Origin of the sequence: Vibrio sp. 3-2(1), assembly GCF_963887575.1 — a bacterium.
Taxonomy (GTDB): Bacteria; Pseudomonadota; Gammaproteobacteria; order Enterobacterales; family Vibrionaceae; genus Vibrio; species Vibrio anguillarum.
Genome location: NZ_CAWPGB010000011.1, coordinates 980,416 through 1,038,086, shown reverse-complemented (window position 1 = coordinate 1,038,086; position 57,671 = coordinate 980,416). Strand labels below are relative to the sequence as shown.

The following is a 57,671-nucleotide window of genomic DNA, read 5'->3' as shown; positions in this document are numbered from 1 at the left end:
GAGCAACGTGCTTTATGTGGTCGGACAATCTGAGTTGGTGACGATTGCACCTCGTTGGATGGTTGAGAATGCGGCTAACCGAGATCAGTTACAAATCCTCGATTTCCCATTTGCAAATGGTCAAATCAGTGGTTATCTCAGTTGGCATGAGTCTAGTGAAAAAGACAAAGGCCATATTTGGCTGCGTGATCAGTTAATGATGATTTGCGGCGAAGTTGTTGCATTAAACTAACGTTTACCCGTTAGTTTGTACGGTGATCTAAACTTAGTGATACGCCTCTTTGAGCCTTGAATTGGTTATATCCATTCAGGGCTTTTTTGTCTGTAGAATTAATTGATAACTTTGACATCCGTCAGTTGCCTTTTTTGCTTCTAAATGTACACTTGTGCGCTCAAAAAGCTTACATGTGTAAGCTACAGGTAAAAAAGATGCCCAATTTAAATTTCCATATCGTAAAAAGAATTCGTGAACAGATTGTCAAAGGTGGCGAGTGCATTGCTCTAAAACACAAAATAGAGAAAGAGTGGCATGGGATCAGCTGGAAGCAATTTGGTCAACGTATTGATGCGATGTCACTTGCACTTTTAACGCAAGGTATAAAAATCCAAGATAAAGTCGGGGTTTTTTCGAATAACATGCCGCAGTGGACAATAGCTGACTTGGCTACTTTGCAGTTAAGAGCCGTTACGGTACCTATTTATCCAACTAATACGCCAGCGCAGGCCAGTTATATTATTCAAGATGCTGATGTCAAAGTGCTCTTTGTCGGTGAACAGGCACAATACGATGCGGCACTGGATTTTTTTGATGAGTGCGAACAGCTTGAATTAATTGTCGCCATGAGTGATGGCATTGATCTAAAAAGTTTTCAACATGGCATCCATTGGCAGACTTTTATTGAACAAAATACAGATGGCCAGCAAGCGGAATTAGAGTCTCGCCTTGAACAGGCGAATATGGATGATCTGCTGACGCTCATCTATACCTCTGGCACCACAGGTCAACCTAAAGGCGTGATGCTTGATTACCGTAATATTGGCGCTCAGCTTGAAGGGCATGATGAGCGGTTAAATATCTCTAAGGATGATGTGTCACTCTGTTTTTTACCATTGTCACACGTGTTTGAACGGGCGTGGACTTTTTACATTCTTTACAGCGGTGCAACTAACTGTTATTTGCAGGATACGATGCAAGTACGTGATGCATTGAGTGAGCTAAAGCCAACGGTAATGTGCGCGGTTCCTCGCTTCTACGAGAAAATTTTCTCCGCTATTCACGAAAAAGTCTCGAAAGCGCCGTTGCATCGAAAAGTGCTATTTACTTGGGCGGTCAATATGGGGGCTAAGATGGCTCTTTGTCACCAAGAAAAGCGCCAACCATCCTTCATGCTGAAAAAGAGTTACGCGTTAGCGGATAAAATCGTGTTGTCTAAATTGCGTGCATTGCTTGGTGGGCGGATTAATTTCATGCCTTGCGGTGGCGCGAAATTAGATGAAACCATCGGCCGATTTTTCCATGCCATTGGCATTAACGTGAAGTTGGGCTATGGCATGACGGAAACCACTGCAACGGTTTCTTGTTGGGATGATCGGTGTTTTAATCCTGATTCAATAGGCATGTCGATGCCAGGAGCTCAGGTCAAAATCGGTGACAACAATGAAATTCTTGTTCGCGGACCAATGGTTATGCGCGGCTACTATAAAATGGCAGAAGAAACGGCGTTAGCATTCGATGAACAAGGTTTTCTCAAAACAGGAGATGCTGGGCACATTGATGAGCAAGGTAATGTCTTCATCACTGATCGTATCAAAGAGCTGATGAAAACCTCCGGTGGTAAATACATTGCGCCACAAGTTATTGAGGGAGCGATTGGTAAAGATCACTTTATTGAACAGATTGCGGTGATTGCTGACACACGTAAATTTGTATCGGCTTTAATTGTACCTTGTTATGACAGCTTGGAGGTTTACGCCAAGGAGCTCAACATCAAATATCATGACAGATTAGATCTTATCAAGAACAACCAAGTGGTTGAGATGCTGGAAAAACGAGTCAATGATTTGCAAAAAGAGCTAGCCAAATTTGAGCAAGTGAAAAAGTTTAAATTATTACCTAAGGCTTTTTCAATGGACAAAGGTGAGCTGACGCCGACTCAGAAACTGCGTAGAAAAGTCATTAGTGATCGTTACCAAGATGAAATCGAGGAAATGTACAAAGAAAAGACTAAAGGTGAGTAAGATTATCTTAAGATAGTTTTTTCATTGTTTAAAAATCCTCCACTTGCTTTTCAGATAAAGCGTGGGGGATTTTTTATATTACGACGGAAGTTAAACCTCGCTTCCTCATAACGCTACATTGCTGCATGGTAATATTTTTTGCTTTATTTTTGCTAATTACTCATGGATTGAGCTGTTTTTAATGCCGGTTTTACGATAGTTACCTAATAAAATTCCATTTAACCAAACATTTGCCAAAGTGTGCGCTATTTGGCGTTCGACCCGATGATAAGAAAGAGTTACAGTTGTTGCGTTACCTTGTTTTTTGTTATGACAAAAGCAAGACATAGCCGAAAGTGGAAAGTTTTCGAATTAGGCTACAAATAAGCCCTAAACTATGTAAAACCAGGCCCATTGACTGACCATGTGTTGGGTACTGGTAAGGAGAAAAAATGGCAACGCAATCCAATCAACAGATGTTATCTGGCGCAGAGATGGTGGTTCAATCTCTGATCGAAGAAGGTGTAGAGCAAATATTTGGATACCCAGGTGGTTCCGTTCTTGATATTTACGATGCGCTGCACGCAAAAACCGACCAAATTAAACATGTCCTTGTTCGCCACGAGCAAGCGGCCACGCACATGGCAGATGGCTATGCTCGAGCAACCGGAAAAACGGGTGTGGTACTTGTTTGTTCTGGCCCAGGGGCGACGAATACCGTCACAGGGATTGCTACCGCTTACATGGACTCAATTCCAATGATTGTTATTTCAGGCAACGTGCCAAATAACCTCATTGGTAACGATGCGTTTCAAGAATGTGACATCGTTGGGGTTTCTCGTCCGATCGTCAAACACAGTTTTCTTGTAAAAAAAGCTGAAGATATTCCTGAAACCATTAAGAAAGCCTTTTATATTGCCTCAACAGGGCGCCCGGGGCCGGTCGTGATCGATCTGCCTAAAGATGTGATGAATCCTCAGATCAAACTCCCTTACACGTATCCTGAGTCGATCAAACTGCGCTCATACAACCCAACTACTTCTGGTCATAAAGGGCAAATTAAAAAGGCGCTAAAAGCGTTGTTAGAAGCCAAAAAACCCGTATTGTACATTGGTGGTGGCGCTGTTATTTCAGGCGCAGATCAGCACATTTTACAACTGGCTGAAACGCTCAATTTACCCGTAGTCAGCACGTTAATGGGGCTTGGTGCTTTCCCTGGGACGCATAAAAATGCGTTAGGCATGCTTGGAATGCATGGCATGTATGAAGCCAATATGGCGATGCACAATGCGGATTTGATTTTCGGTATTGGCGTGCGTTTTGATGACCGTACAACCAATAATCTAGAAAAATATTGCCCTAACGCTAAGATCATGCACATTGACATTGATCCTTCGTCGATCTCTAAAAATGTGCCAGTCGATCTGCCGATAGTGGGATCAGCTGAACAAGTACTGGAAACTATGCTGCAATTGCTCTCTGAGCAAGGTGGCTGTAATGATTCGCAGGCGCTTGAACTATGGTGGCAAGATATCCAAAGCTGGCGCGACCGCCAATGCCTAGCTTATGAGAAATCCAGCGAACGCATTAAGCCGCAGCAAGTGATTGAAACTTTACATAAACTGACTAATGGAGACGCATATGTGGCCTCCGATGTTGGTCAGCACCAAATGTTCGCCGCACTTTATTATCCATTCAATAAGCCTCGTCGTTGGATCAACTCTGGCGGTTTGGGCACCATGGGGTTTGGTTTACCCGCTGGAATGGGGGTTAAATTTGCCATGCCAGAAGAAGAGGTAGTGATTGTCACTGGGGATGGCAGTATTCAAATGAATATCCAAGAGCTTTCCACTGCGTTGCAATATGATATTCCAGTGAAAATTATTAACTTAAACAACCGTTTTCTTGGCATGGTAAAACAGTGGCAAGATATTATTTACCAAGGACGTCACTCTAATTCTTATATGAGTTCTGTTCCCGATTTTGCAGCAATTGCAGAAGCTTATGGCCACGTTGGCATCCGTATCTCACAGCCTGATGAACTTGAAGCCGGGCTTAAAAAAGCACTCGATATGAAAGATCGATTGGTTTTTGTTGATATTAATGTGGATGAAACGGAGCACGTCTACCCAATGCAAATTAAAGGCGAAGGGATGGACAAAATGTGGTTAAGCAAAACGGAGAGAACATAATATGAGACACATTATTTCAATATTAATGGAAAACCAATCGGGTGCTTTGTCTCGCGTTGTTGGTCTATTTTCTCAACGTGGTTATAACATTGAATCACTAACGGTTTCGCCAACCGATGATGCAACATTGTCACGCTTAAACATCACCACTAAGACCGATGAAATGCAACTTGAACAAATTCAAAAGCAACTGCATAAGTTGATTGATGTGCTTAAAGTGCAAGAAGTGTCAGAGTGTGAACACATTGAACGTGAGCTGATGATGGTGAAAGTCAAAGCCAGCGGCTTTGCGCGCGCCGAAGTGAAACGTACGGCTGATATTTTCCGTGGGCAGATCGTAGATGTCACTGCGGCGCAATATACTGTGCAACTTGCTGGAACCAGCGAAAAACTCGATGCCTTTATTCAAGCGTTGTCGGAAGTCACTGAAGTAATCGAAGTCGCGCGAAGTGGCGTGGTAGGTATTGCTCGCGGGGAGCGAGCGCTTAAAGCTTAATTTACCGAGCTCCCTATCGAAATAAGGAAGGCCACATTTTATGTGGCCTTTTTGTCGTTTGGTGCTTTTACTGGAGAAGTGCTTAGTGAAGAATACGCGCACGAATGGTGCCGCTGATGCTTTTCAGCTTAGTAAGAGCTTCCGCAGAGCGAGCGGTTTCTACGTCAATCACTACATAACCGATATCCGCTGACGTTTGTAAATATTGAGCGGCGATATTGATCCCTTCTTCAGCGAAGATGGTGTTGATTTGTGTCAGAATACCCGGACGGTTTTCGTGAATATGCAGTAAACGCGAACTATCACGGTGAATTGGCAGCGATACTTCAGGGAAGTTCACGCTTGATAAGGTTGAGCCGTTATCTGAATATTTTGCCAACTTACCGGCTACTTCAATACCGATATTTTCTTGTGCTTCTTGAGTTGAGCCACCAATGTGCGGTGTCAGAATGACATTATCAAAATGCATCAGTGGGGATTCAAAAGGTTCAGAGTTTGTGGCGGGTTCTTCTGGAAATACATCTATTGCCGCGCCAGCTAGATGGTTTGATGCCAATGCATCGCAGAGTGCGGGAATGTCGACTACCGTTCCGCGTGCTGCGTTGATAAAGATAGAGCCAGGCTTCATGCGTGCAAACTCTTCTTTACCCATCATATTTTTAGTATCTGGAGTTTCAGGCACATGCAGAGAAATGACATCACATTTATTCAGTAGCTCGCTCATGGTATGTATTTGCGTTGCATTACCGAGTGAGAGTTTGTTTTCTATGTCATAGAAATAGACTTGCATACCGAGGTTTTCGGCAATGATACCGAGCTGGGTGCCAATGTGGCCATAGCCAATAATACCTAAGCGTTTACCGCGAGCCTCATAAGAGTTATCAGCACTTTTTTTCCAAATACCACGATGCGCCAATGCATTTTTTTCAGGAATCCCACGCAGTAGTAGCAGTGTTTGGCCTAAAACGAGTTCAGCAACACTGCGAGTATTCGAAAATGGTGCATTAAAGACAGGAATCCCGCGTTTTGCGGCTGCATTCAGGTCAACTTGGTTGGTGCCAATGCAGAAGCAGCCGATAGCAACTAACTTCTCTGCCGCGTTGATTACCGCTTCAGTCAAATTGGTGCGCGAACGAATTCCGATGAAGTGAGCATCTTTCACCGCTTCGAGCAGTTGTTCATCACCCAGAGAACCTTTGTGATACTCAATATTGCTGTAACCGGCAGATTGCAGTACTTCAACCGTTGAAGGGTGTAGCCCTTCGAGGAGTAAGATTTTGATTTTGTCTTTTTCGAGTGAAACTTTGGCCATTATTCTCGTCCTTAAAAATGGGAAGGTGGGCAAACACGGCGCACATAAAGCAAAAGGGCTAATGTAAAGAGGAAGATTAACCATTTTGTTGGAAGACAAACGTTTTCCTTGTGCGTCTTCTGACCAATAAAGTAACAAACTTTTTTTGTTTTGGGTAAGAAAATTACGAAATAAGGCATGATTTTCTAGGGCATAGCGAAGAAAAACGGCACCCATGGGTGCCGTTTGTAATGAAATAACGGAAAGTAGCCTTATTTTGTGACTTACTCTTCGATTTTGGCACCATTTTCCGTGCCAGTGATGACGACATCAGCACCTCGGTGAGCGAATAAACCAACGGTTACTACGCCGACAATCCCATTAATTTTATCTTCTAATGCTTTGGCATCAGTAATTTTTAATCCGTGCACATCCAAGATAACGTTACCGTTATCCGTTATTACGCCATGGCGATAGGCTGGATCACCACCAAGTTTCACCAGTTGACGTGCCACATAAGAGCGCGCCATTGGGATCACTTCAACTGGAAGTGGGAATTGACCTAGAACATCGACCGCTTTTGTACCATCAACGATACAAATGAATTTATCCGCAATCGCGGCAACGATTTTTTCTCGAGTGAGCGCAGCGCCGCCGCCTTTGATCATATCGCGCGCAGGGTTGATTTCATCTGCGCCATCAACATAAATATCGAGTTGATCAACATCATTGCAGTCGAACACTTCAATACCTAGGCCTTTTAGCTTCTCTGTTGAGGCGATAGAACTTGAAACCGCACCCTTAATATCATCTTTAATCGAACCCAGCGCATCAATGAAGTGATTCACCGTTGAACCCGTACCCACACCAACGATGCTGCCTTTTTCTACATATTTGAGTGCGGCCCAGCCGGCGGCTTTTTTCATTTCATCTTGAGTCATGCCAATCTCCTGATATCGATTTATAGTGACGGTAATGTTGCGGGGCGATTATAGCCTCAATAATTTATGATTCCCATTGCCAGATTTGGCTTGGAGTCACTATTTGAGGTAAAGGTATATCCCATGCTTCGCTCGGCAGATGAGTCACTTGTTGGCAATCATGAGCTAAACCTATGGGTAGGGCGCCTTTACCCGTTTTAAACCAAGCTTCTAACGTACGATCATAATAGCCGCCGCCCATCCCGAGCCTTTGCCCTGTTTGATCAAAGGCCACCAATGGTGTGCAGATGATATCTAGCTCATTTACTGGTTTGATCAATGTTTGGTTGAGCTTGGGTTCGGCAATGCCGTATTTATTTCGCCTCATTATGGTTTGAGCATCATAGCGCAAGAACAATAAATTCCCACTCGAGAAGGGGTGTAAAACGGGAAGATAGGTCTGTTTGCCTTGTTGCCATAACCACGCTATGAGCGGTTGTGTTTCTAGCTCACCATCGGTTGCCAAGTAGAGGGCAATGTGCTGACTCGTTAAAACTTCAGGCAGTGTTGAAAAACGAGAGACAAGTTCAATTGAAGCGTGTTTTTGCTGCGTAGGTGATAGCTGTTTACGCCGTTGGCGGATGACTTGACGAAGTGTGTGTCGAGTGTTTTGCATAAGGATACCCCAGAGTGCCGTTGCGGATTTTGGCCCTTGAACCAGCTGGTTCAAGGCGGATCAGCAATGGTAACCGCAGGCTTCTCGGTACGAGCCGAGCTTGCTCAATAGCTACCAAGTACTAACCCTTTGGTGTTGCTTATCGGCTCAGGGACTTAAATCCGGCTGACAAACACTCTAGGGTAAATTTGGTTACGCTGGTAAAGACTACTGCTGTCCTAGCTTCACTTTACTGATGGCATCTTCAAGAGATGCAGCGAGCTGTTCCATGCGCTCGGTTAATTGATTTTGTTGGCCTAGGCTCTCATTGTTTTTGGTTTGCAATTCATAACAAATGTTGAGCGCAGCAATCGTGAGTAGCTTTACCTCATTGGTAACTTTAGTACGCTCTGCCATCTCTTTCAATCGGTTATCAAGATCTTGCGCCGCTTGGATTAAAGACTGCTCTTGTCCCGCAGGGCAATTCACACGAGTCAATTTTCCTAAAATTTCTACGTCTACCGCTTGATTACTCATGATGGATGAACTCTTATCGCGCTGTCTAAGATGGTGCCACTCACATGCCCATCGAGGTGGAAACTATAGGTAAAGCGGCCCTAAGATTCAAGCTTTTCAAAGCGAGCAGTAAAAAATGAGGGACTAAAAACACAGTTATTAGGCAAATTGAGTAAAAGCTACCCACAATTAACGCTTTGAGCATTTTCGCATTGGAAGCTAAGTGGTAGGATCGCGCTTATTTGATTTTATTACGAGCTTCCCATGAGCGAAAAAAAACTACCGGATTATCTTTCTCTTGCCACTGCCCTTCAATCTGCAGCACTTGCGGTTAACCCTGCTGAGTTGCATGGGTTGCTAACGGGCATGCTGGCCGGTGGTCTGGGCTTAAATGATAAGAGCTGGCAGCCACTTATTTTTGATTACACTAACGAAGGTATGGGTTGGCCAGATCGTCCGTTGACATTGGCTGAACAAGTACTCACCTTTACAATCGAAGAGCTCACTGGTAGCGGGATGGAGTTGTCACTACTGTTGCCAGATGAAGAGGCGAGTGCCAGTGTATTTGATTTGGCTGATGGCGTAGCCGACTGGGTAAATCACTTTATTTCTGGGCTTGGCTTGATTGGGGTTGTTTTGAAAAAAGCGTCCGCAGAGACTAAAGAGGCCTTGGCTGATCTAGAAGAAATTGCCAAGCTCGGTATCGATGAAGAGGATGACTTGGATGAGCAAGCTCAACTTTTGGAACACGTCATCGAGCATATAAAAGCTTGTGTGTTAACAATTCATGCTGAATTTGGTATCAAACCTCTACAAGAAACTCAGCCGACCGTGCATTAAAGAGAGATGACTGTGAAGCAATTTGATGTGATTATCGCTGGTGGGGCGATGGCCGGTGCAACACTGGCGTTGGCCTTAGATACGCTTTCTCAAGGAAAGCTTGCGATTGCTGTGGTCGAAGCGCATCCGCTGGATGATAAGCTCGCCCATCCCGGCTTTGATTCGCGTTCAATTGCTTTATCCTACGGTAGCGTACAAATTTTGCAAAATCTCTCCTTGTGGCAGTCGCTGCAAGAGGTCGCCACCCCAATTACACATATTCATGTGTCGGATCGGTCTCATATTGGGATGACCGATATCACTTGTCAGCAACTCGATTTAGAAGCATTAGGTTACGTGGTTGAATTAGCCGATGTTGGGCAGATTTACGCGCAAAAAATGCAGCAGAGCCCGCATATTGAGTTATTTTGCCCAAGCGCGGTTCAGCAAGTGGAACGCAGTATGGATAAGGTCACTGTCACCCTTAACGATCAACGAACGATCCAAGCTAAGTTATTGGTCGCAGCTGATGGGGCTATATCGACCTGCTGCGAGCAAATCGGCCTCATCCAACAAGAGCATGATTTTGAACAGGTCGCGGTTATTGCTAACGTTGTGAGCTCAAAAGCTCATCAAGGACGGGCGTTTGAACGATTTACCGCCGATGGTCCTGTCGCGTTATTACCAATGAGTGATAATCGACTCTCTTTAGTTTGGTGTTTACCTCCCGCGAAAGCCCAGCAAGTTTTTTCACTCAGTGATGAGTTTTTTTTAGCACAGCTTCAAGATGTGTTTGGTTGGCGTTTAGGGCGAATGAATAAAGTGGGCACTCGTGCCTGCTATCCATTACAACTGCGTTATCGAGAGCAGAACATTTCACATCGTTTTGCCATTGTGGGCAATGCCGCTCAGACATTGCATCCGATTGCAGGACAAGGTTTTAACTTAGGTATTCGAGATGTGGCAAGCTTGGCGGATGAGCTTATCAAGCAGCAAGCCGATGTTGGCTGCTATCACGGCTTACAGGCTTTTTCCCAACGCCGAGAAGCGGATCGTGATGCCACCATTAAGCTGACATCATCCCTGGTGCATCTCTTTTCCAATGATTGGCTAACCACTCGTATTGGTCGCAATGTAGGCCTCATGATGATGGATAATTTACCGTGGCTGAAAATGCCGCTACTGCGCCGAACGCTTGGCGTAGTGAATAGATAGAAGGGTCTGTATATGATGCAAGGTGTCGATATTGTCATTGTGGGTGGCGGAATGGTTGGACTTTCACTGGCCGCCGCATTAAAGCATAGCGAACTGCGCATCGCCGTGATTGAGGGCCGAGTACCCAGCCTTGAACTTGCAGAGCTGCCGGATGTGCGAGTCTCCGCCTTAAGCCGTTCCAGTGAAATCATGTTGCGAAACCTTGGTGCATGGCAAGGTATTACTTCTCGTCGCGCTGCGCCTTATTCGGCGATGGAAGTGTGGGAACGCGATAGTTTTGCGCGGATCGAATTTAGTGCCAATCAGATGACTCAGCCGGATCTGGGACACATTGTTGAGAACCGCGTCATTCAATTAGCCTTACTCGAACAAGTACAAAAGCAAGCGAATGTGACACTCTTTATGCCCGCTCAATGCCAATCGCTGGCTGTCGGTGAAAGTGAAGCGTGGCTAACGCTCGATAACGGTCAATCACTCACCGCAAAATTGATAGTAGGAGCCGATGGCGCAAACTCTTGGGTTCGTCAGCAGCAAGACATTCCATTAACCCATTGGGATTATGGACACAGTGCGCTGGTGGCAAATGTCCGCACGGTGGAACCACATCAATCGACGGCAAGGCAAGTGTTTACACCACAAGGTCCGCTGGCCTTTTTACCTATGTCTGATCCTCATATGAGCTCAATCGTTTGGTCTACAGAGCCCAACCGAGCGCAGCGCTTGCTCAGCCTGTCTGAGCTCGAATTCAATAAGATACTGACCGCTGAGTTTGATCATCGTTTAGGTTTGTGTGAGGTGGTCGGTGAACGTGCTGCTTTCCCACTTAAAATGCGTTATGCCCGAGATTTTGCTTTACAACGAATCGCACTCGTTGGTGATGCGGCGCACACCATCCATCCGCTAGCCGGGCAAGGTGTTAATTTAGGTTTACTTGATGCTGCAAGCTTAGCTCAAGAACTACTCGCGTTGTGGCATCAAGGTGAAGATATAGGCTTGCTCAAAAATTTGCGAGGTTATGAACGTTGGCGAAAAACAGAAGCCGCCAAAATGATTGCCGCGATGCAAGGTTTCAAAGATCTTTTTGAGGGTGATAACCCGGCGAAGAAACTGATCCGTGGCATTGGCATGCAGTTGGCTGGACAACTTCCTGGAGCCAAAGATGAGATTATGAAAAGAGCACTGGGTTTAAAAGGTGATTTACCTGATCTTGCCAAGAGTAAAATGGTGCTGCTTGAGCCCTAACAGTGATTAACCTAATGATGGCAAAAGGGCTGGCTTATGGCCAACCCTTTTAAAATTCTTTAATGAAACTCGTATTATGCGTAGGCGCAGCGTAGTCTCATGATTTCCTGATTCACTTCCTTCACCGTCTGAAAGTGGCGCTTGTCTGCGCGCTCTGGCAAGATCAGTTTGCCATTATCGAATTCAAATTTTCCAACCCCGTAAATATAGATTCTTCCTTTAAAAAGCCGACTTACGTGTTTAGCTATCATACCTGGCGTATAGCGCTTAAACAGTCTCATACTTCGATCCTTCTGTTATTCTAACACTGCAAATTATAAATAAATTGCGCCTCTAATAGTGTGATTGCCATAGAGGAATATGCAGTTATTGGTGACTCTTTTGGATATTTGTGCTGCCGTAGGCAAAATGTTGGATAAATACCCATGTTTGCGTGATTATCTCCTCAAAATAGTGCTAACAAAAAATGCTCAGTGCACCATTCACTTGGTGCATATTAAGCACGACAAATATTACACTTTAAAGAATAGCTGTTGTTTATGGAAAGTGTTAAATTTTGGTTAAGAATAGCCTAAAAAAAAGCCCGCTTAAATAATAGGCGGGCGAATAGTCACAGATGCATTACACAAAAAGTGGATGTCCTGAAACAATCAGTGGATTCACTTTTTTGCTGGGCAGGACAACTTTTCGTTTGCCCTGACCAGCATTGTTAAGAGTACGTCAAAATAAACCTGATGACTATTTATGTTTCAATAATGACTAAAAATTCACCTCTAATGTTGTGTGATTTAGAGAGCGATCACGTGCCAATGTAATGGATTACATTATTGCATTCTTTTTCCTGAAATTTATTCGAGATAGACGAGTGTTACAAAGCATACGCCTCGTAAAGAGGCGCATGGTCAATATAAGGAAGAAGCTTATTCGTCAGTAAGAGAGTAAGGGAGAGCTTGCATAAACCAACGAGTGTTTGGTTGGCTAGCAAGACGAAACTCAGTTTCTGGCTCGAGATTGTTTGGTAAGACTATTGAACCGATAGCGGTATTATCAGCAAACGTGTAGTGAACCATTAATTGCCCAGCACTACGCCAGTTTTCTCCAACTGAGCGTTCGATCATGATTGGTTGATCATTATTTAGCGGTTGCTCAATGTTGCCTTGAAGGATGTACATTGCACGCTTATTAATACCTCGATATTTAGCGCGAGCGACGGTTTCTTGACCTGTATAACACCCTTTATTAAAGCTGATACCATTAAAGGCCTGAAGATTAACGGCTTGCGGTATGTGCTCATTTTGATCCGCTTGACCAAGGACGGGGACTGCTTCTTCGATATCAAAGCGAGTCCACGTTTCCTCGGTGACTTTCAGAGCTTCACTTTGCGTCATGAGCTGTTGCGCGGTTTGCTCTGAAACAAGTAATAGCCAACGTTGGGATGAAATTTTGATGGCGCTACCGCCGTCAATCAAACGCACTTCACCTTCATCCGCCGTTAATGTATTGATATATTGCTCAGCTTGTTCGCCCATAACACCCAGAGCGATGTCTTGGCTCTGGCTGATATTGACCTTAGAAAAAATAGCGTATTTTTTCAGCTCTCTTAATTCAGCCTCTATTGCTGATAAAGGCTGGAACATCGCATAACCATCGTGATGGTGGAACAGGCGAAAGACGGACCACACTTTGCCTTTCGCATCACAATGGGCACCTAAGGTTGACTGTGTTGGTTCAAGAGTGACGACATTACAGGTCACTTGGCCTTGCAAATAGGCTTTTTTATCATTGCCTGAAATGATGATAGTGCCCCAGGATGCAAGATGAGTCAGCATCAGTGGTGGAAGTGAGTCATTGGCGGTTACTGCGAGAGGTGTCAATGTGTTTTGCCAGTCCATAGTCGTTACCTAAAGAGAATCTTGAGCCCCATGTTAATCCGGAAATTTTTTTTTGTCAGCTTGAACAGGGACTGTGACTCATCTACTAGTTGTATCTTCATCCAGTTGATACACTCAACGCAAATAAACATAAGGTGAGGAAAACCGATGTACACCACTGAAGAAAAAGCAAGAATCAAGTGGGCATGCCGTCGTGGAATGTTAGAGCTCGATGTGGTTGTGATGCCGTTCTTTGAAGAGTGCTTTGATTCTCTGAATGAAAATGAGCAACGAGATTTCGTTTCCCTACTTGAGTCTGACGACCCTGATCTATTTACTTGGATCATGGGGCATGGTCGTAGCGAAAATCTTGGGCATGCGGCCATGGTGGATAAAATTGTTGCCCACAACCTCAGCAAAGTGCGTTAATTTCGTATTATTTCCTTCCCATTTTGCCCGCATTACTAACTTCATTTTTTTGATGATAGCCGTGTGGGCATTATTGATATCGCCGATTCCACTTGTAACGCTCCCCTTATTTTACGCACCTCTTATCACGGCGCAAAAGAGTACCTCACTGTTAGTCCCTAGCTTAATCGGCCAATTCAAGCTCACGAGTCACGGTGAGTGGCAATGTGCCGACCAGAACCTGTCCATTGAAAAGGTTTCTACACAGTTTGCGTTTATGGTGTTGATCATTTATGCACAACAAGGTAAGCGCTATCTGTTGTGGCGCGACAGTTGTGTGGAAGCGGATTATCGCCGCTTATTGGTGCAGCTTCGGCAGGTTACCCATAACCAATCACCAACAATAAAGGAGCGATAAACGCTCCTTTATTCATTCGGTCAACTTGACGCTAACAGATGATCGTTGGCGAGCTTACTCGTCTGGCGTTAAGATCGTTGGACCACTATTTTCGGCTAACTCTGGATAATCGAGCGTGTAGTGCAAACCGCGGCTCTCTTTGCGTTGCATAGCACAACGCACCATCAACTCTGCCACTTGCAGTAAGTTACGCAGCTCAAGCAGGTTATTTGAAACGCGGAAATAACTATAGTATTCGTGGGTTTCTTGTTGCAGTAATTGAATGCGGCGTAGTGCTCGCTCTAAGCGCTTATCTGTGCGGACAATCCCCATGTAATCCCACATAAATAGGCGCAGTTCATGCCAGTTATGTTGGATTACGACCTCTTCATCAGAGTTATTGACCTTACTTTCATCCCAACCGGGTAAGCTTGGTGGGAGCTGAGCCGTTGGTAATCCTTTTAAAATATCCTTTGCCGCTGACCAGGCATAAACGACGCATTCTAATAGAGAGTTCGACGCCATTCGGTTAGCACCGTGCAAACCGGTGTAGCTAACTTCTCCGATCGCATACAGGTTATGCAGATCCGTTTTACCTTGTTTATTGACAATAACGCCACCACAAGTGTAGTGCGCCGCAGGAACAATCGGAATCGGCTCTTTGGTCATATCAATGCCCAAATCCATCAAGCGTGTATAAATGGTTGGGAAATGTTTTTCAATAAAATCGGCCGGTTTGTGGCTGATGTCCAGATACATACAATCAGCACCTAAACGCTTCATCTCATAGTCGATGGCGCGAGCCACGATATCACGAGGAGCCAGTTCGGCACGTTCATCAAAATCGAGCATGAATCGTGAACCGTCTGGGCGTCTTAAAAAAGCGCCTTCTCCACGTAGTGCTTCTGTCAGTAGGAAATTACGTGCTTCAGGGTGGAAAAGACAAGTTGGATGGAATTGATTGAACTCAAGGTTCGCCACTCGGCATCCTGCACGCCACGCCATTGCGATACCATCACCTGAGGAAACATCAGGGTTAGAGGTATATTGATACACTTTTGAGGCGCCGCCCGTGGCTAAAACGACAAACTTAGCGCGGATCGTTTCAACGTGTTCCTCATTGCGGTTCCAAATATAAGCGCCAACCACTCTTTTTTTATCACCACCGATTTTATCTTCGGTGATTAAATCCAGTGCATTGTGACGTTCAAGGATAGTAATGTTGGGGTGATTATGAACATTGTCTTGCAAGGAGGTTTGCATTGCCATGCCAGTGGCATCAGCCGCGTGCAAGATGCGGCGATGACTATGGCCGCCTTCACGAGTTAAGTGATAGCGAGGTGCTTCATCACTGTCATTCTCTTCTCTGTCAAAAGGAACGCCGCCATCGATAAGCCACTGAACACACTCTTTAGCATGCTCGGCTATGAAACGGACAGTATCCTCTTCACAGATCCCTGCGCCCGCAATTTGAGTGTCTTCGACGTGTGACTCAATACTGTCTGATTCGTCAAAAACAGCGGCAATCCCCCCTTGGGCGTAATAAGTGGCACCTTCACTGCGTGGTCCCTTACTCAGTACAATGACTTTACTGTGTTTTGCTACGCGTAGTGCGAGCGATAAACCCGCTGCGCCACTGCCTACGACTAATACATCGCATAGATGTTCACGGTTTGCGTTCATAAAACTTTTAAATTCCCGAACTAGAGTAGAGTTGTCCAACTCTCATTTTAAATATGCATTGCATGTATCTATACTCTTGAAGTGATTCAGCCGCAAGGTTTATCCACTAACGGTATCGCTATGGCTTCAAGCCAATAGCAGTAGAGAAAGATTTGATGCAATACTTTGTAAATGCCATTGTCTTTCGTCTTATCGACCCTCACTATATTGGGGATCCCCTATAGTGAAATTAGATCACATTTATTGAATAATGCTTGGCAAATATTTTTAGACAGAATGGAACTTTCTATTCTCCCTTGAGTCACAATAGTGCTCATGTAAGCGGTGGTGTCAATACTACATTTTGCATAATGAATGCCCATATCTGAGAAGGTAAGGGGAATAACAATAGGAGTACAGGCTCGAATGAACGAGCAGCTGACCGATCAAGTATTGATTGAGCGAGTTCAGAGTGGAGATAAGCAAGCATTTAACCTTTTGGTTTTAAGGTACCAAAATAAAGTCTGCAACCTTATTTCTCGGTATGTGAGCAATTCCGGAGATGTAGCCGATGTCGCACAAGAAGCGTTCATCAAAGCGTATCGGGCTATCCCAAGTTTTCGCGGAGAGAGTGCCTTTTACACTTGGCTATACCGTATTGCTGTTAATACCGCTAAGAATCACATTGTAGCCCAAAGTCGTAGACCGCCCGCTAGCGATGTTGATGCTGAAGATGCTGAATATTACGAAAGTGGCAACGCATTAAAAGAAATATCGAACCCTGAGAACATTACGTTGTCGAAAGAATTGCAGCGGGTCGTTTTTGGTGCGATAGAAGCGTTGCCTGAAGATTTGAAAACTGCGATGACCTTGCGTGAACTGGATGGTTTAAGTTACGAGGAAATAGCAGAAGTCATGGATTGTCCTGTAGGAACGGTGCGTTCTCGCATCTTCCGTGCTCGTGAAGCGGTAGAAAAGAAGATTAAACCTCTTTTATAGCGCTCAAACTGGTAACGAAAATGGTGAATAAATAATGGCTGACAAAGAAAGACTTTCAGCACTCATGGATGGGGAAATGGTCGATAAAGCGCTCATTCAAGAATTAGAGCTCGACCAAGAAAGTTTGCAAACGTGGAAAAATTACCATTTGGTTGGTGATGTGATGCGTGGAGATGCCCCAGTCCGAGCTGAGTGGGATATTGCACAGAGCGTTGCATTAGCATTGGATGACGAACCCGCACACAGTCGTTTACAATCTGCTTCGGTTATTGATTTTCGTGATGCAAGCCGTGAATCTCAGCCGACGCCAGCTCAAGCTCGTCGGCAGTTACCGGCTTGGCTTTCCCAATTTGGCCAGGTTGCGGTTGCTGCGTGTGTGTCGTTTGTGGTGATTTTAGGTGTTCAACAATACGGTGGCCGTGATTCAGGAGTGAATCAAAACGACCAATTACCCGTACTGCAAACCATTCCGTTGGCTGGCAGCGCAGAGCCAGTGAGCTTAACGCGTGATTCAGTAGAGCGCCAAACCAGCGAAAGCCGCGTGCAAGAACAACGTCGCCGCGTAAACGCATTATTGCAAGACTACGAGCTGCAACTTCGCCTGAACAGTGAAAGTGCAAGCCCACATAACGATGTACTTGAATCGGTAGTTGAATGAATAAATTCCTGATCAGTGCACTGGCGCTGTTCAGTTTGAACTCTACATTAGCCTTTGCAGAAGACCAACCTGCAGAGGCTTTGTTGCTTCAAATGAACGAGGCCAGTCAGCATTTAAATTATGAGCTGTCTTACATTCTGATTAAGAAAAACAGCATCGATCCACTGCTGTATCGTCATGCAAGTCAAGGCGATCAGCAATTTGCGCATCTCGTTTATCTCAGCGGCCCGATCCGTGAAGTGATTCGCCGTGGCAATGAAGTGAGTTACATTGAACCTGGGGTAGAACCGTTCACCATTGAGTCAAGCACTATGGTTGCGCCGACGATTCCGATGCTAACCAGCAATGTCACTGAATTAGGCCGTTACTACGATTTCGTCAAAGTTGGCCGTGCACGTGAAGCGGGTACGGCTTGCCAAGTGGTGCGAGTGGTGCCGAAAGATGGCTTACGCTATTCCTATATTTTGTGGGTAGATGAAACCAGTAACTTGCCATTGCGAGCTGATTTAGTCGATCGCGACGGCGAGGTGCTTGAGCAATATCGCACTATCTCTTACGCCATTAGCGACAAATTAGCGCAGGCGATGCAAGGGCTAAATGACGTTGAGTTACCCGAAGTATTAACGTTACCGAAAGGCAACCTTACGGAAAGTTTTTGGCAAGTGAGTTGGAAACCTGAAGGCTTTGAACCCAAAGAGCTTAACCGTTATCGTATGGCGATTACTGAGCGTTTGGTAGAGAGCCAGATGTTCAGTGATGGGCTATTTAGTTTTTCTGTCTATATTTCCGATAGTGACAACCATTCGCTGAAAGGCCAACTGGTTCGTCAAGGCCGCCGTACCCTGCATAGTGTGGTGAAAGGAAACAATGAAATCTCAGTGGTCGGTGATATTCCACCGGCAACGGCGCAGCGCATTGCTCAATCGGTGACGTTTGTCCAGCCTGCGGCGCCCTCAACAGAGGCAACCAAACCATGATGACGGCGTTAGCAACAGTCACCGCTGTTCAACCTGATGCTAAAGGGTTTCACGTTGAACTCAGTTGTCAGCAGCAGACCAGTTGCAGCAGTTGTTCGTCCTCCAAAAGCTGTGGCACAGGGATCGTATCGAAAGCGATTGGTAACAAAGCGCTGTTATGGCAACTCGATACGAAAAAACCAGTAAAGCAAGGCCAGACGGTTGAAATCGGTTTCCCCGAAAAAAGCTTGCTTCAATCGGCAGCCTTAGTGTATTTGGTGCCGCTTTTTATGATGATGTTTGGCGCTTGGCTGGGTGAGAGCCTCTTGGCCCCTTGGCTCGGTTTAGGTGAGGGCATCGTGATCATCACGGCCGCTGTTTTTATCGCGCTGGGGATCGGAATTGCCAAACGTTGCTCTGTGGTTCTTGAAAAACGATCGCAGCAAGAGGTGGTTTTGGTCCGAGTCCTTGGTGAACCTATCGCCTAATTTATGATGCGAACCCTACCGAAATTGGGTAGAATCGGCCAACTTTATGGAAACGCCGCTTGATGTGGCTTTCTTATGTCCCTTTTTTCAAGAGTTTAGTCATCCCAAATCTATGAAGCACATTCGTAACTTTTCGATTATCGCCCACATCGACCATGGTAAGTCGACCCTATCTGACCGTTTGATCCAAGTTTGTGGTGGATTAAGTGATCGTGAAATGGAATCTCAAGTTCTAGACTCTATGGACCTTGAGCGTGAGCGTGGCATCACCATCAAAGCACAGAGTGTGACGCTCGATTACAAAGCAAACGATGGCGAGACATACCAGCTCAACTTTATCGATACTCCTGGACACGTTGACTTTTCTTATGAAGTTTCCCGTTCTTTAGCCGCCTGTGAAGGTGCTCTATTGGTGGTGGATGCTGGTCAAGGCGTTGAAGCGCAAACATTGGCTAACTGTTATACCGCCATTGAAATGGACCTTGAAGTTGTCCCAATCCTAAATAAGATTGATTTGCCAGCCGCAGAGCCTGAACGCGTAGCGGAAGAAATTGAAGATATCGTCGGTATCGATGCTATTGACGCAGTGCGCTGCTCTGCGAAAACAGGCCTTGGCGTGGATGAAGTGCTAGAAAAAATCGTTTCTGGTATTCCGGCTCCTGAGGGCGATCCTGCTGCGCCGCTGCAAGCGTTAATCATCGATTCTTGGTTTGATAACTACTTAGGTGTTGTCTCTTTAGTGCGAGTGAAAAATGGTGCGCTGAAGAAAAATGACAAGATTAAAGTGATGAGCACAGGCCAAACTTGGGGTATTGACCGTTTAGGTATTTTTACGCCAAAACAAGTCGACAAAACCATGTTGAACACTGGTGAAGTGGGCTGGGTGGTTTGTGGTATTAAAGACATTCTCGGCGCTCCTGTAGGTGATACTCTGACCAGCGCGAAAGATCCGTGTGAAAAAGCATTGCCAGGCTTTAAAAAAGTGAAACCGCAGGTGTATGCGGGGCTTTTCCCTGTCTCTTCTGATGATTACGAAAACTTTCGTGATGCGTTAGGTAAACTGAGCCTAAACGATGCCTCGTTATTCTATGAGCCAGAAAGTTCGGCCGCCCTTGGTTTTGGTTTCCGTTGTGGTTTCTTGGGTATGCTCCACATGGAGATTATTCAAGAGCGTTTAGAGCGCGAATACGATCTTGACCTTATCACCACTGCGCCAACGGTAGTCTATGAAGTGAAGAAGACCGATGGCACGATGCTTTATGTTGATAGCCCGGCTAAATTGCCTGCGGTGAACGACATTGAAGAGATTCGTGAACCGATTGCGCGTTGTAACATTTTGACCCCTTCTGAATATTTGGGTAACGTCATTATGTTGTGCGTTGAAAAACGTGGCGTGCAGGTTGATATGGTCTATCACGGTAACCAAGTAGCCTTGACTTATGATGTGCCGATGGCCGAAGTGGTGCTTGATTTCTTTGACCGCTTGAAGTCAACTTCTCGTGGTTATGCATCACTTGATTATGGTTTCCAACGCTTTGAAGCTTCAAGCATGGTCCGTGTGGATATCTTGCTAAATGGTGACAAAGTGGATGCGCTAGCCATCATCACTCACAAAGACAATTCGCAAACGCGCGGTCGTCAAGTGGTTGAGAAAATGAAAGAGTTTATCCCTCGCCAAATGTTTGATATCGCGATTCAAGCGGCGATCGGTAACCACATTATTGCTCGTTCAACCGTGAAGCAGCTGCGTAAAAACGTACTGGCGAAATGTTACGGTGGTGATATTAGCCGTAAGAAAAAACTGCTTAAGAAGCAGAAAGAAGGTAAGAAGCGCATGAAGCAAATTGGTAATGTTGAGTTGCCACAAGAAGCCTTCCTTGCCATTTTGCACGTAGGTAAAGATTAAGCATTGCTTTGGCTTTCTTATGCATGCAGCAGTCACCATTAAGTGAAAGAGTTTCGGCTCTTTCACTTTCGTATTTTTAGATAAGGGAACTCCATGGCGAATACATTTTCACTCATCTTGGTGATCGTCACATTAGTGACTGGCATAGTTTGGGTGCTGGAGAAGTTGGTGTGGGCGAAAAAACGTCAACAGAAGATGGCCGCTATTGAAGCGCAAACCAACGGCTTGGATGACAAACTCAGCGCCAAAATTTCCGCGCAACCTTGGTGGATTGAAAACAGTGTTTCCATCTTCCCTGTGATTGCTTTTGTGCTGGTGCTACGCTCTTTTGTGTACGAACCTTTTCAGATTCCATCTGGCTCAATGATGCCAACGTTGCTGGTGGGCGACTTCATCTTAGTTGAGAAATACGCTTACGGTTTGAAAGACCCAGTATGGCGTACTCAACTGGTCGAAACTGGTAAACCAGAGCGTGGTGATGTCGTGGTCTTTAAATACCCGCCGCAACCAAGCATTGACTACATCAAGCGCGTGGTCGGCATGCCGGGCGACACAGTTCGTTATAGCAGCAACAAAGAGATTTGTATTCAAGCTCAAGGTTCAACAGAATGTAAACAGGTCAAACTGTCCAATGTTGAAGAGAGTGAGTTCAACCAAAATGGCATCCCTTTAATTCAAGTGAATGAAAAGTTAGGTCAGGTTGAACACCAGATTTTGATCAATCCATTGCGTCGTGATCGTGTTGATGCTTATCAGCCACGCCATGGCGTTAATGAATGGGTTGTTCCTCAAGGTCAGTATTTTGTGATGGGTGATAACCGTGACAACAGTGCTGATAGCCGTTACTGGGGCTTTGTTCCAGAAGCAAACTTAGTCGGTAAAGCGGTCGGTATTTGGATAAGTTTTGAATTTGAACGTGGTGCCGATAGCGTTTTACCTTCGTGGATCCCAACTGGTGTGCGTTTTAACCGCATTGGTGGCATTAACTAGGCTAGCTTTGGCTAGCCATCACTACATCGAGAGAGCATGAATTCTCCAATTAGTAAATTAGAAACTAAACTCGGTTATTCATTTAATGATCCCGAGTTTATTTCCTTAGCGCTGACACATCGCAGTGCAAATGGTAAGCACAATGAACGTCTTGAGTTTCTGGGCGATTCAATTTTAAGTTTTGTCATCGCTGATGAGCTGTACCACCGTTTCCCTAAAATTAACGAAGGGGATATGAGTCGTATGCGCGCTACGCTTGTGCGTGGTCACACATTGGCTGAACTGGGCAGAGAATTTTGCCTAGGAGATTACTTAAAATTAGGTCCAGGTGAGTTGAAAAGTGGTGGTTTCCGCCGTGATTCAATCCTTGCTGATGCCGTAGAAGCCATCATTGGTGCGATTTATTTAGACAGCGATACCGAAGTAGTACGACGTATTATTTTGAGCTGGTATCAAGAGCGCCTTGACGCCATTGAGCCGGGCGTATCGCAAAAAGACCCAAAAACTCGCCTACAAGAGTTTCTGCAAGGTAGAAGAAAGCAACTGCCTATCTACACAGTGACTAATATTAAAGGTGAAGCACACAACCAAGAATTTACGGTATCGTGTGATGTAGCAGGAATGGGAACGCCTGTAATTGGTAAAGGCACCAGTCGTCGTAAAGCTGAACAATCGGCGGCTGAAATTGCACTAGAGCAACTGACAAATGGCTGATAACGAATTTGATTTGGATGCGTACTTCGCATCAAACACCAACAGCAATGAAGCAACTCCGGAAAGTGGTGAGCAGCACTGTGGTTTTATCGCCATTGTGGGTCGCCCCAATGTCGGGAAATCAACCCTGCTGAATAACTTACTGGGACAAAAGATATCCATCACATCGCGCAAGCCTCAAACCACTCGTCACCGCATTATGGGTGTCGATACAGAGGGGCCGTACCAAGCGATTTACGTTGATACTCCGGGGTTACACATCGAAGAAAAGCGTGCGATTAACCGCTTGATGAACCGTGCGGCAAGTAGTTCACTCAGTGATGTTAACTTAGTGCTGTTCTTAGTCGATGGCACTCAGTGGACCGCCGATGATGAAATGGTGCTCAACAAGTTACGCAATGCTAATTTCCCTGTAGTGTTGTGTGTCAATAAAGTCGATAACGTGAAAGATCGTAACGATGTAATGATGCACATGCTAGAGCTATCGAAGAAAATGGAATTTGTTGATGTCGTGCCGATTGCGGCAAAACATGGCAAAAATGTCGATGTATTGCGCAAACATGTGCGTGAGCATTTACCTCAAGCCACGCATCACTTCCCTGAAGAGTATGTGACCGATCGCTCACAGCGTTTCATGGCTTCCGAGATTGTGCGTGAAAAACTGATGCGCTTTACTGGTGAAGAGCTGCCGTATTCAGTAACCGTTGAAATTGAACGTTTTGACTATAACCCTGAAACCGATGGTTTTCATATTAACGCGTTGATCCTCGTTGAACGCAGCGGCCAGAAAAAAATGGTGATCGGCAAAGGTGGTGAAAAAATCAAAACCATCGGCCGTGAAGCGCGCTTAGATATGGAAGAGTTGTTTGGTCGCAAGGTTTACCTAGAAACTTGGGTGAAAGTGAAATCCGGGTGGGCAGATGATGAACGTGCCCTTCGTAGCCTCGGTTATATTGACGATCTATAACCTCTATTCGAGGTGGGCGAGAACATCGCTCACCTTTGAGTGCTGATATGTCAGACGGTTTACAGCGCTGTTTTGTCCTTCATCGACGTCCTTATAGCGAGTCGAGCCTAATCCTTGATGTGTTTAGCGAGGAGTATGGCCGCGTTACCTTAATGTCCAAAGGCGCACGCAGTAAACGATCGAACTTAAAAGGTGCACTGCAACCTTTTACCCCCTTATTGCTCAAATGGTCAGGCAACGGTTCAATGAAAACCTTACGCCAAGCTGAACCGATTAGCCTTGGCTTACCACTCAGTGGTATTCATCTCTATTCTGCCATGTACGTCAATGAGCTGATTGGCCGTGTGCTTGCGCAAGAAGTGCCTTGCCCGGGTCTGTTCCATGATTATCTGCATGCACTCACCGAGTTGGCTCAGTGTGAAAATCCAGAACCAGCACTGCGCCGTTTTGAACTCGCGTTGCTAGCTTCAATGGGTTATGGCGTTGATTTCTTGCATTGCGCCGGAACGGGAGAAGCTATCGATCCTCGCATGACTTATCGCTATCGCGAGCAAAAAGGTTTTATCGCTTCTGTTAGGCGCGATAACCTCACGTTTATGGGCGATGAGTTGATTGCCATTAGTGAGCGGCGCTTTGTCAGTAAAGAGCAGCTTCAAGCGGCAAAACGCTTTACACGCATAGCGTTAAAGCCGTATCTTGGCGGCAAACCTTTAAAAAGCAGGGAGCTTTTCCTGCCCATGTCTAGTTTTTCCAGAGTACGGAGTATAGGAAAATGAGCGCAATTTACTTAGGCGTTAATATCGATCACATCGCCACGTTACGAAATGCCCGCGGTACTAAATACCCAGATCCCGTGCATGCTGCTGAAATGGCAGAGCGTGCCGGAGCCGATGGCATTACCATTCACCTACGTGAAGACCGACGCCATATCAAGGATCGCGATGTGCGTATTTTACGCGAGACGTTGCAAACTCGAATGAACCTTGAGATGGCCGTTACCGACGAAATGATTGATATTGCTCTGCAAACTCAGCCTGAATTTGTGTGTTTAGTGCCTGAAAAGCGTGAAGAACTAACGACGGAAGGTGGGCTGGACGTATTAGGACAGCTTGACAAAGTGAAAGCGGCAACCGAAAAACTGACCGCTGCAGGCATCAAAGTCTCTCTGTTTATTGATGCTGATCGTGAGCAGATTAACGCAGCTAAAACTTGCGGTGCACCGTTTATTGAATTGCATACTGGTCATTACGCCGATGCAACAACCGAAGCGGATCAGCAAGATGAGTTAAAGAAAATTGCGGCGGCTGCGAGTTATGCAAGTGATTTGGGCATTACGGTGAACGCTGGTCACGGTTTGACTTACCACAACGTAGCTGCCATTGCTGCACTGCCTGAAATTTACGAACTCAACATTGGGCACTCGATTATCGGGCGTGCTGTATTTGATGGTTTGGAGAAGTCGGTCGCCGATATGAAAGCCATCATGCAAGCGGCTCGCAAATAAGGTCTACCGATGGCGATTATCGGCTTAGGGACTGATATTGCGGAAATTGAACGCATAGAAAAAGCATTGTCACGCAGTGGCGATGCTTTTGCCAAGCGGGTGCTAACCCAAGATGAATTGGCGGTGTTCTATTCGCTCAAGAAAAAAGGGCGCTATTTAGCGAAACGTTTTGCCGCTAAAGAAGCGGCATCTAAAGCGCTTGGTACGGGTATTGCGCATGGTGTTAGCTTTCAGGATTTTACCGTCACCAACGACGCCAACGGAAAACCCGTGCTAACACTATCAGGTAAGGCTAAGCAGTTGGCTGCCACAGCCAGTGTGAATCACATTCACCTAACCATTTCTGATGAGCGTCATTATGCGGTGGCGACGGTGATTTTAGAGTCTTAATCTGTCAATCTTCTCTGCTTGCTGACAAGCAAATACTGCTGAGCGGCAAGCCCCTTTTTTCATTCGGTTAAATTGTCTCTTCGGTTAAATTGCTCATTCGCTTAAATACGGTTTAGCAGTAGCGATTACTTTGTCCATCTCATCTTGTAATTCAAATAATTCCGGTTCGACATCGCTGATGGATTTGCCCGATCGCAATGCCTGTTCGAGCGCCGCGCACACTTTTTTCAAGCGGGGTACGCCACTGTATGAGCAACTGCCGTGCAGTTTATGAATATGGTGCAGTAGATCTTGAGTAGAGTATTCATCATCTTCCAACGCCATACTGACGACTTGGCTCACCTGTGGAATCGAATCAACTAGCATCTGTAGCAGCTCTTTGGCCAAATCTTCCTTGTTGGCTGATTGTTTGAGTGCATTTTGCCAGTCAATGATAATGGTGTGATTAGGCTGCTCAGCTTCCTGTGACGGCGACGGTATAACTTGTTCTGTGAGTTGTAATTTCTCCAACTGTTTACGGTTGGCGTAGGGGTTCCAATGTGCTAACACTTGCTGCAAGATGTGCTCTTCAATCGGCTTAGTGAGGTAATCATCCATTCCTTCTTTCAGCAGACGATCGCGCTCTCCGATCATTGCATGAGCCGTTACCGCAATCACGGGCGTTTGGTGATTGAGTACCGTTTTCTTAATTTCCTGGCAAGCGGTGACCCCATCCATCTGTGGCATTTGGATGTCCATCAAAATCATATCAAATTTCTGGCGGCTTGCTTGTTCGACCGCTTCTTGGCCATTCGTACAAGCGATGACGGTTTCAACACGTTCTTGCAGCAGGGCCATGATCAGTTTGAGGTTGGCAGGGTTATCATCCACCGCCATTACTTTCAGGGGCAGTGTATCGAGTGTGATCGGTAGATCTTGAATGGCAGGCTGTACCGGTTGGTGCGCGATTAACAGTTGCAGCAATTTTTTACGCGACAGTGGCTTGGTAATGCACTGCACTGGATGATGCTGCATTAAATAATCGGATAGGGCGAGCTCGGTACTTGGTGTACCGATAATCACGTTGTCGGCAAGCTGAATAGCCTTTGTGACCCACTGCTCAACCAAATCTAAATCAGTCTCTCTACTTGGGGCTAAATTGAGTAATACATAATCGAAGCGATCCGTCTCTTCTGGCATCACCGCTCGATATGTGACGCTCAACCCTGCCTGCACCAACATTTGCTGGATGATGGAGGCGGCTTGCATATTGGGTTCAACGAGCAACAGCTGTTTATTGCTCAAAATATGTGGATCAAGCCAGTCGCTCATCGGCATTTCAGTGGTATTGAGACGCAGCGTAAACCAGAAGGTGGAACCTTGGTGAAGACGGCTGGTGAGGCTAATTTCACCGCCCATGTGGCTGACCAATTTCTGAGTAATAACCAAACCAAGTCCAGTGCCGCCGTAGCGACGAGAAATACTGGCATCGGCTTGGCTAAAGGCTTGGAACAGCTGTGCTTGTTGGCGCTCTGAAATACCAATGCCGGTGTCGCGCACCATAAATTGCAGCTCAACCACATTGTCGCGTTGTGAGCGCAATTCAACACTGATGTCGATGTTGCCACGTTCGGTGAACTTAATCGAGTTACCGACAAGGTTGGTCAACACTTGTTGGATACGAAGTGGGTCACCTACCAAGCCTGCTGGGATTTTTTGATCCACTTTAAGAGTAATTTCCAATCCTTTTTCATGAGCACTGGTCGCTTGGAGGTTAACCACCTCTTCCAAACTTTCTTGAAACTCGAACGGAATATTTTCCAGCGCTAACTTACCGGCTTCTAGCTTGGAGAAATCCAAAATGTCATTAATGATGTTCAATAAGTTATTGGCCGATTTTTCAATGGTTTGTAAGTAATCTGCTTGGCTATTTGTCAACTGGGTTTTGAGCATTTGGCGGGTGAAGCCAATGACACCGTTAAGCGGCGTGCGCAACTCATGGGACATGTTGGCAAGAAATTCTGATTTTATGCGCGCGGCTTCTTGGGCGCGTTTTTTGGCAATGTCCAATTCAACGTTTTGGATTTCCAACTGCTCTAAGGTTTCTCGCAAATCCGAGGTGGCTTGGTCGATACTGTGCTGCATTTCGACGTGATATTCCGATAGCGATACCGCCATCGCGTTGATCCCTTTTTTGAGCGAATCTAACTCACCGTGCATTTTGCCTTCGATCCGCACATCAAGGTGGCCGCGACGAATTCTATCCACCATGTTTTTCATGTGTGAGATAGGGCGAGTCACATCGTGCAGGAGCCGGAATGCGAACATTCCCGATAAACCTAGCCCAAGCGCAAGCACTAAAAAGGCGGAAAAGACCTCTTGATACTGTTGTAAACGCAATGAAGAGAGATCCAACTCTATCGCGATATAGCCGAGCGCAGGCGTTGATGTATTGGCATTTATGCCTTCGGTTAGACGGTTTTCGGCCAAAATTGGCGTGCGCAGTATTAAAGTGTTCTCGGTGAGATTTGAGCTGCTTAAAATAGGAATGGGTTTCTCTTTTGGATAAGTTAAGCTTTCAAAGTTAGGGTGGAAGTTCGAGGTGACAAACAGTTCGTGGTTGGCGTCAAACACCGCAATACTGCGGACAAATTTAGAGTTCTTCCTATGCGCGTAGCTGATAATGCGGCGTACCGACTCACGGCTTTGGTTTTTTAAGGCGTCTTCACTAGCAATGGCCAAGGGCTCGATGATGCTCGCCCCCGCATTGATCACCTGTTTTTCCAGATCATGGTAGCGATTGAATGAGAAAAAAGCACTGAGCAACAAGCCGATAATTAAGGTTGGAGCTAAGGTTAAAGTAATAACGCGCGCGCGTAAGCCATATCTGGTCATTATTGTCTAAACATCGTGGTGTGGATATGGGAAAATAGCCCGCAATTTGATGAGCAAGCCTGTACGAAAATCGTTTAATTGACGGCTAGCTTAATCAAGTCGAGTAAGTTCGACAATCATCCCCGCACTAAATAGTGACGCTAGGGCAAAAAACATCGATTTAATTTTACTTAGGCACAGAGCATGGCACGTTTTTTCCAACCGAAAAAGAAAGCGCAATTAGAAACAAAACATCAAACGGTATTGATTGAACGTCTTGATCATCAAGGTTCTGGTATCGCTTATCAACACAATAAACTGCTTTTTGTTGATGGCGCGCTGCCCGGTGAGCAAGTGCTGATGCAGCTAACTGAAAGCAAAAGTAAATACTCTCGCGGTCAGTTGATTAAAGTCTTAACGGCCAGTGAACAACGCGTGACGCCATTTTGTCGCCATTACGGTCAATGTGGTGGTTGCGATCTGCAGCATTTAGAGCACAGTGCGCAGGTGGCGCACAAAGAGCAAACACTCTCGCAATTGATGAGTAAATTCGCCGGACAAACGTTGGCATTGAGCCCCGCAATAAGTTGCGCCGATAAAGGCTATCGCCGCCGCGCCCGCATCAGCGTGTTGTGGGACAAAAAGCAGCAACAGCTGCAATTTGGCTTTCGCAAAAAGCAGAGCAAGCAAATCGTTAACGTGACGGACTGCCCAGTGCTAGAACCACAACTCAACACGCTACTTACACCTATCCAAGCGCTGTTAACGCAATTTAAATCTCAGCAAGCGATTGGCCATGTTGAATTGGTGCTGGGTGATCAAGGCGCGATGATGGTGTTGCGCCATCTTCAGCCGCTGCCAAGTGAAGATCACGCGGCGCTGCTGGCGTTTGCTCAGCAGCATCATCTCACTTTGTATGTGATGCCAGAAAGCGATCAGCTCGAACGTCTTCACGGAGAGATGGCAAGCTACTGTGAAACCGGATCAGTTATCGAATTTTTGCCCTCCAACTTTATTCAAGTCAATCGTCAAGTAAACCAAAAAATGGTGGCTCAAGCATTGGAATGGTTAGCCTTGACTGAGGATGACCGAGTGTTGGACCTATTTTGTGGCGTAGGGAACTTTAGTTTGCCGATGGCCCAATACGCTCAATCGGTAGTGGGCATTGAAGGTGTGGATGAGATGGTTGAGCAAGCGACACAAAACGCGCAGCGCAATCAAATCGACAATATCACGTTCTACCAAGCAAATTTGGAACAAGATATGTCAACGCAAGCGTGGGCAAAGCAAAAATTTGCTAAAGTACTACTCGACCCAGCGCGAGCAGGAGCGGCAGGCATTGTCGACCAATTGGCTAAGCTCGGCGCTCAGCGCGTGGTGTACGTTTCTTGTAACCCGGCGACACTGGCAAGAGACAGTCAAAGTTTACTCAGCCAAGGTTATAAGTTGGTAAAACTTGGCATGTTGGATATGTTTCCACACACCAGTCATTTAGAATCGATGGCGCTATTTGTAAAAAGTCGGTAGACAGAGAACTAACTCAGTCGAAGTTAGTCGAATACCACAAACTATAAAACTAGGACGAATCAGATGGTTGCGGTACGAAGCGCACACTTGAATCCAGACGAACAGTTTGAGCTAGATAAATGGATTGCGAGTTTACATCAAGATAAAAGCACAGCTTCTAAACTGACGGACGTATATCGTCAGTGTGAAACGTTATTAGAAGGTCATGCCAAAGGACCGCTACTGCTGTGGCGCGGCCGTGAAATGATCGAAATCCTGATTACCTTATCGATGGATCGCGCCACTTTAGTCGCGGCTCAGCTCTTTCCTATCGTCAGTAGTGGGCTTTTTGACCGTGAAGTATTAGAAGAGACCTATGGTAAAGGCATAGTGAAGCTGATTGATGGTGTCGAAGAGATGGCGGCACTTGGTCAGTTAAACGTCACCTTGCAAGGCAGTGAAGCTTCAGAGCAGGTGGATAACGTTCGCCGCATGCTGCTTGCGATGGTAGATGATTTTCGTTGCGTGGTGATCAAATTAGCGGAGCGCATTTGTAATTTACGTGAAGTAAAAGATGAACCTGACGAAATTCGCCGTGTAGCGGCTAAAGAGTGCGCCAATATCTATGCCCCTTTAGCAAACCGCTTGGGCATTGGTCAGCTCAAATGGGAAATTGAAGATTACGCATTTCGCTACCAGCAGTCCGATACCTACAAACAAATTGCTAAGCAGCTTTCCGAGCGCCGCATCGTGCGCGAACAATATATTCACGATTTTGTCGAAGATCTGCGCGCCGAGATGAAGCTTTCTCATATCAATGCCGAAGTGAGTGGCCGTCCGAAACACATCTATAGCATCTGGCGCAAAATGCAGAAGAAAGGGTTGGCTTTCGATGAACTGTTTGATGTGCGTGCAGTTCGCATTATTGCTGATCAATTGCAAGACTGTTACGCCGCCTTGGGCGTCGTTCATACCAAATACAAACACCTGCCTAGCGAATTTGATGATTACGTTGCTAATCCGAAACCGAATGGCTATCAATCCATTCATACGGTGATTTTAGGACCAGAAGGCAAAACCATCGAAATTCAAATTCGTACTAAGCAGATGCATGAAGAATCTGAACTTGGGGTTGCTGCGCACTGGAAATATAAAGAGGGCGCAACGGTTGCCCGCAGCGGTTACGATGAGAAAATTACTTGGTTGCGCAAGCTTCTTGATTGGCAAGAAGAGATGTCTGATTCGGGTGAGATGATCGACGAGCTGCGTAGCCAGGTGTTTGATGATCGCGTTTACGCCTTTACACCTCGTGGTGATGTGGTTGATTTACCTATGGGAGCCACGCCGCTCGATTTTGCCTACCATATTCACTCTGAAGTGGGGCATCGCTGCATCGGTGCCAAAGTTGCGGGTCGTATTGTTCCATTTACTCATAAATTATCTATGGGTGATCAAGTCGAAATTATCACCCAGAAAGAGCCGAATCCGTCGCGTGATTGGCTAAATCCAGCAACGGGGTTTGTTCATTCAGGCCGTGCGCGCGCCAAGATTAACGCTTGGTTCCGTAAACAAGGCCGCGAGAAAAACCTTGAAGCCGGACGAGAGATCCTCGAATCAGAATTAGCCAAAATCGGTGCCACATTAAAAGATGCCGATAAATATGCGCTCAAACGTTTTAACGTCAATACGCCTGACGAGCTGTACGTCGGCATTGGCAGTGGTGATTTGCGAATCAACCAAATTGTTAATCACATCAACGCCTTGGTGAATAAGCCGACCGCTGAGCAAGAAGATCAGCAAGCACTGCAAAAACTGCAAGAGGCGCAAACTCGTCCGGCTCAGCCACATCGCGCGCACAAAGATGCCGTTGTAGTGGAAGGGGTGGATAACCTCATGACGCATCTAGCACGCTGTTGCCAGCCTATTCCGGGCGATGAAATCAAAGGTTACATCACTCAAGGACGTGGAATTTCGGTCCATCGCAGTGACTGTGAACAGCTAGAAGAGCTGAGCCATCACGCGCCTGAACGTATCATTGATACCGTTTGGGGGCGCGGGTTTGTTGGAACCTATACTTTGACGCTGCGCGTTGAAGCGATGGAGCGAGGTGGGTTACTCAAAGACATCACCACCTTGCTTGCAAATGAGAAAGTGAAAGTCATCAGCATGAAAAGTCGTAGTGACTACAAAAGACAGTTAATCATCATGGATTTTGATCTTGAGGTGAGTAACATCGAAGCGCTGTCACGAGTATCAATGCGAGTCGAGCAGATCAAAGATGTGATGTTGGTGAAACGCCTAGGCTAAATTTCATATCACTGTAACACTCTTATTTGGCGTGAATCGCAATTGAATCGCGACGCAAGCGCCCTAGGTTTTCAAAGGCGAGTGGCAATGACTGCTCGCTTTTTTATTTTAAATATTTATGTAAGGAGCGGATAAATGAGCCACCCAATTGAACAACTGGAACAGATCATGGCACAGTTGCGTGACCCAAAAACAGGTTGTCCTTGGGATATCAAGCAAACTTTTGACACGGTTGTTCCTTACACAATCGAAGAGACCTATGAAGTGGTAGAAGCGATCCACAACCAAGATTGGCCTAATCTCAAAGAAGAATTAGGTGACTTGCTATTTCAAGTTATTTTTTATAGTCAAATGGCGAAAGAGCAAGGGTTGTTTGATTTCTCGCAAGTTGTTGAAACGGTGAATGAAAAACTTACGCGCCGCCATCCTCATGTTTTTTCGGGTGCCAAGTTTGAGGATGAAGCGCAAATCAACGCCAATTGGGAAGCTGAAAAAGCCAAAGAAAAGGTACAATCAGGAAAAAAAGATCAAAGTATTCTAGACTCAATACCACACGCTTTCCCGTCTCTTTTACGTGCTACAAAGATTCAAAAAAAGTGTGCCCAATATGGCTTTGATTGGGATTCTATCGGCCCAGTGGTTGATAAAGTCCAAGAAGAGATCGAAGAAGTCATGGAAGAGGCGTTGCAAATCAACCCTGATCCGGTTCGAGTAGAGGATGAAATGGGCGATCTATTATTTGCCACCGTTAACTTTGCTCGACACTTAAAAATTGATCCAGAAGTGGCGTTAAATAAAGCAAATCGAAAGTTTTCACGTCGATTTAAAGGTATTGAAATGCTGGTGGCACGTCAGCACAAAACCTTGACCGATTTTTCTCTCGAAGAATTGGATGCGATGTGGAATGAAGTGAAGCGCTTGGAGTCGAAGTAATACCCTGTGTTGGCAATCCACAATAAAACCCACCCATTGAGACAAATTTGACTCATTTGAGTGGTGTGATAAGCCATATCAAGCGGTGCTCTTTGATTTGAAGCAAAAAATAAAAAATGACAGTGTGATAGATTTCACGTTGTAGCGAATAAGGGCTTCTGGTATATTTTTATCCCGTCCAGAAGAAATCCATTTCCCTCATTCAACCAATTTCAGGTTAAACATGACGACAAATTACATTTTTGTTACTGGCGGGGTTGTATCCTCTCTAGGTAAAGGTATTGCGGCAGCATCTCTTGCGGCGATTTTAGAAGCTCGTGGTCTTAAAGTGACTATGATGAAGCTTGACCCTTACATCAACGTTGACCCAGGCACAATGAGCCCAACTCAACATGGTGAAGTGTTTGTCACGGAAGATGGCGCTGAAACTGACCTTGACCTTGGTCACTACGAACGTTTTATTCGTACCAAAATGACCAAGCGCAATAACTTTACTGCTGGTCGTGTTTATGCCGATGTATTGCGTAAAGAGCGCCGCGGTGACTACCTAGGTGCAACGATTCAGGTTATTCCACACATCACTAATGCGATTAAAGATCGCGTTATCGCAGGCTCTGAAGGTCACGATGTCGCTATCGTTGAAGTAGGCGGAACCGTTGGTGATATCGAGTCATTGCCATTTATGGAAGCGATTCGTCAGCTTGCGATTGAAGTGGGCCGTGAACACGCGATGTTTATGCACCTGACTTTAGTTCCTTACCTTGCCGCTGCTGGTGAAGTGAAAACCAAACCGACTCAACATTCAGTTAAAGAGCTGCTTTCTATCGGCATTCAGCCTGATATTTTGGTTTGTCGTAGCGATCGCGTTATCCCAGCGAACGAACGTAAGAAAATTGCTTTGTTCTGTAACGTGCCTGAAAAAGCCGTTATCTCGATGAAAGATGTTGATTCTATCTACAAGATCCCTCAACTAATAAAAGCTCAAGGTTTGGATGATATCGTTTGTAACCGTTTTGGTATTAAAGCACCGGAAGCGGATCTTTCTGAATGGGAACAAGTGATTTACGAAGAGGCTAACCCAACCGCTGAAGTGGTGATCGGGATGGTCGGTAAATACATTGAATTGCCTGATGCTTACAAATCGGTTAACGAAGCACTGAAACACGCAGGTTTGAAAAACCGTTTGAGCGTGAAAATCAAATACATCGATTCTCAAGACGTTGAAACCAAAGGTGCGGAAGTGCTGACTGGTTTGGACGCAATCCTAGTACCTGGCGGTTTTGGTGACCGCGGTATCGAAGGTAAAATTCTTGCTGCGCAATATGCCCGCGAAAATAAAGTACCTTACCTAGGGATTTGTTTAGGTATGCAAGTGGCGCTGATCGAATACGCACGTAACGTTGCGGGTATGAAAGGTGCGCATTCAACAGAATTTAACAAAGAGACTCAATACCCTGTGGTAGGCTTGATCACCGAATGGGTAGATGACGAAGGTAACGTAGAAGAGCGTACTGAAAAGTCTGATCTTGGTGGTACTATGCGCCTTGGTTCGCAGCTATGCCACTTAGAGAAAGGCACCAAAGCGTATGAGCTTTACGGTAGTGCAACCATTCATGAACGTCATCGTCACCGTTATGAAGTTAATAATAAACTTCGTCCGCAGATCGAAAAAGCTGGCTTGAAAGTATCAGGTCTGTCTGCTGATAAGAAGCTAGTTGAAGTGATTGAGAACCCTGCTCACCCATGGTTTGTAGCAGCTCAGTTCCACCCAGAATTCACGTCAACCCCTCGTGATGGTCACCCACTATTTGCAGGCTTTATTAAAGCGGCAGGTGAGTTCCAACGCGGTGAATCAGAGAAGTAACAAGGATACGGGCAGTTGCAATTGTTGTGCTGCTGCCCTTTATAGTTTTGACATTTAAATTCAACGAGAGGAAACATTAATGTCTAAGATCGTTAAAGTTCTAGGTCGCGAAATCATCGACTCACGTGGTAACCCAACAGTAGAAGCTGAAGTTCACCTAGAAGGCGGTTTCGTAGGTATGGCAGCTGCGCCATCTGGTGCATCTACTGGTTCTCGCGAAGCTCTTGAGCTACGTGACGGTGACAAATCACGTTTCCTAGGTAAAGGTGTTCTTAAAGCGATTGCAGCTGTAAACGGCCCAATTGCTGATGCTCTAGTTGGTAAAGATGCTAAAGATCAAGCAGCTATCGACCAAGTGATGATCGACCTTGATGGTACTGAAAACAAATCTAACTTCGGTGCGAACGCAATCCTAGCGGTTTCTCTAGCGAACGCAAAAGCGGCTGCGGCTGCGAAAGGCATGCCTCTGTACGAGCACATTGCTGAGCTAAATGGTACTGCTGGCCAATTCTCTATGCCTCTACCAATGATGAACATCATCAACGGTGGCGAGCACGCAGATAACAACGTAGACATCCAAGAGTTTATGATCCAACCTGTTGGCGCAAAAACTCTTAAAGAAGCAGTACGTATGGGTGCAGAAGTATTCCATAACCTAGCTAAAGTTCTGAAGTCTAAAGGCTACAACACTGCTGTTGGTGACGAAGGTGGTTTCGCTCCTAACCTAAAATCTAACGCTGAAGCGCTAGAAGTTATCGCAGAAGCGGTTGCAGCGGCTGGCTACGTGCTAGGTAAAGACATCACTCTAGCGATGGACTGTGCAGCATCTGAATTCTTCGACAAAGACGCTGGCATCTACAACATGAAAGGTGAAGGCAAAACGTTCACTTCAGAAGAGTTCAACCACTACCTAGCGGGCCTTGTTGAGCAATTCCCAATCGTTTCTATCGAAGACGGTTTGGACGAGTCTGATTGGACTGGTTTCAAACACCAAACTGAACTTCTAGGCGACAAAATTCAGCTAGTGGGTGACGATCTATTCGTTACTAACACTAAGATCCTTAAAGAAGGTATTGAGAAAGGTATCGTTAACTCAATCCTTATCAAGTTCAACCAAATCGGTTCTCTAACTGAGACTCTAGCTGCAATTAAGATGGCTAAAGACGCAGGTTACACAGCGGTAATCTCTCACCGTTCTGGCGAAACTGAAGATGCAACTATCGCTGATCTAGCAGTAGGTACAGCTGCAGGTCAAATCAAAACGGGTTCTATGAGCCGTTCTGACCGTGTTGCTAAGTACAACCAACTAATCCGTATTGAAGAAGCGCTAGCTGGTCGTGCTCCTTTCAACGGTCTTAAAGAAGTGAAAGGCCAAGCTTAATCCCACGGGGTACAGCTTAGCATCATTACTTTAAAGAACGCCCTGCAATGCAGGGCGTTTTGTTTTTTCTGCTATCGCAACTCGCATTTTGAATTGCTAGTTGAGAAGAGAAAGATTTACACCGCGCTAATCGCTGCGATCCGTCGTTTATCCAGCTCTTCTTTGATCGCTTTCCCTTGAAAACCATCATGGATCACCTGTTGTACATCGACACTCAGTGCCGCTTGATAGGCTTTGAGAAAAATATCGCGTTGCGGATAAGGAGTCTCTTCGCAATCTAATCGACCCGCATGATCGGCCTGACAACAAAGTAAAACGTCCAGCAAGCGCTCAGGCTTGCGCCATGCATCGAGTTTATCGAGTATTTTGAGTTTGGTGCTGGGTTTTAATTCTGCCGCTCGATGAATATTGGAGTGCTGCCCGCAGACGAGCAGTGCCAACTCTTTACACTCATTTGGAATACGCACCCTCTCGCACAAGGCTTTAATGATGTTAATTCCTGTGTGACAGTGCATTTTATGGCTGGGCCATTCGCTTTTAGGTGTGACTCCTTTGCCTAAGTCATGCACTTGTGCTGCAAAACGAACCGCTATCGATGAAGAGAGCTTCGCCGCTTGCGCTGCAACCATCAAGGTGTGTACTCCGGTATCAATTTCAGGATGCCATTTTTCCGGTTGAGGAACACCAAACAGGCGATCCAGTTCGGGTAATACCACTTTAAGTGCACCGCATTCATATAAAACAGAAAGAAATATCTCTGGATGCAGAGTAGCCAGTGATTTCTGCCACTCTTGCCATACGCGCTCGGCGGTTAAGTATTGCAACTCACCTGATTGCGTTATTTGTTTCATCAGTGCCATGGTTTCATCGGCAATGGTAAAATCTAAATGTGCGAATTTGGCCGCAAAACGAGCCACGCGAAGGACGCGTAGTGGATCTTCGATAAAGGCATCAGAAACATGGCGCAGTAGGCGATTGTGCAGATCGCGCTGGCCGCCATAGGGGTCAATAAGCTTACCAGCGTTATCTTGTGCAATGGCGTTAATGGTCAGATCGCGGCGGGCGAGATCCTCTTCCAAAGTCACATCGGGTGCGTAGTAGCAGGCAAAGCCTGTGTAGCCAGCGCCAGTTTTGCGCTCAGTGCGAGCAAGGGCATACTCTTGTTTCGTTTTCGGGTGAAGAAATACGGGAAAATCTTTTCCTACAGGAGTAAAACCAGTGGCCAGCATTTGCTCTGGGCTGCTGCCTACTACAACCCAATCTTTGTCATAGATATCAATATGGAGCAACTGATCGCGTACCGCGCCCCCAACTAAGTATACTTGCACCGGATTACCTTAAATATGCTGAAACGCCATTGGCGATTGATGTTAGTAATGGTACTTTTCATCACAGTGAAATGATAGAGACGAGAGAATGTATAAGGAATTTTTTGGATTTACCGAGCCGCCATTTTCAATTGTACCGAGCTCTCGTTACCTATTTTTGAGCCATCGTCATCGTGAAGCGATGCAACATTTACAAGCAGGGCTGGGTGATGGTGGTGGTTTTGCGCTATTAACTGGCGAAGTGGGGACTGGCAAAACAACCATCGCAAGAGCGATGCTTGCGGCACTCGATGATAGTACTCAGGCGGGGTTTATTTTAAATCCAACTTTTTCGAACATCGAGTTGCTTGAAGCGATTTGTGATGAGTTTGCGCTGTCTTACCCACCTTCAGGGAGTTTAAAAGCGCTTAGCCAAGTAATTTATCATCATTTACTGCATAACCACGCGCAAGGGAAACAGACGCTATTAGTGATAGATGAAGCGCAGCATCTGGCCGCCGATGTACTGGAACAGTTGCGACTACTGACTAACCTTGAAACGGAGAGCCGTAAGTTGCTTAAGGTTTTACTGATTGGTCAGCCTGAGTTACAACAAAAATTGCAATTACCTCAGTTACGCCAACTTGCGCAACGTATTACCGGTCGTTATCACTTGCTGCCTCTCAATGTTCAAGAGACAGAGCAGTACATCCACTTTCGTTTAGCGTTAGCCGGCGGTCACAAGGATTGGTTTGATCAGAAAAGTATCAAATGGATAGCGGAACAGACCCACGGTATTCCGCGTTTAATTAACTTAGTATGCGATGCGAGTTTCAAGTTAGCCTATCAGCAGGGCGTGAAAGCGCTCTCATTTGAATTAGTGCGTACCGCGGGTCAAGAGGTCATGAATTTTCAGTCTTCAGTCTATCAGTCGCCTCATGCTCGCCTCGTACCGTCTTCAATATCGTATCGCTCTCCTCTCATTGCGGGCTTAGTGTTAGCTGTGTTCATTGCGTGGTTTAGCCCGCCATGGATTGATCGCATGATGCGCTTTGCGTTGCCTTCCCCTGAATTACCTAAACCGATCACTCAAGTGGTGATCAGTGCTCAATTGGAACAAGATCTAGAACGCTCGAAGGCATTGGAAGCGGCTATTAGCGATCTTTATAAAGTGTGGGGTTACAGCGCATCTTTGGCCGATAGTTTTTGTGATGCTCAAGCACAAGGACGCTTTCAATGTCAGCGTATGCAGGGTGATTTCAACCAATTAAAGCAGTTAAATTTGCCAGTGGTGCTTACTTTAGCTGCGGAGCAAACACAAGCTTATGCGGTGCTGTACCAGATCAATGCTGAACAGGTGCAATTGTTAATGGCAGGAAAGCATGTGCAAATTAACCAAAGTCAGCTCAATGACGTATGGACAGGAGAATATCACTACATTTGGCAGCACGATTTACTTCGAACGTTGAAACAGGGCATGCAAGGAGATGATGTTGAACTGCTTGACCAAAAATTGTCTCAGTTACTTGGAGAGCAAGCCACAGGACATCAACAATTTGATGGTGAGGTAAAGCGCAAAGTAGCGTTTTTCCAGCGCTGGCAGAAAATGGACAGCGATGGTATTGCTGGGGCTCGCACGATCAGTCGGCTTGAGCTATTGACTCAACACAACGCACCTCGCCTTCTCATTACTAAGGAGCAAGGATAATGTCGCAAGTGCTTAAAGCATTAGAGCAATCAGAGTTGAGCCACCAGAGCAAAAGCTTACCTCACTCTTCTCATGTGGCAGTGTTTAATCAATCCTTGCCATCTTCATGGTGCTCGAAATCATCGCTTACCGCGTTGTTTGCTCCATCGCTGCTTTGTTGCGGTTATCTTGTTTATCATTCATATCAAGCGCGAATCGATGAGCTAGAACAATTGAAGCGCAATGCGCCACAAGTTGTGCAACAAGAGGGGGCTTACCAAGTTCTGGAATACCCTGACTTTGGTGAGTTACAAACCAATACACCACGAGTGAAAACTCTTGCAGAGACAAGCTCTACGCCGCCATTTACTCCTTTACATGGTACCCAGTTGACGACTCGTGAGCCGCGAGATAAAAACGCAGATCAGGAGTTTGGTCTTAATGATCTCGACTTAAGTCAATTATCCCCGGAATTGGTACAACGAGTTGAGTTGGCGATTCAAGGCAAAGATCAAGTCGTACTTATAGGAGACACATCAAAAGATCATCTTCTGCTCACAGAACATCTTGATACCTTTTCAGGTCGTATCCCAGCGCTGAATTTCCAGACTCACGTTTATTCAAGTCGTACAGATAAACGATGGGTAAAAATTAATGGCGTAGAGCGAAAGGTAGGTGATGATGTGATGAATGGCGTGCAATTAGTCGAGATCAATCCGCAATCGACCTTGATACGTTTCGATGGTGAATTGATTGAAATCCCAGCTCTTTATGATTGGAAAGGATAAAAAAACGGTCACCTTTCTCTGGTGACCGTTTTTCAAGTGATAGATCCAGTCAGTTAGGGAGATTATGCCCAACCAGAAGGGTGTTTCTTACGGCGTGGGATAATGTGTGGCAAAATTAGTCCAAGTAGCAGACCAATACCCGCTACGCCGCCCCCGTAAGTAAAGTATTTAAGCAGTAGATCCTCTTTCTGAGTATCCAGCTTAGCGCGTAGTTCGCGAATTTCAGTTTGTGAATCAGTGAGCTGCTTGCTGATATCACTGTAGTTTTGTTCTAACTCTGAAATTTGTTGATTGCGAGCCTCTAATGAATTGGCCAATCCGGCTTTTTCACTGTCTGCATTTTGCTTTGCATTGGCCAATTTACTTTTCACTTCGGCCAGCTCACTCTCCAATTTCGGCAAACGCATCGCCATGCTTTCTTGGCGAGTGACAAAACGGCTTTCAACCCAACCGGTGCGGCCTTTCTCATCGGCAATCTGGCTATAACCAGTATCGTTATTAACATCAAGCAGCTTTACTTTGTCTCCTGCATCGATGCTACCGAGAATGCGAAATTGGTTACTTGGACCTGAATGAATATAAGTAAAGAGTTTGTCCGCAATATAGCGGTCTTGCGCAAACGTTGGCGCAGCCAACATGGTCAGTAAAACCATGCAGATCAGTTTTTTCACGATAAGTCCTTTAGCTATCAAATGAGGTATTAAAATGCTTTCGACAAATATTAAGAAGTTTCGTTGATTGGTGCAACAAAGAAGGGAGGCTAAGCCTCCCTTTCTGTGCGTTTGAGTCAATTAATGACATTGCACTTACAATCTATTGACTTATTGTATTAGCCAAATATTGCTTGCAGGGCATAGAAGAAAATGACCGCAAGTAAAGCGCCTGCTGGCAAGGTGACAATCCATGAAGCAACGATATTACGCACCACACCTAGATTCAATGCCGCAATTCCACGAGCAAAACCAACCCCTAATACCGCACCAACAAGTGTTTGTGTGGTTGAGATTGGAAGGCCAGTACCTGATGCCAATACGACCGTTGACGCTGTTGCCAATTGAGCGGCAAAGCCACGGCTTGGCGTCAGTTCAGTGATACCCGTACCGACCGTCGCCATCACTTTGTGACCAAGGGTAGCTAGGCCAACCACAATACCAAAACCACCCAGTGGCAAAATCCACCAAGCAATTGAGCTTTTAGCACTAACAGCACCCAAGCTTTCAACAGTTGAAACCACCGCAGACAGAGGACCAATCGCGTTAGCTACATCATTTGAACCATGCGCAAAAGCCATTGCACACGCAGTGATCACCATCAATACGCTAAAGATGCTCTCAACACCGGAAAACCCATGGTCTTCTTCGCGGTTGGCAAATTTTCTCTTGATATAGTAGTAACCACCGACCATAACAAGGCCTGATAACGCCGCAGAACATAACCATGCTTCACCGGTACTCAAGTGTAAGCCTATATGTTTAAGGCCTTTTTTGATGGTAACCAGTGCGATCACCATAGTGGTGATGAACATATAAATAGGAACAAAGCGTTTGGCATTCATCAGTGGATTTTCAGTATCGAAAATCAATCGTTGAGCACTGACGAAGATTAAGTAGGCGAACAAACCAGAAATGACTGGGGTGACAATCCAACTGCCTACGATGCCTTTTACTGAGGCCCAATCAACCGCTTCTGGGCCAACGGATATGCAGGCAAATCCGATAATGGCGCCGATGATAGAGTGAGTCGTTGATACAGGCCAACCCATGTATGAAGCCAGCAATAACCATGTTCCGGCGGCGAGAAGTGCAGACATCATGCCATAAACAAGAACGTCGGGTTGGTGAGCGAAAAGTGCGGGTTCGATGACGCTGTTACGAATGGTTTCGGTTACTTCACCACCCGCTAAATATGCACCAGCGAATTCAAAAATCATCGCAATGATAATAGCTTGTTTTACGGTTAGCGCTTTTGAGCCTACTGAAGTTCCCATTGCATTAGCAACATCATTTGCACCAATACCAATCGCCATCATGAAGCCAAAAGCGGCTGCAACAAGAATCAGGACAGTGCCGTAGTTCGCAAGGATATCCATCGTAATACCTAGTCTTTTGATAACAAGCGGAGCATAACTGGACTCATTTTCTCGAAGCGAGTCAAAACCATCAGCGGAGAAAATAATCAACGCCTAAGCTGATGGATCAAGTTTTGCTCTTCGTTATTTGGTTAACTTACTGATTTAAGAGCGAGAAAGCATTAGTTCAAGACGAGCGCCAACGCGCTGAGCTTGATCGGCAATGCCGCCCACCCATTCTAGAATTTTGTACAAGAACATTACATCGATCGGATTCATTTTCGACTCAATAGCCATTAATTGTTGGCGGAGTCGAACCTGCATCGCATCGGTGTCATCTTCAATCACATCCAGTTGATTGATCATTTCCGCCACCAGTGTGACTTCACGACCTTTAAATCCTGTTTCCAATAACTCATCGAGCTCATTGATCACTTTTTGCGCTTGATTTGCTGCATCAAGGCAGCGTTTTACGTAGGCAATGAAGTTTTCTTGAAGAGGCTCTGGGATGATCAATTGACGACCGTAGACACGGCCTGCAATATCTTTTGCAAGGTTGGCCAGTTTATCTTGCTGAGTTAACAGCTCTAGCATGTCAGTACGATCGACAGGCATAAATAAACCGCGTGGTAGTTTAAGACGAATTTCACGCTTGAGTACGTCCGCTTCTTTCTCTAAATGAGAAATTTGAGCTCGAATTTCACCTGCTTTCTCCCAGTCACCCTTTGAACAAACTTCAAAGAAATTGACTAAGTGAGAGCAACATTCATTCACACACACAACGTGGCGCTGCAAAGGCTTTATAGGGGACTTTGCAAATAACCCCATAATTGTATTTACTGGCATGGTCGTTCAACCTAAAAAATATAACCTTAAAATAACATATACCATTCATGGCGAAATGTTGAGCGATGGCTATAAAGGCGCGCATGTTAACCCATTAAATCTCTCATTAAAACTGTTTTAGATCATCATTCCGGTGATATTTGTTACTTGCCCCACTGTGCATTAGGCCATATTCTTTCGCTATCTGCTTTGAAAGGGTTAGTTATGGAAACCGAGATAGAACTGAAGTTTTTTGTTTCACCAGAATTTTCGGAAATTTTGCGTTACAAGATCTCTGAAATCAAAGTACTTCAGCACAGTTGTCGAGCGTTAGGGAACACTTACTTCGATACACCTGACAACTGGTTGCGTCAACACGACACAGGGCTTCGTATTCGTCGCTTTGATGATGTGTATGTTCAAACTGTTAAAACGGCGGGTCGAGTCGTTGCAGGGTTGCACCAAAGACCAGAATACAATGCTGAGCACAACAGCAATGAACCGAACTTGACGCTTCATCCGGAAGATATCTGGCCACAAGGTAAAGATATTACGACCTTACAATCTGAACTGATGCCTCTATTTTCGACCAACTTCACACGCGAGCAGTGGCTGATTGGCATGGCCGATGGCAGCCAAGTTGAAGTGGCTTTCGATCAAGGTTTTGTTGTTGCAGGTGAAAAACAAGAACCTATCTGCGAAGTGGAGCTGGAGTTGAAATCGGGGCAAACGGATGCCTTGTTTACGTTAGCTCGCCAGTTTTGTGAGCACGGTGGTATGCGTCTGGGTAACTTGAGTAAAGCGGCGCGAGGCTATCGTCTTGCGTCTGGTTATCAAGGTGATGAAGTTCACGCCTTAACCTTGGTCAATACAGTCAGTACTGACAGCGTGGAAGAGTGTTTTATTCACTCGCTAGAGCATGCATTATCCCATTGGCATCACCATGAACAGATCTACACCGAGCGCGATTCAATTCCGGCGTTACATGAGATAAGCCACGCCACCAGTTTTTTACGCCAGATCTTGAGCATTTATGGCGGCATTGTGCCACGTCGCGCCAGCGCTATTTTACGTCAGGAATTGAAATGGTTGGAGCAAGAGTTATCGTGGTTAAAAACTCATGACTACCTAACAAACCTGCTTGAAGATAAAGGCCACGCACTGCGTAAACTGGACGCTCGTAAATTTATCATCGCCGAGTTAAAAGAGCAGCAAGAGGCACTACCCACTCGGGAAGAAAACTTAAAGCTGCTCAGTTCGGCGCGTTATACTGGGTTACTGCTTGATCTCAGTCGTTGGATTTTGAGCCGTGGATGGCAACCCTTCTTGGACGATAAAGCCAGAGAAAAAATGGCGCGTAACGTCGGTTCGTTTTCGGTGAAGCAGTTGGATCGCACATGGGCCGAGTTAATGGAAGCTTTTCCTCCTAAAGTTGAGCTAAGCCCTCAAGAGTATATTGATCAGCAGTATCGTTTAATGCGTAATCTCTACACTGGCATCGGTTTTGCGAGCCTTTATGATATTGAAGAACGCAAAAACTTCCGTCTCCCTTGGGCTGATTTACTGCAAGGAATAGATGATTTATTAATGCTCAAGCCGCTAGAGAATTTGATCGATAAGTTGCAAGAAGACGAACAAGAACAACTCAAGCGATGGCTGATTCGTCAACAAAACTCCATTGTTCATGCGATGGAGCAGACGCGACAAATTGGCATTGAAGCCGAGCCTTATTGGCGTAAAAGTCGCTAATCAACATGGCTCACAGCCAAAATGAAAAAGAGATACTGCGGTGTCTCTTTTTTTATGTCTCTGCTCATTTAGTTTCATTAATTGCAATTGATTTGTGGATGAGATCAAATCTCCAACAGGTTGCACAACGAAACGACTACAGTTCAAAAAATCAGGGTCGATAGAAACCTAACAGGTATCATGATTGACAGGGATGAACAACAAGCCTGAGATCACAAATAATGCCATGAGTGAGTGGATCAGCAACAATAAACACATTGGATTTGTCTCATCTTTGATATCATCTTTTTTCATACGAAGCTCAAAATAAATAGCTTTTTTAGTTTTTGAGTTTGCTTACTTACCGAAATTTCAACATATAAGACATAGTGGAGAACTGACAATGGCAACAATGGCATTTAAGCCATGGGAACGTTTGATTACCGATATTCGTCTCGTTCCTAAAATGGTTATGCTGATGGTGTTTAGTACAGTATTGATCATCGCAAAGCAGCTTTGGGATGCTCGTACTTTTTACGAATCACTGCTTGCAGCAACTCAGAATACCGAAATCGCTCAGCAACACTATGATGCTTATTTGACTCAAGTAGTATGGCAAACGGCATTCATGATCATCGTTTTTGTTGTGCTTTTACTCGCCGCAGCCAAAGTCATGCTACGCCAAACACAATATTTAAGTGATTCAATTAAGTTGATGGCAAGTCGTGATCTTTCCACACCGATTAATATGGAATGTAAAGATGAGTACGGCGACGTTGCGCGAGAGCTTGAGAAAACCCGCCGTCAGTTGCAAGACGTCATTAAGATGCAAGTGGATGCCTCACAAGAGCTTTCGTCACTTACTGAAGTCATGACCATCAGCATGTCAGAAACCAAAGATTCGGCTCAAGAAGAGTTTAACGAAATTGACCAATTGGCCACCGCCATGAGTGAAATGACATCCACGGTGCAAACGGTCGCAGAGCATGCACAAAATGCATCAGCACTAACCGAGCAAGCGTCAGGTCAAGCAGAAACTGGTCAGCGTTTTGTCAAAGGCACCATCACTAAGATGAGTGAGCTATCGAAGGATATCGCGGCATCAGCGCAAGCCGTCAACCAAGTTGAAGAACGAGTGGTTGCGATTGGCAGTGTTGTTGGAACCATCCAAAGTATTTCCGAGCAAACCAACCTACTCGCGCTCAATGCTGCCATTGAAGCGGCTCGGGCTGGTGAAGCTGGGCGTGGTTTTGCGGTGGTGGCCGATGAAGTGCGTAACTTAGCGCAGCGCACCCAAAAAGCGACGATTGAGATCCAAGAGATGATTTCTCAATTACAAAATAGTGCCAATTCAGCCGTTGATTTAATGGAAAAAAGTGTAGTTGAAGCGGCTGAAGGAGTTGAGCTGGTTACGAATGCGGGCACTGAATTAGATGGTATTGTGAATCAAGTGCAACGGATCAATGACATGAATATCCAAATCGCAACGGCCGCTGGGCAGCAAACTAGCGTGGCTCAGGAAATGGACCAAAATCTAACCAATGTGAGGGAGCTCGTTGAAGCCTCAGTAACAGTAGTTGGTGAGTTGCTTGAAACATCAGAGATCATGCAAAGCAACGCTGAAGAGTTAGATCGGAAAATCACGATGTTCAAAGTCTAACTCTGTAGAAATTCGATCCTTCAATCAACGCCCACAATTCTTGTTGTTGGGCGTTTTTTATTGATATAAGTTTGCTATAAATAGCCTTCTAGCGACTGCATTGGTCTCAATTCACAAGGATGTCTCATGTTACTGCCTTCATCACTTCACGCTTTTGCGCACACCACCTATCAACATTTGCTAGAGCAACAACCGAGCATTGCACAGTGGTCCGAGCCATTGAAAAAACAGCTGTTGTATGTGGTCGGGATGAGCCAGTTTATCAATGAAGCATTATTGCGAGATGAACGGTTGTGTATGCAATTACCGGAAATGTTGGCGGGAGAGTCAAGGCTAGAGCATTACCGAGACGATCTCGCTATACAGCTAGAAGAGTGCAAAGATGAAATGTCAGGGCATCGTATTTTGCGTCAGTTTCGTAACCGTGAAATGGTGTGCATCGCTTGGCGAGATTTCACCGCCAGTTGGACATTAGAAGAGAGCCTTGCACATCTTTCAGCACTGGCGGAAGCACTCATTTTTGAGACTTACCAGTGGCAGTACGCTGTTTGCTGCTTCGAGTGGGGAACGCCAACTAACGACCAAGGTGAAGCACAACCTATGCTGATCATCGGCATGGGCAAGTTAGGTGGCGGTGAGTTGAACTTCTCATCGGATATCGACCTCATTTTTACTTATCCTGAAAACGGTGAAACACAAGGCGCTCGCCGCAGCATCGCGAATGCGCAATTTTTTACCCGCTTAGGCCAGCGAATCATTAAAGCGTTGGATCAACATACCTTTGACGGTTTTTGCTACCGAGTTGATATGCGTTTGCGTCCTTTTGGTGAAAGTGGCCCACTGGTGATGAGCTATGCGGCGCTCGAAGATTATTACCAAGAGCAAGGGCGTGATTGGGAGCGTTATGCGATGATCAAAGCTCGAGTAATGGGGCGGGAAATGTATCCGCAGTACCAAGAGCTGCGTCAAATGCTGCGGCCATTTGTGTTCCGCCGCTACATCGATTTTAGCGCCATTCAATCTCTGCGCCGTATGAAATCGATGATCAGCAGCGAAGTGAGACGTCGAGGGCTGCATAACAACATCAAATTAGGCGCGGGCGGGATCCGCGAAATTGAATTCATCGCACAAGTATTTCAGTTAATTCGTGGTGGACGAGAACCCAGTTTACGTCAGCGTGGACTATTAGAAACACTGGTTGCAATAGAAGAACTTGCCCTGCTCAAACCGCAAGAAGTGGCCGATTTACGACAAGCTTATCTGTTTTTACGTCGCCTTGAGAACCTATTGCAAGCGATGGCCGACAAGCAGACGCAAACCTTGCCAGACAATGAACTGGATCAACTTCGCTTAGCTGTTGCTATGCAATGCACTGACTGGGTAACGCTGCTTCACGAAACGCATCAACACATGATCAAAGTACATCAAGTATTTGCAACTCTGATTGGCGATGATGAAGAAGATGATGACCAGTGCGTTGCTAAACATTTTCACGAGCTGTGGGATATGGCGCACAAGCCTGATGTGCTTGAAACGATTTTTCAACAAGAGCTTACCTGTGATGATCCTGTCGGCATGGCGCATGTATTGATCCAATTTAAAGAGGATTTGGCGAAAAAAACGCTGGGCCCACGCGGACGAGATGTATTAAACCGGTTGATGCCAAAACTGTTCCAAGCGATTTTCATTCACCCAGATGCGCAGTTTGGCTTACCTCGTGTGCTGCATTTGATGTACAAAATTGTGACTCGAACCACTTACCTTGAGCTGCTAGATGAACACCCTGCGGCATTGACGCAACTGGTGCGTTTATGTACCGCAAGCCCGATGATTTCGGAACAGCTTAGTCGTTACCCCATTTTACTCGATGAACTTATCGACCCGCAGCATCTCTATAATCCAATGGAGTTGTCCGCTTATAAAACTGAACTGCGTGATTTTCTTGCTCGTATTCCTGAAGAGGATATGGAGCAGCAAATGGAAGGATTACGCCAATTTAAGCAGATCTGCATTTTGCGTATTGCTGCTGCTGATATTGCCGGTGCGTTGCCTGTGATGAAAGTGAGCGATCACTTAACCTACCTTGCTGAAGCCATCGTTGAAGCTGTGATCAACCAAGCTTGGCAGCAAGTCAGTGCAAAATACGGCCAACCCACTCATTTAAAAGAGAGGAATGGTAAAGGGTTTGCAGTCGTTGGCTATGGCAAAGTGGGGGGCTGGGAGTTGGGCTACAATTCCGATCTTGATATCGTGTTTCTCCATGACTGCCCAGTGGATTGTTACACCGATGGCGCAAAAGAGATTGATGGCCGTCAGTTTTATTTGCGCTTAGCCCAGCGCGTGATCCACATTTTTGCCACTCGTACCGCCTCTGGTATTTTGTATGAAGTTGATACTCGTTTGCGCCCGTCTGGAGCGTCCGGTTTGTTAGTTAGCCCCGCTGAAGCGTTTGATGAATACCAGCGCAATGAAGCGTGGACGTGGGAACACCAAGCCTTAGTTCGTGCCCGAATGATTTATGGTGATGAGCCACTGCAACAGGCTTTCCATCGCACCCGCCATGAGATTTTGTCATTGGCAAGAGATGAAACCAAGCTCAAGCAGGATGTCGTCGCGATGCGGATAAAAATGCGCGATCATTTGGGGGGAAAGAAAAGTGGCCGCTTTATGCTTAAACAAGATGCTGGTGGCATCACTGATATTGAGTTTTTAGCTCAATATCTAGTGCTGCGTTTTAGCCATGAAAAGCCAAAATTGACGTTTTGGTCAGACAACGTACGCATTTTTGAGTCACTGCTGAACCAAGGTGTTATGGAGGAAGAACAAGCGCTGGCTCTCACCGATGCCTATACCTCAATGCGCAATCAGATCCATCATCGAAACTTGCTTAACTTGGATGCGGATGTTGACGAAAGTAAGTTTGTTGACCTGCGAAAACGAGTCACAAACGCTTGGCAGCAGTGGCTAGGTTGAGTGTTTTAGAGACTCAATGAGCTGTGTTACACTCAGCGCAATAACAAAAATTGGAGATCCACAATGAAACCAATCCTACCTGACTACAATGATGCAGGTGTATTGATTATTGGCGATGTGATGCTTGATCGCTACTGGTATGGTCCAACCGGTCGCATCTCACCAGAAGCCCCCGTTCCTGTAGTAAAAGTAGAGAATAGCGAAGAACGTCCAGGTGGCGCGGCAAACGTTGCAATGAACATTGCTTCGCTGGGCGGCCATGCGCACATTGTTGGTTTAACTGGCGTGGATGAGCCAGCGAAGGTTCTGACTGAAACGTTAACAGCGTTGAAAGTGAGTTGTGATTTTGTTGCTCTGCCAAATTATCCAACCATTACAAAATTACGCGTGCTAAGCCGAGGCCAGCAACTGATCCGTTTGGATTTCGAAGATAAGTTTGAGAACACCGATCCAGAACTGATTTTATCTCGCATGGAGCTGGCGTTACCGAAAGTGAAAGCGGTGATCTTGTCCGATTACGCTAAAGGTGCATTAGAGCATGTGCAGCAATTGATCCAAAAAGCACGTGCAGCCAACGTTCCCGTTTTTATCGATCCTAAAGGAGCCGATTTCGAACGTTATCGTGGCGCAACATTGCTCACACCTAACATGTCTGAATTTGAACAGGTCGTAGGCAAAGTAAAAACAGAGCAAGAGCTAGTAGAAAAAGGCTTTGCCTTGATTGAACAGTTTGATCTTGGCGCGCTGTTGGTGACTCGCAGCGAACATGGCATGACACTGTTACAACGCAATCAGAAGCCATTCCATTTACCAACATTAGCCAAAGAAGTGTATGACGTAACGGGCGCTGGAGATACGGTGATTTCAGTGTTGGCGGCATCAGTTGCAGCAGGTAAACCACTTGATGAAGCGTGTGCATTAGCCAATGCGGCGGCGGGTGTTGTGGTTGGTAAACTGGGCACGTCAACCGTATCAACCATTGAACTAGCGGAAGCGGTTCACGGTAGCAAAGATACTGATTATGGTGTCATCAGTGAACAAGCCTTAATTGATGCGGTAAAAGTGGCTCAAGCTCAGGGCGAAAAGGTGGTGATGACCAATGGTTGCTTTGATATTTTGCATGCAGGACATGTTTCTTATCTTAACCACGCAGCCAAATTGGGCGATCGCCTGATTGTCGCGGTCAACACGGATGAGTCGGTTAAGCGTTTAAAAGGCCCAGGTCGCCCAGTCAATACAACGGATCGCCGCATGGCGGTACTGGCTGCATTGGGCGCTGTCGATTGGGTGGTTCCTTTTTCTGAAGATACGCCACAGCGTTTGATTGCAGCTGTACTACCTAACTTACTGGTGAAAGGTGGTGACTATAAACCTGAAGATATCGCCGGTGGTGAAGAAGTGATTGCGGCGGGTGGAGAAGTCAAAGTGTTGAACTTTGAAGATGGTTGCTCAACCACAGAAATTATTGAAGCGATTAAAGGCGGCAGAGGCTAACATCGCGCCGTATCCTTTGGCATTTTGTATAAAATGAGCCAATCGCTACAAAAAAGCCGCTGAAAATTCAGCGGCTTTTACTTTTTTAGCTGTCTGCTTTTAAGCCAGCGTTGATATCTAAAATATCTTGCTCGCTCAAGGTGCCTACTGCTTGACGTAATTGCAGTACGCTCAGCACATAGTCATAACGTGCGTTAGAGAGATTTTTATTCGCATCGTAGAGACGGCGCGTTGAATCAAGCACATCAACAATAGTTCGCGTACCGACATCAAACCCTGCTTCGGTCGCTTCCAGTGCTGATTTCGCTGAAATAACTGACTGCTCATAAGCACGTAAAGCGCCAATAGAGGCATTGATGTTGTTGTTAAATGCGCGTACATCTTTCACAACGCTGCGATACGTTTTTTCTAAATCTTGGCTTGCAGCAACGTACGCAAATTCAGCTTGTTTGGTTTGCGAAGTGGTTTTTCCGCCAGTATACAATGGCACCGCAAGGTTAATACCGACATTAAAATCGTTATAATCCCCTTTAGAGCCGCTGTTATTATTACTTTCATCGCCGTACTTGTAGCCGCCATCAAGAGTCAGTGAGGGTAAGTGCCCTGAACTTGCTAATGAAATATTATCTTTCGCGACATCTTGAGCAATACGAGCGGTCAGCAAAGAGAGATTTTTCTGTTGGGCTTCTTCAAGCAGAGCATCAATCGGCTGTGTTGTTTTGCTGGCTGAAAAGCGATTAGTATCCAACACACTTAAATCAGAATGTTCTTGGCCGGTAATTTCACGCAAGGTTTCATAACTATTGGTGAGGCTATTTTTTGCCAAAACTTCATCAGCAAGCACGCCGTCGTATTGCGCTTGTGCGTCATGCACGTCAGTAATTGCAGAAAGACCGACTTCAAAACGTTGTTTTGTTTGCTCTAATTGACGAGCCACTGCCGCTTTTTCTGCACGGACAAATGCCAAGTTATCTTTGGCGCGAAGCACTTCAAAATAGGCTTGTGCAACGCGTAAAATTAGACCTTGCTGGGTGGCCGCATAGGCAGAATCCGCTTTGCGTGCATTCTTTTCTGCCGTGTCTAAAGAAACCCAACTTGAACGTTGATAAAGCTGCTGAGAGAAACTGATGCCTGCTGTGAGCTTATCACTTTCGCGTGCATCAATATCACTGCGGTTGATATTGTAACCAGCGGTCAGGTTGATTTGTGGTAACAGATCGCCACGGCTAGATGTGACCGCTTCAAATGCAGCATCACGTTGAGCAGCAGAGCTCAGTAACTGAGGATCATTTTCTTTGGCTTGATTATAGATTTCAGTAAGAGTATCCGCCCATACTGAAGAACTCAGGCTGCCTAATGCTGCGCTGATGAATAGTGGAAGCAGTTTTTTCATTGGTCCTATTCCCTGCCTTAATATGTAAGAAGGTTACTTTTAAGGAGTTTAACTTAAATTGGTGGTAATTCACTCGAAACTTTGCACTTTTTTACACATAACTGTCCATCTGTGCAATAAAATTCGATGCTCGTTTAAAAATAAATATAAAATTTATATAAAAAGTTGAGCAATATCCTTGGTGATGGATGAATTCCATGATTAAACTATGAGATTCACTGAGCGAGGTTTCAAATGCAGCAGTCTGACAAACAGTACAACATTTTTACGCCCCAAGATGTGGACGTCATTTCAAAAGAAACACTGTTCCAAGGTTTTTTCCGCATGGTGAAATACCGCTTTAAACACAAGTTGTTTGAAGGTGGATGGAGTGAGGTGATTGAAAGAGAAATGTTTGAAAGAGGTCATGCTGCGGCTATGCTTCCTTATGATCCTGCGCGTGATGAAGTCGTGATTATAGAGCAAATTCGAGTTGGAGCACTAGAGCACGCCCATCCTTGGCAACTGGAGATTGTTGCTGGAGTCATCGACCCTAATGAAACGTCCGAGCAGGTTATTCGTCGAGAGGCGATGGAAGAGGCGGGAATTGAAGTGAACCGAATCGAAAAAATTAGCTCTTATTATCCATCATCTGGCGGATGCTCTGAATTACTCGACGTCTTTGTTGGTGAAATCGATGCAACGCAAGCTAAAGGCGTACATGGGCTTGACTATGAAGGTGAAGACATCAAAGTTCATGTCATGAGCCGTGAAGAGGCTTACCGCTTAGTGAAAAACGGCCAAATTGAGAATGGTGCCTCAATTATCGCTTTACAATGGTTAGAGCTAAACTATCAACAGTTACAATTGCAATGGCAGAATTAGCATTGAAAAAACCGTATCACGTTGATTTGTCGGAACTAATGCGTGTGTACGAAACTAACTACGCGAAATTGAACGCTTTGTTACCAAGTCAGCCGAGCGTGGGTGACTTACGCTGTTATCAGGCCGCTCAAATGACCTATCAATTACAAGTGCTAGAGGTCACAAAGTACACAACTTTAGTGGAGATTTGTCAGAGTGATGACGTTTCAGTATTTCCATTACCGTCGATGTCTGTCAGGCTTTACCACGATGCACGTGTTTCCGAAGTGTGTGCAAGTGCGCGGATAAATCAGATCAAAGCTCGCTATGATTACCCGAATGAACAAATGATGCAAAAAGATGAGAAAGCGCAAATCAATCGCTTTTTAGGCGATTGGCTTACTTTCTGTTTAAAGCACGGGATTAGTCGAGCTCCAATTTAGTCTTCGTCATAGATGAAAATTAGTCATTCAATTTGGATTAATAAATTTTGAACGTGTCGCCAACTCTAGACAATTCAGACAGCATCAAGCTGCTACAAATTACCGATACGCATCTGTTTGCGCCGGATGATGGCAGCCTGTTGAGTGTTAATACGGTAGATAGCTTTCATGCTGTTGTGGCAGAGATTTGCGCACAACATGTTGAATTTGATGCAATTCTGGCTACGGGCGACATCTCGCAAGATCATAGTGCTGAGTCTTATCTTCGTTTCTCTCGTGGTATTTCTTCATTAGAAAAAACTTGTTTTTGGCTTCCCGGTAATCACGACTTTAAACCCAATATGGGCGCCGTATTCCCGTCAGAGCAGATTCAACAGTCGGAGCATGTATTACTCGGTGAACACTGGCAGATGGTGATGCTCGATTCTCAAGTTGTAGGCGTACCGCATGGACGGCTGAGCGATCAACAATTGGCTTTACTTGACGAAAAATTATCGACGTACCATCAGCGACACACCTTGGTTGTGCTGCATCATCATCCTCTATTGGTGGGGAGTGCCTGGCTCGATCAACATAGCCTTAAAGACAGCGATGCTTTTTGGAATATCGTCACGCAACATCGCAATGTGAAAGCCGTCCTGTGTGGTCATGTTCATCAAAATATGGATAAACTCCACCACGGTGTCCGAGTGATGGCCACTCCCTCGACCTGTGTACAATTTAAGCCCAATTCAGATGATTTTGCTTTGGATCGCACTTCCCCAGGATGGCGTGAATTGACGCTATCTGCTGATGGTCAAATGGAAACTCAAGTCAAACGTTTAGCTAACGGCGCATTCCAACCGGATTTTAACGCTAATGGATACTGAGATGCCTACTCGTCAACCTATGCTGCTTTATATTCACGGCTTTAATAGCTCGCCGCTGTCGCACAAAGCACAAGTGATGGTGAAGTATTGCCAAATGCAGCGTCCTGATATCAAAGTGATGGTGCCTAAGTTACCCAGTTTTCCCGCGCAAGCTGCGGAATATCTACTTGATCTTATTCATCAACATCAAGATCAATATCGTATTGCGCTGGTGGGGAGTTCATTAGGCGGGTATTTGTCTATTTGGTTAAACCATTTGTTTGGTTTTCGTGCCGTGGTGATAAACCCAGCAATCAAACCGTATGAATTATTGGTCAATTTTTTAGGCGAACAAGTCAACCCCTACACGCAAGAGCACTATCGGCTAGAGGCGAAACATATTGAAGAGCTCAAAGCATTAGAGGTTAAAATTAATGACGTCACGTCATTTTGGTTGTTGCAACAAATGGGTGATGAAGTCTTAGATTACCGTCAAGCCGTCGCTAAATTGGCGGGAGCAAAACAGACGGTTGAATTTGGCGGCGATCATAGTTTTGTGAACTTTGAGCGATATCCGCGACAAATCATCGAATTCCTAGATCTCTGACCGATTCATTGAGGGGGGAGTCATAATTTTACCTGTAACTTACTTATCTCGCTTGACATAAGCAAGGCTCTTCCAGACTATGTCCTATCTATACTTTTGCAGTTTGTAATGCTGAAAAAATCAGCGTTGTTGTCGTTAATTAATCACAAGCACATCATTGATAAACTGCCGAAAAAGTAACGAATCATTTATCTATAAAAGCATTCCGTATTATGACTGAACAATATAATGCTGGGGCCATTGAAGTTCTTAATGGTTTAGAACCAGTACGTCGCCGACCTGGGATGTATACGGACACCGCGCGACCTAACCATTTAGGCCAAGAAGTTATCGATAACAGTGTCGATGAAGCGCTAGCCGGATATGCCTCCAAGGTACAAGTTATTCTCCACGCCGATCAATCACTTGAAGTGATCGATGATGGGCGTGGTATGCCTGTTGATATTCACCCTGAAGAGAAAATATCAGGCGTTGAGCTTATCTTCTGTAAATTGCATGCGGGTGGTAAGTTTTCAAACAAAAGCTACCAGTTCTCCGGTGGTTTACATGGGGTAGGTATTTCCGTAGTGAATGCCCTATCCAAGCGTGTGGAAGTGACCGTTCGCCGTGATGGGCAAATCTATGAAATGGCGTTTGAGCACGGTAATAAAGTCGAGGAATTGACGGTAACTGGCACCTGTGGTCGTCGCAATAAAGGGACAAGTGTCCACTTTTGGCCCGATACCAGCTACTTTGATTCGCCTAACTTTTCAGTGACTCGCCTAATCAATAATTTGCGCGCTAAAGCGGTACTTTGCCCGGGGCTCGAGATCACCTTTAGTGATAAGGTTAACAATCTTGAGCACCGTTGGTACTACGAAGACGGCCTAAAAGATTATCTCGCAGAAGGCGTAAAGGGTTACACCTTATTGCCCGAAGAGCCATTTACGGGTGAGTTTGTCGCTGAAACTGAAGCGGCCAACTGGGCAGTGATTTGGCTACCTGAAGGTGGTGAGATGATCACTGAAAGCTATGTTAACTTAATCCCTACTGCACAAGGTGGTACGCACGTTAACGGCTTACGCCAAGGGTTGCTCGATGCGATGCGTGAATTCTGTGAATTCCGCAACCTGTTGCCGCGTGGCGTTAAGTTAACTGGTGAAGATGTCTTTGACCGCTGTTCTTATGTATTGTCGGTTAAGATGCAAGACCCACAGTTTGCAGGGCAAACCAAAGAGCGCCTCTCTTCACGTCAAACCGCAGCTTTTGTTTCAGGTGTGATAAAAGACTCCTTCAGTTTATGGCTGAATGAAAAACCACAACTCGCTGAATTACTTGCCGAAGTGTGCATTGCCAATGCGCATCGCCGCATGCGAGCTAGCAAAAAAGTGGTACGGAAAAAAATCGCATCGGGCCCCGCGCTCCCCGGTAAATTGACCGACTGTTCAGTGCAAGACCTGAGCCGCACGGAAATCTTCTTTGTCGAAGGGGATTCAGCAGGCGGCAGTGCTAAGCAAGCGCGCGATCGTGAATTTCAAGCGGTTATGCCACTGCGTGGGAAAATTTTAAATACGTGGGAAGTGTCGGCAGACCAAGTGCTGGCTTCACAAGAAGTGCATGATATCTCTGTTGCGCTTGGGATTGATCCTGATAACGACGATCTCGATGGATTGCGTTACGGTAAAATCTGCATTCTCGCGGATGCTGACTCTGATGGTTTACATATTGCCACCTTGCTTTGTGCCTTATTTACCAAACATTTCCGAGCATTAGTCAAAGCGGGTCATATTTTTGTTGCGATGCCTCCTTTGTATCGGATCGACTGCGGCAAAGAGGTCTTTTATGCACTCGATGATGCTGAAAAAGAGGGCATTTTAGAGCGACTTAGCCAGAAAAAAGCCAAAATCAACGTACAGCGATTTAAAGGTTTGGGTGAAATGAATCCGCTTCAATTGCGTGAAACAACGATGGATCCAAACACGCGCCGCTTGGTTCAACTGACCATTGATGATGCTGAAGCAACGGATGAGATGATGGACATGTTGCTAGGTAAAAAGCGTGCAGATGACCGCCGCGCATGGTTGCAACGTTATGGCGATATGGCAGAGGTGCAATAAATGTCAACTGAAATAACCTTTGATGGTGTTGAGAAACTGCCGCTGCGTAAGTTCACTGAAGACGCCTATCTCAATTATTCGATGTACGTCATCATGGACCGCGCACTGCCTTATATTGGCGATGGTTTAAAACCGGTACAGCGACGTATTATTTATGCGATGTCGGAGCTTGGACTCTCGGCGTCAGCCAAGTACAAAAAATCAGCGCGTACCGTTGGTGACGTGCTCGGTAAATACCACCCGCACGGTGATTCGGCCTGTTACGAAGCGATGGTATTAATGGCACAACCCTTTTCTTACCGCTATCCACTGGTGGATGGTCAAGGTAACTGGGGTGCTCCGGACGATCCAAAATCCTTCGCGGCGATGCGTTATACCGAAGCGAAACTGTCTAAATTCGCTGAAGTTTTACTGGGTGAGCTTGGACAAGGCAACGTTGATTGGCAGCCTAACTTTGATGGGACAATGCAAGAACCACAAATGCTGCCGGCGCGTTTACCTCATATTTTGCTCAATGGCGTCACGGGAATTGCAGTGGGCATGGCGACCGATATCCCGCCACACAATGTGCGTGAAATTGCCGATGCGACGATT

50 protein-coding genes and 1 other RNA gene (2 of these 51 only partly in view) are annotated in these 57,671 nt (G+C 45.7%); 37 read left to right on the top strand and 14 right to left on the bottom strand.

Annotation, left to right across the window (positions count from 1 at the left end; genetic code table 11):
* The 4 genes from leuO to ilvN all read left to right on the top strand — a co-directional run.
* Nucleotides 1–232, top strand: the 3' end of a protein-coding gene (leuO, locus tag AACQ79_RS07370; RefSeq protein ID WP_026027287.1) for a transcriptional regulator LeuO. The gene continues 728 nt to the left of window position 1, outside the view; 232 of the gene's 960 nt are visible here — the last part of the coding sequence; the start codon falls outside the window, past its left edge; the stop codon is at nucleotides 230–232.
* 197 nt (nucleotides 233–429) lie between these two features.
* Nucleotides 430–2,238, top strand: coding sequence for an AMP-dependent synthetase/ligase (locus AACQ79_RS07365; RefSeq protein WP_029189879.1), 1,809 nt, complete (start codon nucleotides 430–432; stop codon nucleotides 2,236–2,238).
* Nucleotides 2,239–2,669: 431 nt separating this feature from the next.
* Nucleotides 2,670–4,409: an acetolactate synthase 3 large subunit gene (locus AACQ79_RS07360; RefSeq protein ID WP_013856017.1), complete on the top strand. Its 1,740-nt coding sequence runs from the start codon at nucleotides 2,670–2,672 to the stop codon at nucleotides 4,407–4,409.
* A gap of 1 nt (nucleotide 4,410) precedes the next feature.
* Nucleotides 4,411–4,905, top strand: a complete 495-nt coding sequence (gene ilvN / locus AACQ79_RS07355; protein ID WP_010319822.1) for an acetolactate synthase small subunit — start codon at nucleotides 4,411–4,413, stop codon at nucleotides 4,903–4,905.
* 82 nt (nucleotides 4,906–4,987) lie between these two features.
* Here ilvN and serA read toward each other — a convergent pair whose 3' ends face one another.
* The 5 genes from serA to AACQ79_RS07330 form a co-directional block, all read right to left on the bottom strand.
* Nucleotides 4,988–6,217: a phosphoglycerate dehydrogenase gene (gene serA, locus AACQ79_RS07350; protein WP_026028313.1), complete on the bottom strand. Its 1,230-nt coding sequence runs from the start codon at nucleotides 6,215–6,217 to the stop codon at nucleotides 4,988–4,990.
* 263 nt (nucleotides 6,218–6,480) lie between these two features.
* The gene (gene rpiA, locus AACQ79_RS07345; protein ID WP_010319820.1) at nucleotides 6,481–7,137 is read right to left on the bottom strand and encodes a ribose-5-phosphate isomerase RpiA; all 657 of its coding nucleotides are present in this window, start codon (nucleotides 7,135–7,137) and stop codon (nucleotides 6,481–6,483) included.
* Nucleotides 7,138–7,201: 64 nt separating this feature from the next.
* Nucleotides 7,202–7,792: a 5-formyltetrahydrofolate cyclo-ligase gene (locus tag AACQ79_RS07340; protein WP_170898887.1), complete on the bottom strand. Its 591-nt coding sequence runs from the start codon at nucleotides 7,790–7,792 to the stop codon at nucleotides 7,202–7,204.
* Nucleotides 7,793–7,794: 2 nt separating this feature from the next.
* Nucleotides 7,795–7,979, bottom strand: a non-coding RNA gene (gene ssrS / locus AACQ79_RS07335) — 6S RNA.
* Between the two features lie 20 nt (nucleotides 7,980–7,999).
* Nucleotides 8,000–8,308 carry a cell division protein ZapA gene (locus AACQ79_RS07330; RefSeq protein WP_010319818.1) on the bottom strand — a complete coding sequence of 103 codons (309 nt, stop codon included), beginning with the start codon at nucleotides 8,306–8,308 and terminating at the stop codon, nucleotides 8,000–8,002.
* Between the two features lie 243 nt (nucleotides 8,309–8,551).
* Here AACQ79_RS07330 and AACQ79_RS07325 point away from each other — a divergent pair, with 243 nt between their 5' ends.
* From AACQ79_RS07325 to AACQ79_RS07315, 3 genes are read left to right on the top strand one after another with little or no spacing between them, the layout of a single operon-like run.
* A complete protein-coding gene (locus tag AACQ79_RS07325) occupies nucleotides 8,552–9,127 on the top strand; it encodes a YecA/YgfB family protein (protein ID WP_017046479.1) in 576 nt (191 codons plus the stop codon).
* 12 nt (nucleotides 9,128–9,139) lie between these two features.
* The gene (gene ubiH / locus AACQ79_RS07320; protein ID WP_170898886.1) at nucleotides 9,140–10,321 is read left to right on the top strand and encodes a 2-octaprenyl-6-methoxyphenyl hydroxylase; all 1,182 of its coding nucleotides are present in this window, start codon (nucleotides 9,140–9,142) and stop codon (nucleotides 10,319–10,321) included.
* Nucleotides 10,322–10,333: 12 nt separating this feature from the next.
* Nucleotides 10,334–11,563 carry an FAD-dependent 2-octaprenylphenol hydroxylase gene (locus AACQ79_RS07315; RefSeq protein WP_170898885.1) on the top strand — a complete coding sequence of 410 codons (1,230 nt, stop codon included), beginning with the start codon at nucleotides 10,334–10,336 and terminating at the stop codon, nucleotides 11,561–11,563.
* A gap of 74 nt (nucleotides 11,564–11,637) precedes the next feature.
* Here the strand turns inward: AACQ79_RS07315 and AACQ79_RS07310 are convergent, their stop codons facing one another.
* Nucleotides 11,638–11,844 carry a DUF1107 domain-containing protein gene (locus AACQ79_RS07310; protein ID WP_010319814.1) on the bottom strand — a complete coding sequence of 69 codons (207 nt, stop codon included), beginning with the start codon at nucleotides 11,842–11,844 and terminating at the stop codon, nucleotides 11,638–11,640.
* 639 nt (nucleotides 11,845–12,483) lie between these two features.
* Entirely contained in the window at nucleotides 12,484–13,455 is a 972-nt protein-coding gene (gene ygfZ, locus AACQ79_RS07305; protein WP_170898884.1) for a tRNA-modifying protein YgfZ, read from the bottom strand.
* 147 nt (nucleotides 13,456–13,602) lie between these two features.
* On the opposite strand from ygfZ, the gene AACQ79_RS07300 reads away from it, so the two are divergent.
* Together AACQ79_RS07300 and AACQ79_RS07295 are read left to right on the top strand one after the other, a co-directional pair.
* Nucleotides 13,603–13,863, top strand: coding sequence for an FAD assembly factor SdhE (locus tag AACQ79_RS07300; RefSeq protein ID WP_010319812.1), 261 nt, complete (start codon nucleotides 13,603–13,605; stop codon nucleotides 13,861–13,863).
* Nucleotides 13,787–14,260, top strand: coding sequence for a protein YgfX (locus tag AACQ79_RS07295; RefSeq protein WP_339366643.1), 474 nt, complete (start codon nucleotides 13,787–13,789; stop codon nucleotides 14,258–14,260). Before AACQ79_RS07300 ends, AACQ79_RS07295 begins: the two co-directional genes overlap by 77 nt.
* Nucleotides 14,261–14,314: 54 nt before the next feature.
* On the opposite strand, the gene nadB is transcribed toward AACQ79_RS07295, so the two are convergent.
* Nucleotides 14,315–15,922 (bottom strand): L-aspartate oxidase, encoded by a 1,608-nt coding sequence (nadB, locus tag AACQ79_RS07290; protein ID WP_029189883.1) that lies wholly within the window; start codon nucleotides 15,920–15,922, stop codon nucleotides 14,315–14,317.
* A gap of 405 nt (nucleotides 15,923–16,327) precedes the next feature.
* Between nadB and rpoE the strand changes: the two genes are divergently transcribed.
* The 11 genes from rpoE (at nucleotide 16,328) to acpS (ending at nucleotide 25,473) form a co-directional block, all read left to right on the top strand.
* Nucleotides 16,328–16,900 carry an RNA polymerase sigma factor RpoE gene (gene rpoE / locus AACQ79_RS07285; RefSeq protein WP_026027282.1) on the top strand — a complete coding sequence of 191 codons (573 nt, stop codon included), beginning with the start codon at nucleotides 16,328–16,330 and terminating at the stop codon, nucleotides 16,898–16,900.
* Nucleotides 16,901–16,934: 34 nt separating this feature from the next.
* Nucleotides 16,935–17,558 carry a sigma-E factor negative regulatory protein gene (locus tag AACQ79_RS07280; protein ID WP_017046484.1) on the top strand — a complete coding sequence of 208 codons (624 nt, stop codon included), beginning with the start codon at nucleotides 16,935–16,937 and terminating at the stop codon, nucleotides 17,556–17,558.
* The gene (rseB, locus tag AACQ79_RS07275) at nucleotides 17,555–18,535 is read left to right on the top strand and encodes a sigma-E factor regulatory protein RseB (RefSeq protein WP_017042688.1); all 981 of its coding nucleotides are present in this window, start codon (nucleotides 17,555–17,557) and stop codon (nucleotides 18,533–18,535) included. Before AACQ79_RS07280 ends, rseB begins: the two co-directional genes overlap by 4 nt.
* Nucleotides 18,532–19,002 (top strand): SoxR reducing system RseC family protein, encoded by a 471-nt coding sequence (locus tag AACQ79_RS07270; RefSeq protein WP_017046485.1) that lies wholly within the window; start codon nucleotides 18,532–18,534, stop codon nucleotides 19,000–19,002. The genes rseB and AACQ79_RS07270 overlap by 4 nt, the downstream gene beginning before the upstream one ends.
* A gap of 112 nt (nucleotides 19,003–19,114) precedes the next feature.
* Entirely contained in the window at nucleotides 19,115–20,908 is a 1,794-nt protein-coding gene (lepA, locus tag AACQ79_RS07265) for a translation elongation factor 4 (protein WP_026027281.1), read from the top strand.
* Nucleotides 20,909–21,001: 93 nt separating this feature from the next.
* The gene (gene lepB, locus AACQ79_RS07260; protein ID WP_013856032.1) at nucleotides 21,002–21,898 is read left to right on the top strand and encodes a signal peptidase I; all 897 of its coding nucleotides are present in this window, start codon (nucleotides 21,002–21,004) and stop codon (nucleotides 21,896–21,898) included.
* Nucleotides 21,899–21,934: 36 nt separating this feature from the next.
* Nucleotides 21,935–22,612, top strand: a complete 678-nt coding sequence (gene rnc / locus AACQ79_RS07255; protein WP_010319803.1) for a ribonuclease III — start codon at nucleotides 21,935–21,937, stop codon at nucleotides 22,610–22,612.
* Entirely contained in the window at nucleotides 22,605–23,579 is a 975-nt protein-coding gene (era, locus tag AACQ79_RS07250) for a GTPase Era (protein WP_010319802.1), read from the top strand. The genes rnc and era overlap by 8 nt, the downstream gene beginning before the upstream one ends.
* Nucleotides 23,580–23,626: 47 nt before the next feature.
* Nucleotides 23,627–24,355 (top strand): DNA repair protein RecO, encoded by a 729-nt coding sequence (gene recO / locus AACQ79_RS07245; protein ID WP_026027280.1) that lies wholly within the window; start codon nucleotides 23,627–23,629, stop codon nucleotides 24,353–24,355.
* On the top strand, nucleotides 24,352–25,083 hold the full coding sequence (pdxJ, locus tag AACQ79_RS07240) for a pyridoxine 5'-phosphate synthase (RefSeq protein WP_013856034.1): 732 nt from the start codon (nucleotides 24,352–24,354) through the stop codon (nucleotides 25,081–25,083). Before recO ends, pdxJ begins: the two co-directional genes overlap by 4 nt.
* A 9-nt stretch (nucleotides 25,084–25,092) precedes the next feature.
* A complete protein-coding gene (gene acpS, locus AACQ79_RS07235; protein WP_170898883.1) occupies nucleotides 25,093–25,473 on the top strand; it encodes a holo-ACP synthase in 381 nt (126 codons plus the stop codon).
* Nucleotides 25,474–25,566: 93 nt separating this feature from the next.
* On the opposite strand, the gene barA is transcribed toward acpS, so the two are convergent.
* Nucleotides 25,567–28,347: a two-component sensor histidine kinase BarA gene (barA, locus tag AACQ79_RS07230; protein ID WP_017050472.1), complete on the bottom strand. Its 2,781-nt coding sequence runs from the start codon at nucleotides 28,345–28,347 to the stop codon at nucleotides 25,567–25,569.
* Nucleotides 28,348–28,530: 183 nt separating this feature from the next.
* Between barA and rlmD the strand changes: the two genes are divergently transcribed.
* The 5 genes from rlmD to eno all read left to right on the top strand — a co-directional run bounded on the left by rlmD (nucleotide 28,531) and on the right by eno (nucleotide 36,317).
* Nucleotides 28,531–29,853, top strand: a complete 1,323-nt coding sequence (rlmD, locus tag AACQ79_RS07225) for a 23S rRNA (uracil(1939)-C(5))-methyltransferase RlmD (protein WP_094163887.1) — start codon at nucleotides 28,531–28,533, stop codon at nucleotides 29,851–29,853.
* Nucleotides 29,854–29,916: 63 nt separating this feature from the next.
* On the top strand, nucleotides 29,917–32,139 hold the full coding sequence (gene relA, locus AACQ79_RS07220) for a GTP diphosphokinase (protein WP_170898882.1): 2,223 nt from the start codon (nucleotides 29,917–29,919) through the stop codon (nucleotides 32,137–32,139).
* A gap of 135 nt (nucleotides 32,140–32,274) precedes the next feature.
* On the top strand, nucleotides 32,275–33,072 hold the full coding sequence (gene mazG, locus AACQ79_RS07215) for a nucleoside triphosphate pyrophosphohydrolase (RefSeq protein ID WP_047691514.1): 798 nt from the start codon (nucleotides 32,275–32,277) through the stop codon (nucleotides 33,070–33,072).
* A gap of 223 nt (nucleotides 33,073–33,295) precedes the next feature.
* Complete coding sequence (locus tag AACQ79_RS07210; protein WP_013856040.1) at nucleotides 33,296–34,936, top strand: CTP synthase; 1,641 nt, start codon at nucleotides 33,296–33,298, stop codon at nucleotides 34,934–34,936.
* Between the two features lie 79 nt (nucleotides 34,937–35,015).
* Entirely contained in the window at nucleotides 35,016–36,317 is a 1,302-nt protein-coding gene (gene eno, locus AACQ79_RS07205; protein ID WP_013856041.1) for a phosphopyruvate hydratase, read from the top strand.
* 116 nt (nucleotides 36,318–36,433) lie between these two features.
* Here eno and AACQ79_RS07200 read toward each other — a convergent pair whose 3' ends face one another.
* Nucleotides 36,434–37,645 carry a multifunctional CCA addition/repair protein gene (locus tag AACQ79_RS07200; RefSeq protein ID WP_170898881.1) on the bottom strand — a complete coding sequence of 404 codons (1,212 nt, stop codon included), beginning with the start codon at nucleotides 37,643–37,645 and terminating at the stop codon, nucleotides 36,434–36,436.
* Nucleotides 37,646–37,733: 88 nt separating this feature from the next.
* On the opposite strand from AACQ79_RS07200, the gene AACQ79_RS07195 reads away from it, so the two are divergent.
* Nucleotides 37,734–39,332: an ExeA family protein gene (locus AACQ79_RS07195; protein ID WP_088732850.1), complete on the top strand. Its 1,599-nt coding sequence runs from the start codon at nucleotides 37,734–37,736 to the stop codon at nucleotides 39,330–39,332.
* Complete coding sequence (locus AACQ79_RS07190; protein ID WP_170898880.1) at nucleotides 39,332–40,099, top strand: general secretion pathway protein GspB; 768 nt, start codon at nucleotides 39,332–39,334, stop codon at nucleotides 40,097–40,099. Before AACQ79_RS07195 ends, AACQ79_RS07190 begins: the two co-directional genes overlap by 1 nt.
* A 62-nt stretch (nucleotides 40,100–40,161) precedes the next feature.
* Here the strand turns inward: AACQ79_RS07190 and AACQ79_RS07185 are convergent, their stop codons facing one another.
* The 3 genes from AACQ79_RS07185 to AACQ79_RS07175 form a co-directional block, all read right to left on the bottom strand.
* The gene (locus AACQ79_RS07185) at nucleotides 40,162–40,770 is read right to left on the bottom strand and encodes a TIGR04211 family SH3 domain-containing protein (RefSeq protein ID WP_026029138.1); all 609 of its coding nucleotides are present in this window, start codon (nucleotides 40,768–40,770) and stop codon (nucleotides 40,162–40,164) included.
* 158 nt (nucleotides 40,771–40,928) lie between these two features.
* Nucleotides 40,929–42,188, bottom strand: coding sequence for an inorganic phosphate transporter (locus tag AACQ79_RS07180; RefSeq protein ID WP_026027278.1), 1,260 nt, complete (start codon nucleotides 42,186–42,188; stop codon nucleotides 40,929–40,931).
* 144 nt (nucleotides 42,189–42,332) lie between these two features.
* Complete coding sequence (locus AACQ79_RS07175) at nucleotides 42,333–43,013, bottom strand: TIGR00153 family protein (protein WP_013856047.1); 681 nt, start codon at nucleotides 43,011–43,013, stop codon at nucleotides 42,333–42,335.
* Nucleotides 43,014–43,217: 204 nt separating this feature from the next.
* On the opposite strand from AACQ79_RS07175, the gene AACQ79_RS07170 reads away from it, so the two are divergent.
* The 4 genes from AACQ79_RS07170 to hldE all read left to right on the top strand — a co-directional run bounded on the left by AACQ79_RS07170 (nucleotide 43,218) and on the right by hldE (nucleotide 50,847).
* A complete protein-coding gene (locus tag AACQ79_RS07170) occupies nucleotides 43,218–44,741 on the top strand; it encodes a CYTH and CHAD domain-containing protein (protein ID WP_026028703.1) in 1,524 nt (507 codons plus the stop codon).
* A 382-nt stretch (nucleotides 44,742–45,123) separates the two neighbouring features.
* The gene (locus AACQ79_RS07165; RefSeq protein ID WP_013856051.1) at nucleotides 45,124–46,380 is read left to right on the top strand and encodes a methyl-accepting chemotaxis protein; all 1,257 of its coding nucleotides are present in this window, start codon (nucleotides 45,124–45,126) and stop codon (nucleotides 46,378–46,380) included.
* Nucleotides 46,381–46,506: 126 nt separating this feature from the next.
* On the top strand, nucleotides 46,507–49,353 hold the full coding sequence (glnE, locus tag AACQ79_RS07160) for a bifunctional [glutamate--ammonia ligase]-adenylyl-L-tyrosine phosphorylase/[glutamate--ammonia-ligase] adenylyltransferase (protein ID WP_029388460.1): 2,847 nt from the start codon (nucleotides 46,507–46,509) through the stop codon (nucleotides 49,351–49,353).
* 63 nt (nucleotides 49,354–49,416) lie between these two features.
* Entirely contained in the window at nucleotides 49,417–50,847 is a 1,431-nt protein-coding gene (gene hldE / locus AACQ79_RS07155; RefSeq protein WP_013856054.1) for a bifunctional D-glycero-beta-D-manno-heptose-7-phosphate kinase/D-glycero-beta-D-manno-heptose 1-phosphate adenylyltransferase HldE, read from the top strand.
* An 85-nt stretch (nucleotides 50,848–50,932) separates the two neighbouring features.
* Here the strand turns inward: hldE and tolC are convergent, their stop codons facing one another.
* On the bottom strand, nucleotides 50,933–52,240 hold the full coding sequence (gene tolC, locus AACQ79_RS07150; protein ID WP_017046499.1) for an outer membrane channel protein TolC: 1,308 nt from the start codon (nucleotides 52,238–52,240) through the stop codon (nucleotides 50,933–50,935).
* 234 nt (nucleotides 52,241–52,474) lie between these two features.
* On the opposite strand from tolC, the gene nudF reads away from it, so the two are divergent.
* The 6 genes from nudF to parC all read left to right on the top strand — a co-directional run.
* Entirely contained in the window at nucleotides 52,475–53,104 is a 630-nt protein-coding gene (gene nudF, locus AACQ79_RS07145) for an ADP-ribose diphosphatase (RefSeq protein WP_017042670.1), read from the top strand.
* Nucleotides 53,092–53,526: a DUF1249 family protein gene (locus tag AACQ79_RS07140; RefSeq protein ID WP_017042669.1), complete on the top strand. Its 435-nt coding sequence runs from the start codon at nucleotides 53,092–53,094 to the stop codon at nucleotides 53,524–53,526. Before nudF ends, AACQ79_RS07140 begins: the two co-directional genes overlap by 13 nt.
* A 47-nt stretch (nucleotides 53,527–53,573) precedes the next feature.
* The gene (gene cpdA / locus AACQ79_RS07135) at nucleotides 53,574–54,395 is read left to right on the top strand and encodes a 3',5'-cyclic-AMP phosphodiesterase (RefSeq protein ID WP_017050462.1); all 822 of its coding nucleotides are present in this window, start codon (nucleotides 53,574–53,576) and stop codon (nucleotides 54,393–54,395) included.
* Entirely contained in the window at nucleotides 54,385–54,981 is a 597-nt protein-coding gene (gene yqiA / locus AACQ79_RS07130) for an esterase YqiA (protein ID WP_013856059.1), read from the top strand. The genes cpdA and yqiA overlap by 11 nt, the downstream gene beginning before the upstream one ends.
* A gap of 212 nt (nucleotides 54,982–55,193) precedes the next feature.
* Complete coding sequence (gene parE / locus AACQ79_RS07125; RefSeq protein ID WP_017042666.1) at nucleotides 55,194–57,077, top strand: DNA topoisomerase IV subunit B; 1,884 nt, start codon at nucleotides 55,194–55,196, stop codon at nucleotides 57,075–57,077.
* Nucleotides 57,078–57,671, top strand: partial view of a DNA topoisomerase IV subunit A gene (gene parC, locus AACQ79_RS07120; protein ID WP_017042665.1) — the start only. Its footprint extends 1,683 nt past the window's final position; the window shows 594 of its 2,277 coding nt (coding positions 1–594); its start codon is at nucleotides 57,078–57,080; its stop codon lies beyond the right edge, outside the window.

Coding starts and splice junctions, on each gene's coding strand:
- AACQ79_RS07365 (WP_029189879.1), top strand. CDS start 430: ATGCCCAATTTAAATTTCCATATCGTAAAAAGAATTCGTGAACAGATT.
- AACQ79_RS07360 (WP_013856017.1), top strand. CDS start 2,670: ATGGCAACGCAATCCAATCAACAGATGTTATCTGGCGCAGAGATGGTG.
- ilvN (WP_010319822.1), top strand. CDS start 4,411: ATGAGACACATTATTTCAATATTAATGGAAAACCAATCGGGTGCTTTG.
- serA (WP_026028313.1), bottom strand. CDS start 6,217: ATGGCCAAAGTTTCACTCGAAAAAGACAAAATCAAAATCTTACTCCTC.
- rpiA (WP_010319820.1), bottom strand. CDS start 7,137: ATGACTCAAGATGAAATGAAAAAAGCCGCCGGCTGGGCCGCACTCAAA.
- AACQ79_RS07340 (WP_170898887.1), bottom strand. CDS start 7,792: ATGCAAAACACTCGACACACACTTCGTCAAGTCATCCGCCAACGGCGT.
- AACQ79_RS07330 (WP_010319818.1), bottom strand. CDS start 8,308: ATGAGTAATCAAGCGGTAGACGTAGAAATTTTAGGAAAATTGACTCGT.
- AACQ79_RS07325 (WP_017046479.1), top strand. CDS start 8,552: ATGAGCGAAAAAAAACTACCGGATTATCTTTCTCTTGCCACTGCCCTT.
- AACQ79_RS07315 (WP_170898885.1), top strand. CDS start 10,334: ATGATGCAAGGTGTCGATATTGTCATTGTGGGTGGCGGAATGGTTGGA.
- AACQ79_RS07310 (WP_010319814.1), bottom strand. CDS start 11,844: ATGAGACTGTTTAAGCGCTATACGCCAGGTATGATAGCTAAACACGTA.
- ygfZ (WP_170898884.1), bottom strand. CDS start 13,455: ATGGACTGGCAAAACACATTGACACCTCTCGCAGTAACCGCCAATGAC.
- AACQ79_RS07300 (WP_010319812.1), top strand. CDS start 13,603: ATGTACACCACTGAAGAAAAAGCAAGAATCAAGTGGGCATGCCGTCGT.
- AACQ79_RS07295 (WP_339366643.1), top strand. CDS start 13,787: ATGGTCGTAGCGAAAATCTTGGGCATGCGGCCATGGTGGATAAAATTG.
- nadB (WP_029189883.1), bottom strand. CDS start 15,922: ATGAACGCAAACCGTGAACATCTATGCGATGTATTAGTCGTAGGCAGT.
- rpoE (WP_026027282.1), top strand. CDS start 16,328: ATGAACGAGCAGCTGACCGATCAAGTATTGATTGAGCGAGTTCAGAGT.
- AACQ79_RS07280 (WP_017046484.1), top strand. CDS start 16,935: ATGGCTGACAAAGAAAGACTTTCAGCACTCATGGATGGGGAAATGGTC.
- rseB (WP_017042688.1), top strand. CDS start 17,555: ATGAATAAATTCCTGATCAGTGCACTGGCGCTGTTCAGTTTGAACTCT.
- AACQ79_RS07270 (WP_017046485.1), top strand. CDS start 18,532: ATGATGACGGCGTTAGCAACAGTCACCGCTGTTCAACCTGATGCTAAA.
- lepA (WP_026027281.1), top strand. CDS start 19,115: ATGAAGCACATTCGTAACTTTTCGATTATCGCCCACATCGACCATGGT.
- lepB (WP_013856032.1), top strand. CDS start 21,002: ATGGCGAATACATTTTCACTCATCTTGGTGATCGTCACATTAGTGACT.
- rnc (WP_010319803.1), top strand. CDS start 21,935: ATGAATTCTCCAATTAGTAAATTAGAAACTAAACTCGGTTATTCATTT.
- era (WP_010319802.1), top strand. CDS start 22,605: ATGGCTGATAACGAATTTGATTTGGATGCGTACTTCGCATCAAACACC.
- recO (WP_026027280.1), top strand. CDS start 23,627: ATGTCAGACGGTTTACAGCGCTGTTTTGTCCTTCATCGACGTCCTTAT.
- pdxJ (WP_013856034.1), top strand. CDS start 24,352: ATGAGCGCAATTTACTTAGGCGTTAATATCGATCACATCGCCACGTTA.
- acpS (WP_170898883.1), top strand. CDS start 25,093: ATGGCGATTATCGGCTTAGGGACTGATATTGCGGAAATTGAACGCATA.
- barA (WP_017050472.1), bottom strand. CDS start 28,347: ATGACCAGATATGGCTTACGCGCGCGCGTTATTACTTTAACCTTAGCT.
- rlmD (WP_094163887.1), top strand. CDS start 28,531: ATGGCACGTTTTTTCCAACCGAAAAAGAAAGCGCAATTAGAAACAAAA.
- relA (WP_170898882.1), top strand. CDS start 29,917: ATGGTTGCGGTACGAAGCGCACACTTGAATCCAGACGAACAGTTTGAG.
- mazG (WP_047691514.1), top strand. CDS start 32,275: ATGAGCCACCCAATTGAACAACTGGAACAGATCATGGCACAGTTGCGT.
- AACQ79_RS07210 (WP_013856040.1), top strand. CDS start 33,296: ATGACGACAAATTACATTTTTGTTACTGGCGGGGTTGTATCCTCTCTA.
- eno (WP_013856041.1), top strand. CDS start 35,016: ATGTCTAAGATCGTTAAAGTTCTAGGTCGCGAAATCATCGACTCACGT.
- AACQ79_RS07195 (WP_088732850.1), top strand. CDS start 37,734: ATGTATAAGGAATTTTTTGGATTTACCGAGCCGCCATTTTCAATTGTA.
- AACQ79_RS07190 (WP_170898880.1), top strand. CDS start 39,332: ATGTCGCAAGTGCTTAAAGCATTAGAGCAATCAGAGTTGAGCCACCAG.
- AACQ79_RS07180 (WP_026027278.1), bottom strand. CDS start 42,188: ATGGATATCCTTGCGAACTACGGCACTGTCCTGATTCTTGTTGCAGCC.
- AACQ79_RS07175 (WP_013856047.1), bottom strand. CDS start 43,013: ATGCCAGTAAATACAATTATGGGGTTATTTGCAAAGTCCCCTATAAAG.
- AACQ79_RS07170 (WP_026028703.1), top strand. CDS start 43,218: ATGGAAACCGAGATAGAACTGAAGTTTTTTGTTTCACCAGAATTTTCG.
- AACQ79_RS07165 (WP_013856051.1), top strand. CDS start 45,124: ATGGCAACAATGGCATTTAAGCCATGGGAACGTTTGATTACCGATATT.
- glnE (WP_029388460.1), top strand. CDS start 46,507: ATGTTACTGCCTTCATCACTTCACGCTTTTGCGCACACCACCTATCAA.
- hldE (WP_013856054.1), top strand. CDS start 49,417: ATGAAACCAATCCTACCTGACTACAATGATGCAGGTGTATTGATTATT.
- tolC (WP_017046499.1), bottom strand. CDS start 52,240: ATGAAAAAACTGCTTCCACTATTCATCAGCGCAGCATTAGGCAGCCTG.
- nudF (WP_017042670.1), top strand. CDS start 52,475: ATGCAGCAGTCTGACAAACAGTACAACATTTTTACGCCCCAAGATGTG.
- AACQ79_RS07140 (WP_017042669.1), top strand. CDS start 53,092: ATGGCAGAATTAGCATTGAAAAAACCGTATCACGTTGATTTGTCGGAA.
- yqiA (WP_013856059.1), top strand. CDS start 54,385: ATGGATACTGAGATGCCTACTCGTCAACCTATGCTGCTTTATATTCAC.
- parE (WP_017042666.1), top strand. CDS start 55,194: ATGACTGAACAATATAATGCTGGGGCCATTGAAGTTCTTAATGGTTTA.